The organism is Micromonospora sp. CNZ322 (assembly GCF_007827755.1).
The window spans coordinates 1-57,671 of sequence record NZ_VITD01000004.1; the positions used below are offsets into that span (position 1 = coordinate 1).

Annotated in this window: 47 protein-coding genes, 1 tRNA gene and 1 pseudogene; 25 read left to right on the forward strand and 24 right to left on the reverse strand. The window is 72.3% G+C overall.

Annotated elements, in window-relative coordinates:
* Positions 1-50: 50 nt before the first annotated feature.
* Together FB453_RS11335 and FB453_RS11340 are read right to left on the reverse strand one after the other, a co-directional pair.
* Positions 51-127: transfer RNA gene (locus FB453_RS11335), tRNA-Pro, on the reverse strand.
* Positions 128-206: 79 nt separating this feature from the next.
* Entirely contained in the window at positions 207-1,100 is an 894-nt protein-coding gene (locus FB453_RS11340; RefSeq protein ID WP_145789706.1) for a metallophosphoesterase, read from the reverse strand.
* Between the two features lie 25 nt (positions 1,101-1,125).
* Between FB453_RS11340 and FB453_RS11345 the strand changes: the two genes are divergently transcribed.
* The gene (locus tag FB453_RS11345) at positions 1,126-1,581 is read left to right on the forward strand and encodes a GatB/YqeY domain-containing protein (RefSeq protein ID WP_145789708.1); all 456 of its coding nucleotides are present in this window, start codon (positions 1,126-1,128) and stop codon (positions 1,579-1,581) included.
* A 111-nt stretch (positions 1,582-1,692) separates the two neighbouring features.
* Here FB453_RS11345 and FB453_RS11350 read toward each other — a convergent pair whose 3' ends face one another.
* Positions 1,693-4,137 carry a transglycosylase domain-containing protein gene (locus FB453_RS11350; protein WP_145789710.1) on the reverse strand — a complete coding sequence of 815 codons (2,445 nt, stop codon included), beginning with the start codon at positions 4,135-4,137 and terminating at the stop codon, positions 1,693-1,695.
* 407 nt (positions 4,138-4,544) lie between these two features.
* Between FB453_RS11350 and FB453_RS11355 the strand changes: the two genes are divergently transcribed.
* The gene (locus tag FB453_RS11355; protein ID WP_030328078.1) at positions 4,545-4,865 is read left to right on the forward strand and encodes a WhiB family transcriptional regulator; all 321 of its coding nucleotides are present in this window, start codon (positions 4,545-4,547) and stop codon (positions 4,863-4,865) included.
* Positions 4,866-4,871: 6 nt separating this feature from the next.
* Here FB453_RS11355 and bagB read toward each other — a convergent pair whose 3' ends face one another.
* The 3 genes and pseudogenes from bagB to FB453_RS11370 form a co-directional block, all read right to left on the reverse strand.
* Positions 4,872-6,023, reverse strand: a complete 1,152-nt coding sequence (gene bagB, locus FB453_RS11360; protein WP_091403361.1) for an ArsA family ATPase — start codon at positions 6,021-6,023, stop codon at positions 4,872-4,874.
* 53 nt (positions 6,024-6,076) lie between these two features.
* Positions 6,077-7,054: an ATPase BagA gene (gene bagA / locus FB453_RS11365; protein WP_145789712.1), complete on the reverse strand. Its 978-nt coding sequence runs from the start codon at positions 7,052-7,054 to the stop codon at positions 6,077-6,079.
* A 26-nt stretch (positions 7,055-7,080) separates the two neighbouring features.
* Positions 7,081-7,650, reverse strand: a pseudogene (locus FB453_RS11370) (Rv0361 family membrane protein); the annotation flags it as partial.
* 602 nt (positions 7,651-8,252) lie between these two features.
* Between FB453_RS11370 and FB453_RS11375 the strand changes: the two are divergent.
* The 7 genes from FB453_RS11375 (at position 8,253) to FB453_RS11400 (ending at position 16,244) form a co-directional block, all read left to right on the forward strand.
* Positions 8,253-8,735, forward strand: a complete 483-nt coding sequence (locus tag FB453_RS11375; RefSeq protein ID WP_145789714.1) for a hypothetical protein — start codon at positions 8,253-8,255, stop codon at positions 8,733-8,735.
* 44 nt (positions 8,736-8,779) lie between these two features.
* Complete coding sequence (gene sp36, locus FB453_RS34180) at positions 8,780-8,935, forward strand: Sp36 family protein (RefSeq protein ID WP_007466198.1); 156 nt, start codon at positions 8,780-8,782, stop codon at positions 8,933-8,935.
* Positions 8,932-9,393, forward strand: a complete 462-nt coding sequence (locus FB453_RS11380) for a RidA family protein (protein ID WP_145789716.1) — start codon at positions 8,932-8,934, stop codon at positions 9,391-9,393. Before sp36 ends, FB453_RS11380 begins: the two co-directional genes overlap by 4 nt.
* 122 nt (positions 9,394-9,515) lie before the next feature.
* The gene (locus FB453_RS11385) at positions 9,516-10,352 is read left to right on the forward strand and encodes an MBL fold metallo-hydrolase (RefSeq protein WP_145789718.1); all 837 of its coding nucleotides are present in this window, start codon (positions 9,516-9,518) and stop codon (positions 10,350-10,352) included.
* Entirely contained in the window at positions 10,349-13,996 is a 3,648-nt protein-coding gene (locus tag FB453_RS11390; RefSeq protein ID WP_145789720.1) for an adenylate/guanylate cyclase domain-containing protein, read from the forward strand. The genes FB453_RS11385 and FB453_RS11390 overlap by 4 nt, the downstream gene beginning before the upstream one ends.
* A 217-nt stretch (positions 13,997-14,213) precedes the next feature.
* Positions 14,214-14,717, forward strand: a complete 504-nt coding sequence (locus FB453_RS11395) for a hypothetical protein (protein ID WP_145789722.1) — start codon at positions 14,214-14,216, stop codon at positions 14,715-14,717.
* Positions 14,718-14,747: 30 nt separating this feature from the next.
* Entirely contained in the window at positions 14,748-16,244 is a 1,497-nt protein-coding gene (locus FB453_RS11400) for a serine/threonine-protein kinase (RefSeq protein ID WP_145789724.1), read from the forward strand.
* On the opposite strand, the gene FB453_RS11405 is transcribed toward FB453_RS11400, so the two are convergent.
* The gene (locus tag FB453_RS11405) at positions 16,231-16,572 is read right to left on the reverse strand and encodes a hypothetical protein (RefSeq protein ID WP_145789726.1); all 342 of its coding nucleotides are present in this window, start codon (positions 16,570-16,572) and stop codon (positions 16,231-16,233) included. The genes FB453_RS11400 and FB453_RS11405 overlap by 14 nt on opposite strands.
* Before the next feature lie 168 nt (positions 16,573-16,740).
* Here FB453_RS11405 and FB453_RS11410 point away from each other — a divergent pair, with 168 nt between their 5' ends.
* Together FB453_RS11410 and FB453_RS11415 are read left to right on the forward strand one after the other, a co-directional pair.
* Entirely contained in the window at positions 16,741-17,682 is a 942-nt protein-coding gene (locus FB453_RS11410) for a transporter substrate-binding domain-containing protein (RefSeq protein WP_145789728.1), read from the forward strand.
* Complete coding sequence (locus FB453_RS11415; protein ID WP_145789730.1) at positions 17,679-18,890, forward strand: flagellar biosynthesis protein FlhF; 1,212 nt, start codon at positions 17,679-17,681, stop codon at positions 18,888-18,890. Before FB453_RS11410 ends, FB453_RS11415 begins: the two co-directional genes overlap by 4 nt.
* Positions 18,891-19,053: 163 nt before the next feature.
* Here the strand turns inward: FB453_RS11415 and FB453_RS11420 are convergent, their stop codons facing one another.
* From FB453_RS11420 to FB453_RS11465, 9 genes are all read right to left on the reverse strand, one after another.
* A complete protein-coding gene (locus FB453_RS11420; RefSeq protein WP_112588533.1) occupies positions 19,054-20,244 on the reverse strand; it encodes an acyl-CoA dehydrogenase family protein in 1,191 nt (396 codons plus the stop codon).
* A complete protein-coding gene (locus FB453_RS11425) occupies positions 20,241-22,238 on the reverse strand; it encodes an ATP-binding protein (RefSeq protein ID WP_145789733.1) in 1,998 nt (665 codons plus the stop codon). The genes FB453_RS11420 and FB453_RS11425 overlap by 4 nt, the downstream gene beginning before the upstream one ends.
* A 69-nt stretch (positions 22,239-22,307) precedes the next feature.
* Positions 22,308-23,909 carry a carboxyl transferase domain-containing protein gene (locus FB453_RS11430; protein ID WP_145789735.1) on the reverse strand — a complete coding sequence of 534 codons (1,602 nt, stop codon included), beginning with the start codon at positions 23,907-23,909 and terminating at the stop codon, positions 22,308-22,310.
* Positions 23,906-25,102: an acyl-CoA dehydrogenase family protein gene (locus FB453_RS11435; protein WP_091403323.1), complete on the reverse strand. Its 1,197-nt coding sequence runs from the start codon at positions 25,100-25,102 to the stop codon at positions 23,906-23,908. Before FB453_RS11435 ends, FB453_RS11430 begins: the two co-directional genes overlap by 4 nt.
* Positions 25,099-26,775, reverse strand: a complete 1,677-nt coding sequence (locus FB453_RS11440) for an acyclic terpene utilization AtuA family protein (RefSeq protein WP_145789737.1) — start codon at positions 26,773-26,775, stop codon at positions 25,099-25,101. Before FB453_RS11440 ends, FB453_RS11435 begins: the two co-directional genes overlap by 4 nt.
* Positions 26,772-27,569, reverse strand: coding sequence for a TIGR03084 family metal-binding protein (locus FB453_RS11445; protein ID WP_145789739.1), 798 nt, complete (start codon positions 27,567-27,569; stop codon positions 26,772-26,774). The genes FB453_RS11440 and FB453_RS11445 overlap by 4 nt, the downstream gene beginning before the upstream one ends.
* Before the next feature lie 37 nt (positions 27,570-27,606).
* Positions 27,607-28,212 (reverse strand): TetR/AcrR family transcriptional regulator, encoded by a 606-nt coding sequence (locus FB453_RS11450; RefSeq protein WP_145789741.1) that lies wholly within the window; start codon positions 28,210-28,212, stop codon positions 27,607-27,609.
* 640 nt (positions 28,213-28,852) lie between these two features.
* A complete protein-coding gene (locus tag FB453_RS11460) occupies positions 28,853-29,596 on the reverse strand; it encodes a metallophosphoesterase family protein (RefSeq protein ID WP_145789745.1) in 744 nt (247 codons plus the stop codon).
* A 112-nt stretch (positions 29,597-29,708) separates the two neighbouring features.
* The gene (locus FB453_RS11465; protein WP_007466162.1) at positions 29,709-30,386 is read right to left on the reverse strand and encodes a Crp/Fnr family transcriptional regulator; all 678 of its coding nucleotides are present in this window, start codon (positions 30,384-30,386) and stop codon (positions 29,709-29,711) included.
* A 143-nt stretch (positions 30,387-30,529) separates the two neighbouring features.
* On the opposite strand from FB453_RS11465, the gene FB453_RS11470 reads away from it, so the two are divergent.
* The 6 genes from FB453_RS11470 to FB453_RS11495 all read left to right on the forward strand — a co-directional run bounded on the left by FB453_RS11470 (position 30,530) and on the right by FB453_RS11495 (position 35,868).
* The gene (locus tag FB453_RS11470; protein ID WP_145789747.1) at positions 30,530-31,237 is read left to right on the forward strand and encodes an adenosylcobinamide amidohydrolase; all 708 of its coding nucleotides are present in this window, start codon (positions 30,530-30,532) and stop codon (positions 31,235-31,237) included.
* A gap of 11 nt (positions 31,238-31,248) precedes the next feature.
* Entirely contained in the window at positions 31,249-32,427 is a 1,179-nt protein-coding gene (locus tag FB453_RS11475) for a CapA family protein (RefSeq protein WP_112699843.1), read from the forward strand.
* A 41-nt stretch (positions 32,428-32,468) separates the two neighbouring features.
* A complete protein-coding gene (gene nth, locus FB453_RS11480; protein WP_145789750.1) occupies positions 32,469-33,257 on the forward strand; it encodes an endonuclease III in 789 nt (262 codons plus the stop codon).
* Entirely contained in the window at positions 33,254-33,937 is a 684-nt protein-coding gene (locus FB453_RS11485; RefSeq protein WP_145789752.1) for a TlpA disulfide reductase family protein, read from the forward strand. Before nth ends, FB453_RS11485 begins: the two co-directional genes overlap by 4 nt.
* A complete protein-coding gene (locus tag FB453_RS11490) occupies positions 33,934-34,626 on the forward strand; it encodes an NUDIX hydrolase (RefSeq protein ID WP_091403299.1) in 693 nt (230 codons plus the stop codon). The genes FB453_RS11485 and FB453_RS11490 overlap by 4 nt, the downstream gene beginning before the upstream one ends.
* 63 nt (positions 34,627-34,689) lie before the next feature.
* Positions 34,690-35,868, forward strand: a complete 1,179-nt coding sequence (locus FB453_RS11495) for a MarP family serine protease (protein WP_091403296.1) — start codon at positions 34,690-34,692, stop codon at positions 35,866-35,868.
* A 19-nt stretch (positions 35,869-35,887) separates the two neighbouring features.
* Here the strand turns inward: FB453_RS11495 and FB453_RS11500 are convergent, their stop codons facing one another.
* The 4 genes from FB453_RS11500 to eccCa all read right to left on the reverse strand — a co-directional run bounded on the left by FB453_RS11500 (position 35,888) and on the right by eccCa (position 42,875).
* The gene (locus FB453_RS11500) at positions 35,888-36,595 is read right to left on the reverse strand and encodes a phosphatase PAP2 family protein (RefSeq protein ID WP_145789754.1); all 708 of its coding nucleotides are present in this window, start codon (positions 36,593-36,595) and stop codon (positions 35,888-35,890) included.
* A 37-nt stretch (positions 36,596-36,632) separates the two neighbouring features.
* Complete coding sequence (locus tag FB453_RS11505; RefSeq protein ID WP_145789757.1) at positions 36,633-37,424, reverse strand: phosphatase PAP2 family protein; 792 nt, start codon at positions 37,422-37,424, stop codon at positions 36,633-36,635.
* Between the two features lie 52 nt (positions 37,425-37,476).
* Entirely contained in the window at positions 37,477-38,817 is a 1,341-nt protein-coding gene (gene mycP / locus FB453_RS11510) for a type VII secretion-associated serine protease mycosin (RefSeq protein ID WP_145789759.1), read from the reverse strand.
* A 74-nt stretch (positions 38,818-38,891) separates the two neighbouring features.
* A complete protein-coding gene (eccCa, locus tag FB453_RS11515; RefSeq protein WP_145789761.1) occupies positions 38,892-42,875 on the reverse strand; it encodes a type VII secretion protein EccCa in 3,984 nt (1,327 codons plus the stop codon).
* A 101-nt stretch (positions 42,876-42,976) separates the two neighbouring features.
* Here eccCa and eccD point away from each other — a divergent pair, with 101 nt between their 5' ends.
* A complete protein-coding gene (gene eccD / locus FB453_RS11520) occupies positions 42,977-44,380 on the forward strand; it encodes a type VII secretion integral membrane protein EccD (RefSeq protein WP_145789763.1) in 1,404 nt (467 codons plus the stop codon).
* Between the two features lie 31 nt (positions 44,381-44,411).
* Here the strand turns inward: eccD and FB453_RS11525 are convergent, their stop codons facing one another.
* Complete coding sequence (locus FB453_RS11525; RefSeq protein ID WP_091403280.1) at positions 44,412-44,918, reverse strand: inorganic diphosphatase; 507 nt, start codon at positions 44,916-44,918, stop codon at positions 44,412-44,414.
* A gap of 524 nt (positions 44,919-45,442) precedes the next feature.
* On the opposite strand from FB453_RS11525, the gene dacB reads away from it, so the two are divergent.
* The 3 genes from dacB (at position 45,443) to tilS (ending at position 49,088) form a co-directional block, all read left to right on the forward strand.
* The gene (gene dacB / locus FB453_RS11530) at positions 45,443-46,921 is read left to right on the forward strand and encodes a D-alanyl-D-alanine carboxypeptidase/D-alanyl-D-alanine endopeptidase (RefSeq protein ID WP_486480261.1); all 1,479 of its coding nucleotides are present in this window, start codon (positions 45,443-45,445) and stop codon (positions 46,919-46,921) included.
* A 93-nt stretch (positions 46,922-47,014) separates the two neighbouring features.
* The gene (locus FB453_RS11535) at positions 47,015-48,085 is read left to right on the forward strand and encodes a zinc-dependent metalloprotease (protein WP_145789768.1); all 1,071 of its coding nucleotides are present in this window, start codon (positions 47,015-47,017) and stop codon (positions 48,083-48,085) included.
* A gap of 10 nt (positions 48,086-48,095) precedes the next feature.
* Positions 48,096-49,088: a tRNA lysidine(34) synthetase TilS gene (gene tilS, locus FB453_RS11540; RefSeq protein WP_145789772.1), complete on the forward strand. Its 993-nt coding sequence runs from the start codon at positions 48,096-48,098 to the stop codon at positions 49,086-49,088.
* Between the two features lie 13 nt (positions 49,089-49,101).
* Here the strand turns inward: tilS and FB453_RS11545 are convergent, their stop codons facing one another.
* Positions 49,102-50,064 carry a GlxA family transcriptional regulator gene (locus FB453_RS11545; protein WP_112582848.1) on the reverse strand — a complete coding sequence of 321 codons (963 nt, stop codon included), beginning with the start codon at positions 50,062-50,064 and terminating at the stop codon, positions 49,102-49,104.
* Between the two features lie 150 nt (positions 50,065-50,214).
* Between FB453_RS11545 and FB453_RS34185 the strand changes: the two genes are divergently transcribed.
* The 4 genes from FB453_RS34185 (at position 50,215) to folE (ending at position 54,278) form a co-directional block, all read left to right on the forward strand.
* Positions 50,215-50,352: a hypothetical protein gene (locus FB453_RS34185; protein WP_167362448.1), complete on the forward strand. Its 138-nt coding sequence runs from the start codon at positions 50,215-50,217 to the stop codon at positions 50,350-50,352.
* Between the two features lie 100 nt (positions 50,353-50,452).
* Positions 50,453-51,028 carry a hypoxanthine phosphoribosyltransferase gene (hpt, locus tag FB453_RS11550; RefSeq protein ID WP_112582849.1) on the forward strand — a complete coding sequence of 192 codons (576 nt, stop codon included), beginning with the start codon at positions 50,453-50,455 and terminating at the stop codon, positions 51,026-51,028.
* A gap of 530 nt (positions 51,029-51,558) precedes the next feature.
* On the forward strand, positions 51,559-53,577 hold the full coding sequence (ftsH, locus tag FB453_RS11555) for an ATP-dependent zinc metalloprotease FtsH (protein WP_091403269.1): 2,019 nt from the start codon (positions 51,559-51,561) through the stop codon (positions 53,575-53,577).
* 35 nt (positions 53,578-53,612) lie between these two features.
* Positions 53,613-54,278, forward strand: a complete 666-nt coding sequence (gene folE, locus FB453_RS11560; protein WP_030328001.1) for a GTP cyclohydrolase I FolE — start codon at positions 53,613-53,615, stop codon at positions 54,276-54,278.
* Positions 54,279-54,346: 68 nt separating this feature from the next.
* On the opposite strand, the gene FB453_RS11565 is transcribed toward folE, so the two are convergent.
* Positions 54,347-55,081 carry a hypothetical protein gene (locus FB453_RS11565; RefSeq protein ID WP_486480239.1) on the reverse strand — a complete coding sequence of 245 codons (735 nt, stop codon included), beginning with the start codon at positions 55,079-55,081 and terminating at the stop codon, positions 54,347-54,349.
* Positions 55,082-55,094: 13 nt separating this feature from the next.
* Positions 55,095-57,656, reverse strand: a complete 2,562-nt coding sequence (locus FB453_RS11570) for an FtsK/SpoIIIE domain-containing protein (RefSeq protein WP_145789774.1) — start codon at positions 57,654-57,656, stop codon at positions 55,095-55,097.
* Between the last annotated feature and the right edge of the window lie 15 nt (positions 57,657-57,671).

A 57,671-nucleotide genomic window follows, 5' to 3' on the forward strand; every position in this document is an offset into this window, starting at 1 on the left:
CCCAGGAAGCACTAGAGGGCACATCCATGGATCGGATGTGCCCTCTGACCTGGTCGGGGTGGCCGGATTCGAACCGACGACCTCTTCGTCCCGAACGAAGCGCGCTACCAAGCTGCGCCACACCCCGAGGCGTGCCGACAAATAGTAGCCCACCCGCCCCGATGGTCAAACTCGGTACCCCCGCCGCCCAGGCCAGCGGGCAGCGGTCAGCGGGGGATGAGGGTCAGGATGCTGGCCTCCGGGGGGCAGGCGAAGCGGATCGGGGCAGTCGGGTGGGTGCCGAGGCCGGCGGAGACGTGCAGCCAGGAGTCCGAGCCCGGCCACCGGTGCAGGCCGCGCGCCATCGAGCGGGGCAGGCCACAGTTGGTCACCAGCGCCCCGAAGCCGGGTACGCAGACCTGACCACCGTGGGTGTGCCCGGCCAGCAGCAGCCCGAAGCCGTCCGCCGCCATCTGGTCGAGCACCCGTGGCTCGGGTGAGTGCGTCAGCGCGATGGAGAGGTCCGCCGAGGACGACACCGCGCCGGCCACGGAGGGGTAGTCGTCCCGGTCGATGTGCGGGTCGTCGACGCCGACCAGGTCGAGCTGTCGGCCACCGGCCTTCAGCATGGTCCGGGCGTTGTTGAGGTCCGCCCAGCCGGCGCCGGTGAAGACCTGACGCAACTCCTCGTAGGGCAGATCGACGCCCTCGGTGTACTCCCGGTCGGGCAGGAAGTAGGTGAAGGGGTTCTTCAGCACCGGCCCGGTGTAGTCGTTGGAGCCGAACACGAACGCGCCCGGGTAGTCCAGCAGTGGGTGCAGGGCCCGCAGCACCCCGGGCACCGCGCCAGGGTGCGCCATGTTGTCGCCGGTGACCACCACCAGGTCGGGGTCGAGGGCGGCCAGCGATGCCACCCAGCGCTGCTTGCGCGCCTGGTCGGGCATCATGTGCAGGTCCGACAGGTGCAGCACGCGCAGCGGTTCCGCGTCGGCCGGGAGCACCGGCACGTCGTACCGCCGCAGGGTGAACATGTTGCGCTCGACGAGCGACGCGTACGCGAGGGTGGCCGCGCCGATCGTGGCGGTTCCGGCGGCGAGCCGGAATAGTGTGCGCTTTCGCATGGCGTTCAGGGTAGTTTGACCGTCCATGAGCACGCTGAAGGACCGCCTCACTGCCGACATGCGTTCCGCGCTCAAGGCGCGCGACGAGCTGACCACCTCCACGCTGCGGATGGCCCTGGCCGCCGTCGGCACCGCCGAGGTCGCCGGCAAGGCCAAGCGCGAGCTCACCGATGACGAGGTGCTCGCGGTGCTGACCAAGGAAGCCAAGAAGCGTCGGGAGGCGGCCACCGCCTTCGCCGACGCCGGGCGTGCCGAGCAGGCAGCGAAGGAGAGCGCCGAGGGTGAGGTGCTGGACCGCTACCTGCCCAAGCAGCTCTCGGACGCCGAGCTGACCGAGCTGGTGTCGGGGGCGCTCGCCGCGGGCGGCTTCAGCGGAAAGGCCCAGATGGGCCCGGCGATGAAGGCGGCACAGGCCGCGGTGGCGGGCCAGGCCGAGGGTGGCCGGGTGGCCGCCGAGGTACGCCGACAGCTCGGTCTCTGACCCAGCGGGGTCAGCGGCGCGCAGGACGTGCGCCGCCGCTCGCTGGTCCGGACAGACGGAACGGGCGGGCACCCGAGGAGGGTGCCCGCCCGTTGTGTCCTACCGGTCGGCTCAGCCGTTCGGACGGCCGTTGCCTGGTCGGCCGGGTTGGTTGCCGGGCTGGCCGCCCGGAGTGCCGTTGGTGTTGCCCGGCGTGCCGCCGCCGCTGCTGACCTGGATGGTGACCACGCCACCCTTGATCGTGCGTCCGTCCGGGCTGGTGCCGGCCGCGTCACCCGCCTTGCAGGAGGACGGCACCTTGGCGCTGGAGACGACCGGCTCGAAGCCGGCGCCCTTGAGCCGGGACTTCGCCTGATCCACCGAAACGCACTTCACGTCGGGGATGCTGCGCTGGTCACCCTCGGAGATCTTCTGGCCCGGCGGCTCGAACTGGATCCGCGGTTTGTTCTTCATGGCATCCCGCAGGGTCTCGTACACCGGCGGGTTGATGCCGTCCTTCTGGGAGTGCTTCATCTCGACGTTCGTCTGCGGCCAGTCCGGGTCGGCCATGATGCCGGCCACCGAGTACTGCTTGGTCATGGCGACCAGGGCGGCCGTCTTCTCCGAGTCGGTGGTGCCGGACTTGCCGGCCACCGGCGCGTCGACGATGCCCTTCACGACGGCGGCCGTACGGTTGCCACCGCACTTGCTGGTTCTGGAGTTGTCGCCGACTGGACAGCGGGCAGCGTCCACGGCGGCCCGGGCCACCTCGGTGCTGAACCGCTTCTCACACCGGGGGTTGGCGATGTCCAGCTTGTTGCCCTCCGGGTCCCGGATCTCCTGCACCGGGATCGGCTCGCAGTATTTGCCGTCGGCCGCCAGGGTCGCGTACGCGTTGGCCAGGTCGAGTGGGGTGGTGGAGGAGACACCAAGGGTGAAGGCGCCCCACTGGTGGGCATCGTTCTTGGTCGCGGCGAACTTGGCGTCGTTGCTCGCCCGGAACTGGATGCCGGCCCGCCGGGCGGCGTCGACCACGTTCTCCGCACCGACCTGCTGCTGGAGCGGAACGAAGTAGGTGTTGATCGACGCGCTGAAGGCGCTCCACATGTTCTGCACGCCGCCGGCCTTGAGGCCGGAGTTGGTCGGGCAGTAGAAGTGGGTGCCCTTGCAGGCTGCCGGGCTGCTGCTGTCGATGATGTATTCCGACTTGAACTGCTGCGGAGCGTTCATCGAGTAGCTGAGCGGGATGCCCTTCTCCAGGGCGGCGACGATGGTGAAGATCTTGAAGGTCGAGCCGGCCTGGTAGCCGGTGATGCCGTTGCCGCCGGTGAGCAGCGGGTTGACCGTCGCCGGGTAGTTGCCCCGGATCTTCTTCTTACTCTTCGCGGGGTCGCTGGAGAGCTTGTTCTTCGGGTTCTTCGGGTCGTCGAGCCTGAACTGCCGGTTGACCGCGAGCGCCCGCACCCGACCGGTGCCCGGCTCGACGACCGCGACCATTGCCGCTTCCTTGCTGTTCACGCTCTTGGCCTTACGGACCGCCCTGTCCGCGCCGCGTTGCGCCTGGACGTCGATCGAGGTCACGACGGTGTAGCCGCCGCTCTTCAGCCGGCGCTCACGGTCGTACGTGGTCGAGCCGAACGTCTCCTGCTCCATCCACCAGCGGTAGAAGTAGTCGCAGAAGAAGCCCCACTCGTTGACGTTGGCGGCGACGCAGCCGTTGGGGGTGCGCTTGTCCTTCACCACCAGCTTGGTCGCCTTGGCGACGTCCGCCTCCTGCTGGGTGATGGCCTTGATGTCGACCATGTTCTGGATGACGTAGTTGCGCCGATCCAGTGCGAGCGGGTAACCCGCCTCGGTGGTGGGATCGTTCGTCGTCGGCGCCTTGACCATGCCGGCCAGCAACGCCGCTTCCTCGATCTTCAGCTTGCTCGGCGGCTTACCGAAGTAGACCTGGCTGGCGGCGTAGATGCCGTACGCGCCGTTGCCGAACGAGGCCAGGTTGAGGTAGCGGGTGAGGATCTCGTCCTTGGAGAACTCCTTGTCGACCTGGAGGGCCAGCCGCATCTCGCGCAGCTTGCGGGCGCTGGTGTCCTCGGTCGCCGCGACGACGTCCGCCGGGTGGGTGGCCGAGTAGGCGATGGCCAGTCGGACGTACTGCATGGTCAGCGTCGACGCGCCCTGCCGGCCGGAGCCTTCGCTCTGGTTGTTGACGAACGCGCGGGCGACACCGTTGATGTCGACGCCGTTGTGCTTGTAGAAGTCATGGTCCTCGGCCGCGATGATGGCCTTCTGCATGAACGGCGAGATGTCGGCGAGCTTCACGTCACGCCGGTTCTCGTCGTACATCGTCGCGAGCGGTGTCTTGCCGTCCGATGCCAGCAGGTAGCTGATCTGTGGCGCGCGGGCCACCGTCAGCTCCGTGGGCAGGGCACCGAATGTCTCGGCGCCGGCCTTCGCGGCCAAGCCGGACATCGCTACCGCGGGGAAGGCCGCCGCAGCGACCACCACGCCGGCCAGCAGGCCACACACGGCTAGCGATGCGGCGTTGGTCAGCACATTGTGGTCACGTTTCCGCATCCAGGTCACCTCGACAGGGTACGCGAGTAGGGAACGAGGGGCGCTGGGGCGTTCTTTCCCCATTTCCTGCGTGCGCTGCCCTCGTTGTGCTAAACGCACGACCCCCGGTGCTTGGTTGCGTGTGACCTGGCGTGAGTCTCCTCCGATTCAGTGAGGCGGCGCAGCGTTATCGCTGACCTCGGCGGGGTAACCGGCGGTCGAACGCCCGGGAAGCCGGGAGTGTCCGGAATGATGGATTTCGTCGACAACGTTGCGTAATCAGTCGACTACAGAGCATGATGGGGGCGGCGACAGCGCCACATGTCGTCCGCGCCGCCTTGGGGAAGGCAGGCCGGGCGATCGGGGGGAATTGCCGGCTGGCGTGCATCGACGAGGTCGGTAGGTACTGCAAGGGGGGACGTGTACACATGGGCATGATCACTGACTGGCCGTCGCTGGCGGCATGTCAGAACGGGGACCCGGACGCGTTGTTCGTACAGGGCGCCGAACAGAACGTGGCGAAGCGGATCTGCCGGAGCTGCCCAGTTCGGTACGAGTGCCTGGCCGACGCGCTGGACAACCGGATCGAGTTCGGTGTGTGGGGCGGCATGACCGAACGCGAACGGCGGGCGCTACTGCGTCGTCACCCGCAGGTGACGAGCTGGCGCAAGATGTTCGAGGCCGCGATGAAGAAGAACAGCAAGGACAAGGCCGGCAAGGACAAGATTCTCGTCAGCGCGGCCAACTGACGCCGGTCACGGCCGGCTGATCGCCGCGCCGATCGTCCGTAGCCCGTCGACGTCGTGCACGTCGGCGGGCTGCGCCGTGACCGAAACCGCCGGCACGGCAGGGAACGCCTCGGTGAAGCGCGCGGCGACCTGCTGCTCGCGTACCGCCTGGCGAGCCAACGCCGCGTGCGCCCGCAGCACGTCGGCGGTGGCCTCATGCCCACCCAGCTGGGTCAGCCGCTCGGCGGCGACTCGGCTCTGCTCGGCGTCCAGCTCCGGGACCGCCGGGCGGTGTACCCGGTTGAGCACCAGGCCGGCCAGCGGCATCCGCTCGTCCCGCAGCCGGCCCGCGAAATAGGCGGCCTCCCGGACCGCGTCCGGCTCCGGCGTCGCGACCAGCAGAAAGGCCGTCTCCCGCGCCTGCAGGATGCGGTACGTCTGCTCGGCGCGCTGCCGGAAACCACCGAACATCGAATCCAGTGCCGCCACGAAGCCGGACAGGTCGGTGAGCAGCTGCGCGCCGAGCACCTTCTGCACCACCTTCGAGAACATCCCGAACGAGGCCGTGACCAGGCTGAACATGCTCCGGCCGCCGCTGCGCGCCGGGGCCAGCAGCAGCCGCAGCATCCGGCCGTCAAGGAAACGGGAGAGCCGAGCCGGCGCATCCAGGAAGTCCAGTGCCGAGCGGGACGGTGGAGTGTCCACCACGATCAGGTCCCATTCGCCCCGGGCGTGCAACTGGCCCAGCTTCTCCATCGCCATGTATTCCTGCGTGCCGGCGAAGGTCGAGCTCATCGCCTGGTAGAACGGGTTCGCGAAGATCTCCGCGGCCTTCGTCGGGTCGGTGTGCTGCAACACCACGTCGTCGAAGGTGCGCTTCATGTCGAGCATCATGGCGTGCAACTCGCCGCCGCTGCTCTCGACGTCGATCCCCTTGACCTGGCGGGGGGTGTTGTCCAGCTCGGTCAGGCCCAGTGACTGGGCCAGCCGGCGGGCCGGGTCGATGGTGAGCACCACAGTGCGCCGGCCGTGGTGCTCGGCGGCCCGCAGCGCCAGCGCCGCGGCCGTGGTCGTCTTTCCCACTCCGCCGGCACCGCAGCACACGACGATCCGCACGCCTGGGTCGGCGAGGATCTGGTCGACGTCCAGCTGCGGCGCCGCGTCTTCGGAAGGCACCAATCGAGCGTATCGGGCCGGTGGGTCCGCGCGCCCGTGCTGCGCTCAGGTGTGAGTCATTCGGCGCGGACGAGGGCCTGGGCCAGGGTCGCGAGCCCCGCCCGATCAACCCCGTCGGGCAGCAACGGCAACTCGATCATCGGCAGCCCCAACTCCACCAGGTCGGCGCGGAGCGAATCTTCCAGTTCACGCCGGATGAGCTGATCACGTGCCTCATCGTGCAATCCGGCCACGATGTCCCGATCGGCCGGCAGCCCGGCGGCGACCAGCCCGCGCCTCAACTCCGCGGCGGTGACCGCCGCTCCGGCGGGCAGCGGCGGCCGGACTCCGTTGACGAGCACCTTCCCGACGCCGAAGCCGAGGGCGGTCAGGTCGGCGATCGCGTCGACCGTCTCCTGGATCGGCATCTCCTCGAGCAGCGTGACCACGTGCACCGCGGTCATCGGGGACCGCAGCAACGCGGCGACCCCCTCGCTCTGGGTCTTGATCGGGCCCACCTTGGCCAGCCGGGCGGTCTCCGCCGTCACGTTGAGGAACCGGCCGATCCGCCCGGTCGGCGGGGCGTCCAGCACCACCGCGTCGTACGCGCGCCGCTGCCCGGTGGTGCGGGTGGTGGCCTCCTTCACCTTGCCGGTGAGGAGGACGTCCCGCAGGCCGGGCGCGATGGTGGTGGCGAAGTCGATGGCGCCGAGCTTGCGCAGTGCCCGGCCCGCCGCGCCCAGTTTGTAGAACATGTCCAGGTACTCGAGCAGCGCCTCCTCGGCGTCCACCGCGAGCGCGCGCACCTCACCGCCGTCCGCCGCATCGGCGAGGTGCCGCTCCTCGTAGGGCAGCGGCTCGATGCCGAACAGTTGGGCGATGCCCTGCCGCCCCTCGACCTCGACCAGCAGGGTGCGCCGGCCGCCGGCGGCGAGCGCGAGGGCCAGCGCCGCCGCCACGCTGGTCTTACCGGTGCCGCCCTTGCCGGTCACCACGTGGAGACGGGCGGGCCACCCGGTACCGGCCGGGTCGATCGGACGCTCAGCTGCACACACCCGTCGAGCCTATCCAGGCTGGCCGGTCAGGCGACCTCGCAGACCCACCAACCCGTCTTCTGCACCACAGTGAAGCGCAACTCCTGGTCGGCCACCTTCTCGTCGGCGGTGGTCATGGTGAGCCGGGTGGAGACGGTGGCCCGTTCCCCGGTCTGGTTGTCCACCTTCGGGGTGGTCCACCGGAAGCGCGGGTTCTGGTAGGTGGAGGCGTACTTCTCCACCTCGGCAACCTTCGCAGCGATCTTGTCGTCGTCGCGGGAAGCGGCGCAGACGCGCCCGGCCGCCTTTGTCGCGTCGCGATCCTTGTAGACAGCGGTGAGGAACTCGTCGACGGCGACCGCCGGCTCCTTGGCGCCCTCGCCGGTCTCGGCATCGCGCAGGGTCAGGAAGGCCACCACGCCGCCCCCCACGCAGAGCACCATGATCACGACCAGGGCGATCGCCGCGATCAGCAGACCACGCTTCTTCTTCGGCTCGGCCGTGCCCGGATAGGGCGGATAGGCCGGCGGTGCCGCGGGGATCGACGAGGGGTTCGGGGTACCCGGCTGCGTCGGTGCGGTGGCCGAGGTGGGGCCACCAGGCCCTTCCGGCTGCCCGGCGCCGCCGAGCTGCCCCGGGAAGGCCGGCTGGCTGGGGCCGCCGGGCTGCCCCGGGAAAGCCGGTGAGGTGGGGGCGGCGGAGAGTGCCGGCTGGGCGGGGGAGGCGGGGAGAGCGAGCTGCCCAGGCGGTGCAGCGGGGGTCGACTGGCTGGGGATGATCGGCGCGCCGGGCTGACCGGCGGGATCCGGGTGTGCCGGTGGGTGAGCGGGTGTGCCGGCCTGGTCGCCGCTGGGCGGGTGGGTCATGTCGTTCCCCCAGGGGTGCGGCGCCCGCCGCCACCCCTGGCGCCGAGCGTGATCGAGCGGGCGGCCGGGCGCTGCGCGACCGTCCGACCGGAAGGGTAGCGGTCGATGACCGGGTCGGTGTCGCCCCTGCCTGTCGAGTGGCCCAGCGATCCGGTGAGCGGTACCCGCGTCGGTTTCGGTGTCGGGCCCCCGACCTGCGGTGTGTCGCATATGTGACTGTTGGTGGCTTCTTGTGCGCGTCCTGTTGGCGGGACCGCGGCGACAGACCTACCTTCGTCCCGGTGCGGGGGCCGGAACGGACGAATGGGTCCGGGCCGGAAGCATGGTCCGAGAGGTACGACCGGAGGCAGTGCATGCGCGACGCGGACAACATCCCTCGCACCCAGTTCCCGGCGAACGACCGGCCCCGCCGGCTCGGGTCCGTGGTCGACGCCGGCGGGCAGGTCACCAACCAGCCGATCAACGAACGGTCGTACCGCCGGATGTCGGAGCAGGCGGAGACGGCCCGGATGCCGAGCCAGCCCGCCGAGCGGACCCGCGAGGACGACGAGCCGGGCTTCGTCATCCACCTGCCGATCCGGGTGCCGAATCTGGCGGCGGCGACCGTGCTGGCCGGTCGGGTTGCGGTGTCCCTGGGCTTCCTGCCCGAGTTGGACGCCGGCGAAACCACCGTCTCCAACGCCGACGATCAGAACAACCGGCACCGGGTTTTCTGTGACCTGCTGCTGCCCGACCGGTCCCGCTGCCCCCAGGGGTACGAGCACGAGGGGCGCTGCGGGGAGCTGCCGGCCGCGCCGGAGCAGCGTCCCGTACCTCGTCCGGCCAGCGGACCGTAGGCTGTCCCTCGAACAATTCCGCACCGAGAGGGAGCCCTTCAGCGATGCAGAAGTGGGAATACTCCACGGTCCCGCTGCTGGTCCACGCGACCAAGCAGATCCTCGACAACTGGGGCGAGGACGGGTGGGAGCTCGTCGCCGTGGTCCCCGGCCCGAATCCGGACCAGCTGGTCGCCTACCTGAAGCGGCCCAAGGCGTGAGCAACGGTCCGCACGCGAAGCTCGCCGAGCTGGGTCTCGAACTGCCCGAGGTCGTGCCGCCGGTGGCCAGTTACGTCCCGGCCGTGCAGTCCGGGCAGCACGTGTACGTTTCCGGCCAGTTGCCGATGGCCGAGGGCAAGTTGCTGGCTACCGGCAAGGTCGGCGCCGGGATCTCCGCCGAGCAGGCGAAGGACCTGGCCCAGCGGTGCGCGCTCAACGCGCTGGCCGCTGTCGACTCGCTGGTCGGCCTGGAGAACGTGGTGAAGGTGGTCAAGGTGACCGGGTTCGTGGCCTCCGCGCCCGGCTTCACCGGTCAGCCCGCCGTGATCAACGGCGCCTCGGATCTCTTCGGCACCGTCTTCGGGGAGGCTGGCCGGCACGCGCGCAGCGCGGTGGGCGTGGCCGAGTTGCCCCTGGACGCCCCGGTGGAGATCGAGCTGATCGTCGAGGTCGCCTGACGCGTCCCATCGCCCCGCGATCTTGCACTTTCTGCTCGGACGAAAGCCCTGAACCGGGATGAATCAGGGGCCGCAAGTGCAGGATCGTGGGGTGTGGCGGGCGGGGTCGTACGATCGCAGCCATGAGCGGGCACGTGACGGGGGCGGTGGCGGCGCTTGCCGACGAGTTGCCCCGCTGGGTTTCACTGCTGCGTGCGCCGAACCCGGGGCCGATGACCCTCGACGGCACCAACACCTGGGTGCTGCGCGCGCCGGCGGCCGAGTCGGGCATCGTGGTCGACCCGGGGCCGGCGGACGAGGGGCACCTGACCCGGATCGCCGAGCACGGCCCGGTCGGGCTGATTCTGATCACGCACGGCCACCCCGACCACACTGAGGGCGCGGCCCGGCTGAGTGAGCTGCTCGGCGGCGTGCACGTGCTCGCCGTCGACCCGGCGCACACCATCGGCGGCGAGCCGCTGACCGAGCCGGGCGAGTACTTCGGCGGCTTCGGTCTGCACATCAGCCTGTTGCAGACGCCAGGGCATACCGCCGACTCGGTCTGTTTCCTGGTCGAGCACGGCGACGAGCGGGTGGTGCTCACCGGTGACACCATCCTCGGCCGGGGCACCACCGTGGTCGCCCATCCCGACGGGCACCTCGGTGACTACCTGAGCAGCCTGGAGCTGCTGTCCGCGTACCGGGGGATTCCGGCGCTGCCTGGACACGGCCCGGCACTGGCCGACTGCGCCGCCGCCGCCGACTTCTACCTCGCCCACCGCCGGGCCCGGCTCGACCAGGTCCGGGCGGCGGTCGCCGCCGGCGCCCACACCCCCGCCGACGTGGTGGCGACGGTCTACGCGGACGTGGACCGCTCACTCTGGTGGGCGGCCGAATGGTCGGTCCGGGCCCAGCTGGAGTATCTGGGCGTCGACACCGGGGAATCCGCGCCCGGGGTCAGTGGGTTGGAGCACATGTGACCTGCCCCGTGTGTGGAACCGTTGCCGTTCCCGGCGCGCGGTTCTGCCACAACTGTGGCGCCGCGCTGCCGGCCGCCGCCACGTTGCCGGCGGCCGAGCGCCGGGTGGTCACCGTGCTCTTCGGTGACCTCTCCGAGTTCACCTCCTGGTCGGAGGATCTCGACCCGGAACGCGTCGGTGCGGTCACCGACCGGGTGCTCGCCGCCCTCGCCGGTGCGGTGAAGACCTTCGGCGGGCACGTCGACAAGCTGACCGGTGACGGCATCATGGCGGTCTTCGGCGCCCCGGTGGCGCACGAGGACGACGCCGAACGTGCCGTCCGGGCCGCCCTGTCCATGCAGCGGGCCGTCCGCCGGGTGCTCGACGACGAGCGGGGCGGCGGCGCGCCGCTCGGGCTGCGGGTCGGGCTGAACACCGGAGACGTCATCGCGGGCATCCAGGCCGCGATTGAATACACGGTCATCGGCGACACGGTGAACACCGCGGCCCGGCTCGCCGACGCCGCCGCCGTCGGGGCCGTCTACGCCGGTGGACGCACCGCCGCGGCCACCCGGCACGTCTCCTCCTGGCGGGCACTGCGCCCGCTGCGGCTCAAGGGCAAGCGTGAGCCGGTCGAGGCGTACGAGCTGCTGGGTCTGCTGGACGCGCCGGGCACCCGCTCGGGGCTCGGCGACGAGGCGCCGTACGTCGGCCGGGAGACGGAGATCGGTCGGGTCGCGGGCCGGCTCGCCGAGGTGATTGACCAGGGCGACCCACGGGTGCTGCTGATGACCGCCGAGGCGGGCATCGGCAAGTCCCGGTTCGCCGCCGAGGTGGAGCGCCTCGCCGCCGGGTACGACGTCGGTGCTGGTCGGTACGCGGCACACACCGGGGCCCGGGTGCTCTCGGTGCGCTGTGCCGCGTTCGGGGAGCGGCGACGCCTCGCACCCCTGGCCGATCTGGTGCGGGCCGCCGTCGGTCTGCCCAGCGACGCGTCCACAGCGCTGACCCGCCCGGCGGTCGAGGAGCGGCTGCGCCGGCTCGGGCAGCGGCTCGCCCGCTCCGGTGCGGAGACACCGCCGATCGCCACGGAACAGCTGCTGGCCCTGCTCGGCTACGCCGAACTCCCGGCCCACGGTGGCAGCGACAGCGGTGAGTGGGGCGGATCGGGCACTCCGGCAGCGGACGCCGAGGTGGTGCCGAACGCGGTCGCCGACCTGCTCAGTGGGCTCGCCTCGGAGGCGCCGCTGGTGATCGTGGTGGACGACCTGCACGACGCCACCGCCGAGACGATCAGTGCCCTCGGGTTGACCCTGTCCAGGCTCACCGGCCCGGTGCTGGTGCTGCTGCTCGGCCGCCCCGAGCTGGTGCGTACCGCTGGCGCGCTGACCCGGGTCGCGGACGCCGAGGTGCACTCGCTGCCGCCGCTGCGCGGTGCCGACGCGGCCCGGCTGCTCACTAGTTACCTCGGCGGCGGCAAGCTGCCGCAGGCCGACACCGACCGGTTGCTCGCCACGGCGCAGGGCAATCCGTTCTACCTGGCTGAGCTTGTCACCCTGCTTATCGAACGGGGCGCGCTCACCACCGAATCAGTGCGCGGTGCCGCCTCGACGCGGGCTGCCGCGGTGGATCGGTCCGGCTCCGGCGAGCGGGAGCAGGGCGGGTCGACCGGCTGGCGGCTGGTGCCAGGTTCGCTGGGCAGCCGGCTGCTCTCCCGGGACCTCGCCGCCGTGCTCGCGGCCCGGATCGACGCGTTGCCGCCGGACGCCCGGTCGGTGCTGCGCGACGCGGCGGTCACCGGCGACACGGTGCCGACCGGCGCGCTGGAGGCGATGCGGGAGCAACGCGGCGGTCGCGACGGTCGGCCGTCGGCAGTGGTCGCGGTCGAGCTCGACCGGGCAGTCGAGGAGTTGCTGCAACGCCGCATGCTGCACCGCTCGCGTGCCGGCTACTCGTTCGCCACACCGCTCATGCGGGAGGCCGCGTACGCAGGGGTGAGCAAGGCCGAGTTGGCCGAGCGGCACGCGGCGCTGGCCCGCTGGGCGGCGCCGGCGGACGAGACCACGGCCAGCACGGTGGGCGGGTTCACCGACGAGGCACGCGACGACTTCGTGGCGACGCACGTCGAGCGGGCCGCCACGCTCGCCGACGCGGTGAAGCTGCGCCCGGACGCGCCGGCCCGGGCGGTGGTTCCGCTCGGCGTCGCCGCGCTCGGCCGGGCCGCCCGCCGGTCGCTCTCCGCCGGTGAGCCGGCAATGGCGGTCGAGTACGCCGAGCGCGCCACCGAACTGGCCCGCGACGGGGTGCCGGCAGCCGATCGGGTGGTGCACGCGCGGGCGTTGCTCCAGATCGGCCGGGTCACCGACGCGTTGGCGTACGCCGAGAAGATCGCCGCGAACGCGGGGGACGAGGCCACCCGGGTCAGCGCCCTGCTGTTGGCGGGGCAGGCCCAGGAGACCCTCGGCGATCAGGGCCGGGCGGTGACCGCATGGCAGGAGGCCTTGCAGGTCGCCACCGAGGGTCGGCTGCCCACGCAGCGCGCCACGGCGATGCGCCGGCTCGGCATGGCCGACTTCGTGGCCGGGCGGCTGAGTCAGGCGAGCAGCCGGTTGGCAGCCGCGTACCAGGTCAGCCTCGGTGCGCAGGACCGACGCGGGCAGGCGTGGTCCCTGCAGAACCTGGCCTGGGTGACCACCACCCGGGGTGACTTCGCCGGGACCGACGCGGTGCTCGGCCGGGCCGCCCGACTCTTCGCCGAGCTGAAGGACCCGTACGGGCGGGCCTGGCTGCGCGGCACCACGGCGTTCGCCCGGCTGCTCGCCGGCCGACTGCGCGAGGCGTGTCGGATGGCGCAGGTGTTCCTGCCGTTCGGCGAGCGGGTCGGTGAGGCGTGGGCGGTGGGCACGTTGCGCGCGGTGGCGGCGTTCGCCACGGCCGAGCTGGGTGACCTGGCCGAGGCGGACCGGGAGGCCCGGCGGGCGTACCGGGAGTTCGCCGCCGCGTCCGACGACTGGGGGCGCGGGTTCGCCCTGGTGGTCCGGGCGGTGGTGGCGCGCGGCCTGGGCGAGCCGGAGCACGCCGCCGACCTGCTCACCGACGCCCTGGCGTACGCGGAGCGCACCTCGCATCCGCTGCTCACCGGGATGGCCGGCACACTGCGCGGCTTCGTCGCGTTGGACATGGGCGACTGCGAGACGGCCGAGCGGGTGGCCCGCGCGGTGCTGACCGCCGTGGAGCCGCACAACCCGCAGGCTCCGGCGCAGGTGGCGCCCCGGGTGCTGCTGGCGACGGCCCGTCTCGCCGCCGGCGACTCGGCGACAGCGGTCGGGCTGCTCGCCCCGGTGGCCACGGCCGCCGCGAACGCACCCTCGCTGCTCTTCTCCCGCCGCCAGACGATGGCTCAGTACGCTGCGGCGCTGCTCGCGCACGGGCAGCGGGAGCAGGCGTTGGACTGGGCACGTCGTGCGGTCACCGCACCGGCCGAGGACGTACGCAGCCAGGTGATCGCGGCGAGTGTGCTGGCCGAGGCGTTGGCCGCCTGCGGTCGCCCGGCGGAGGCGGTGTCCTGCGCGCAGGAGGCGGTCCGCCTGGCGTACGCCACCGAGCAGCGCAGCGAACGAGCCGCAGCCGACGCCCTGCACACCCGCCTGACCGCCCTGGTCTAACCCACCCCTCACCCATCCCCACCGCACCCCACCGTTGATCATGAAGTTATTGCCCCGACACGCCGACGTGCAGGGCAATAACTTCATGATCAACGCGACCCTGGGGGTGCAGGTTCTGCCGGTTCTGGGGATGTGGTGGTCTCGGGGAGCGGCTAGCGTGTCACCACCGCGTACGGGTCCACATTGGGGACCGTCGCCGTGCCTGGGGAGGCCGTTCATGAAGCTGCCGCGATCCATCGCGGGCTGGACCATCGCGGTCTTCGGCGTGTTGGCGCTGGTGATGGGCGCGGTTGGGCTGCTCTGGCCGGAGGCGCAGCTGCGCATGCTCGGGTTCGAGGTGCCGGCGACGCGGTCCGTCGGTGACCACACCGGGACGTTCCTGCTGGCGTCCTCGATGGCGGCCTTCAACATGGGCGTCTACTACCTGCTCGCCACGGTGACCGAGTGGCGGGTGTTCTACCGGTTCACAGTGGTCTTCCGGCTGGTCACGTTCACCGTGTTCACCATCGCGGTGCTGGCCGACATCGCTCCCGACCGGTTCTTCGGTGTGGCGGCGTGGGAAGGGCTGGGCGCCGTGGCCACCGCCATCGGTCTGCGTCTGGACGCCCGGCGGGGCATCCCGGCCGGCGGGGTCGGTTCGTCCGAGGGTGCCGGGACGATCGCGGTCGCCGAGGAGGGTACCGGTCCCGCCGGTGCGGCTCCGGCGGACGCGGTGCGCTGAGCCATCGGTCGGGTTGGGTATTTTCGAGCGGTGACCGACACCCCGACCGGCGGCCTGCCAGTGCCGATCGTGCCCGGCCTGACTGATTTGCGGGTCTTTGCCCGGGGCGGGTACGCGACCGTCTACCAGGCCACCCAGATCTCCGTGGGTCGCGAGGTCGCCGTCAAGGTGGAGAACCGGACGCTGGACAGCGAGCGCGATCAGGCCCGCTTCCTGCGCGAGGCGCGGGCGGCGGGCCGGATGTCGTCCCACCCGCACGTGGTGGACCTTTTCGACGTCGGGGTCACCGTCGATCAGCACCCCTACCTGATCATGGAGCTCTGCGACGGCTCGTACGCCGAACGGATGCGCACCTCGCCGCTCGGCCCGGTGGAGGCTCGCGACCTCGGCATCAAGATCGCGGACGCGCTGGCCCACTCGCACGCCGCCGGGGTGCTGCACCGGGACGTGAAACCGGCCAACATCCTCCACTCGCATTTCAACTCGGCGGTGCTCGCCGACTTCGGGCTCGCCGTCCTCGCCGAGCACCGGGACGCCTCGGTCACCCTGGAGGTGCTCACCCCGGCGTACGCGCCGCCGGAGATGTTCAGCCACAGCCCGCCGTCACCGGCCGTCGACGTGTACGCGCTCTGCGCCACCCTCTACGCGGTGATGCACGGCCGGCCGCCGCGCTGGCAGTCCGAGCGCAACCCGAGCCTTGTCACCGTGCTGGAGATGTTCAACCAGCCGCTCCCCGCCCTGCCCGGGGTGCCGGACGAGCTGATCGACGTGCTGCGCGTCGGCATGGCCAACGATCCGGGCGAGCGTCCCTCCGCCCTGGAGTTGCACGACCTGCTCACCAACCTGCCACTCGGCTCGCCGGCGACACCGGTCAGCGGCGCTCCGGTCAGCGGTGCCGCGACGCTCTCCGGCCCGTACGCGGCCAGCCAGCCGGTGCCCCGACCGCCCATCGAGGACACTCAGCGAACCGACCCCGCCGGTCGACGGTGGCGGCGCTGGCTCTTCGGCGGCGCCGGGGTGCTCGCGCTCGCCGCCTCCGCGACCGCCGGGGCCTGGGTCGCCGACCGGGCGCCACCACCCGCCCCGTACCCGTCGGCCACCCAGATCGCCGCACCGGCTACCGGGCCGCTGCCCGGCTGTGCGACCGGCACCGGTGCGCCCACCGCCCTGCCCGAGGGTGCCCGGTGCCTGCCCGAGCTGGAGTGCTTCGGCCCGATGCGGATCCGCGGCAGCCGCGCCGAGGCGGCTCGGTTGTCCTGCGCCGGCCGACACACCTGGGAGACGTACGCCGAGGGCATCCTGCCGGTGTCGCTGGTCGGCGCCGACTATGACGAGGTGGCCGCCGCTGAGCCGGTGCGGCAGGTGTGCAGCGCGAGGACGTTCGGGTTGACCACCGGGATCGCCGAGGCGACCGGTTGGCACCTGGAGGTGCTACCTCCGGTCGACGGCAGCATCGACCGGACCTACCGGTGTCTGGCGGGGCGCGGTGTGGACGCGCTCTCCGCGCCCACGCTCACCGGCCGCTGAGCCCGTTCGACCCGCGGCGGCGGTCACGCACCGCACGCAACGCGTCCCGGGGGTCCATGGCGTCGAGGGTGTCCGCGTCGATCCCGTACGGCATCAGCTCGGGCGGCCCGAGGGCTGCCGACCGGTCCGCCGGCTCCGGATCGTCGACCTGCCGAGCGGCGGAGACGGCAACCCCGGCGATCATGGTCATTAGCACGCAGAGCAGCGCGAGAACCACGCCGAGGAGGTCCTGTCGGCGCCACACCACCAGCATGACCAGCGGCGCAAGGGCTCCAAGCGCCGCGAGCACCGCCACCGTGCGCGCATCAGGTCTGGACAATCGGCTCACCCGTCCAGCATGTCGCGGCCAGGCCGGCTGTCAACCGCAGAGCCGACCGCCGCGCCGATCGACGTCGATCCGAGCCGTCCACTCGACAGGGTCCACCGCGCCCACACGGATTGGACAAGAACGGCTACTCTCGGTGTTCCGCAGGCCCTTCCGGTAGCGAGGTCGCCCATGAACTCAGGCAGTTCGCAGTCCCGGCTCCGCTCGATCGCGTCGACGCTGGCGGTCGCTCTCACTCTCGTGCTCGCCGCCGCGGCCGGTTGCGACAGCCGGAAGGAACCGGACCTGTCCTCCGTACAGGAGAAGATGCGCGAGACGCACATCTACGGTCAGTCGAAGCTCCGCATCGGTGTCGCCACCAACGAGCCGCTGATGGGTGAGTTGCGAAACGGCCAGCACGTCGGGTTCGACGTCGAGATCGCCCGGTACGTCGCGGCCTCCCTCGGCTATGAGGGGGATCAGCGGCTGGAGTTCGTGTCGGTCGCCACCGAGGACCGCATCCCGTCGCTGCAGGGCGGCACCGTCGACCTGGTGGTGTCCAGCTTCTCCATGACTGAAGACCGTAAGCAACTGGTCAGCTTCGCCGGGCCGTACTTCGTCACCACGCAGGAGGTGATGGTGCCGATTCGACTCAAGGACAAGATCCGCACCATCGAGGATCTGCGCGACCCGGCGTACAAGGTCTGCACCAGCGGCGGCTCCACCACCGAGGCCGAGTTGGAGAAGCACCAGGTCAAGACGTTCGTGGTCAAGGACGTCGGCGACTGCGTCGACGGCATCCGGAAGGGCCGGTACGACGCGGTCAGCTCCGACGAGTCGATCCTCGCCGGTTTCCTGGCCAGCTTCCCCAAGGAGTTCGAGATCGTGGACATGCCGTTCGGCACCAGCGAGTTGCTGGGCATCGGCGTGCCGATCGGTGATCCCGCGCTGCGCGACCTGGTCGCGTTCTTCCTGCAGAAGAGCTACGAGCAGGGCCGCGACGGAGATGCCAGCCCCTGGCAGACCGCGTACAACCGGACCCTGGGCCCCTGGCTGAAGGCCGAGAAGCGCCAGCCACAGCCGCTGGAGGTGCCGAAGCTTGTCGACTTCGACGACAAGGCGCCCGCGAAGTGAGCGCGGCACCGACCGCCACCAGCGGCGACGGGCCGGTCCCGCCGCCTCGGACGTCAGTGCCCGGCGGCGACGCCGGGCCGGCGATCGATGGTACGGCAGCAGCGCCGCCGGCCGTCGATCGTCCAGCGGCTGGCGCAGGAGCTGACGTTGCCTGGCCGGCCGGAGTGCCGGTCGCCGAACGGGCCGAGCCGGTCGTCGCCGCGGTTGAGTCGGGCCGGGTCCGGTGGGATCCGGCGGAGCGGCGCGCCCGCGCCAGCCAGTCGTTCTGGACGGCAGTGGTGGGCGTACCGGCGATCTTCTCGGTCCTCCGCCTCGGCGTGGAGGCCGGCGGGGAGCTCCAGACCACGCTGCTGCTGGTGGCCAACGTCGGGCCGGTCAACCTGCTCGCCGGTTTCCTGACCACGGCGGCCCGGCTGCTCTCCACCGGGCTGGTCGCCGTCTTCGCGCTCGGCGCGGTACTGGCCGTCAGCGCGGATCGACTTCCGCCGGGCACCCGCCGCCGCCCGCTCTTCGCCCGCTGGGCCGACATCACCCCGGCCTGGGTGGTGCTGGCCAGCTTCCTGCTCGCCCTGATCACCTGGCCGTTGCTCTATCTGCCGTTGCTGTTGCCGGCGTTCGTGGCCGCGTTCCAACTGCGCCCGGCGCGGCTGCACGAGCGGGTGGTGCCTCGGCTGCTGCTGATCGTCGCGCTGCTCGCCGGGTACGGCTGGCTGATGCTGCCGACGTTGCGTGACGCGATGCGGCAGGGCGACGAGTGGCTGGTGCTGGCGCTCATCGTGGTGCCCCCGCTGCTGGCGCTCTTCGTCGCGGGGCCGCTGCCGGGCATGGTGATCCGGCCGCTGGCGTCGGTGACCGAGGTGGCGGTGCTGGCCACCCTGATCTGGGCCGCGGTGCCGGTGATCACCACACCGGTGTTGCCGCTGACCGTCACCACAGTGGGCCCGGAGAGTGGGCCCACCGAGGACGTACGCGGGCACGTGGTCACCACCGACGACGTCAACATGGTGATCCTTCAGGAACGGGGCGGCGTCCGGTACGTCCCGGTCGGTCTGGTCCGCGCCCAGGTGCTCTGCCCGAGCGAGGAGGAACTGCCCCGTCACCAACTGCGCATCCACGACTTCCACGTCGAGGATTCGCTGCTGGAGGGCATGGGCCGTCGCGTCCGCCCGGTCCACCGCATCGACGCCGCCTGCCGTACCCCAGCCTGACGTCCCCACCGGCGTCGGCCCGTGCGTGATCGACTCGGCTTTCAGGAAGTCGGGGCATCACCGACGCTTGGACACCGCGAGTTCAGGAAAACCGAGTCGATCATGCAGCACCCGCCACGGCCATGGTCACGGCCACGCCACGCTCGCGCGAGGCGCGGCGACGTCAGTACGACTTGTCCTGGCCGAGGACGTGCTGGGCCACGAAGTTCAGGATCATCTCGCGGCTGACCGGGGCGATCCGGCCGGCCCGGACGGCGCCGAGCAGGGTCGCCACCCCGTACTCGGTGGTCATGCCGGCCCCACCGAGCACCTGCACGGCGGTGTCCACGGCGAGCGCGGCGGCCTCCCCGGCCGCGTACTTGGCCATGTTGCCGGACACCCCGGCCTCCAGGTCGCGGCCGGCGTCGTACAGAGTGGCCGCCTTCTGGATCATGAGGCGGGCCAGTTCCACCTGCACCGCCGCGTGGGCCAGCGGGTGCGACACCCCCTGGTGGGAGCCGATGCTCCGACCACCCCAGACCTTGCGGGTGGCGGTGTACTCACTGGCCCGCTCGATGGCGTACCGGCCGGTGCCGGCGCCCATCGCGGCCACCGTGATCCGCTCCGGGTTGAGCCCGGCGAAGAGCGCCGGCAGCCCGGCGTCCAGCGACTCACCGAGCAGCGCGTCGGCGGGCACCCGCACGTCGTCCAGGTAGAGCAGGAACTGGTTCTCCGGGGACACGATCTCCATGTCCAACTTGGACCGGGTCAGTCCGGCCGCGTCGGTCGGCACCAGGAACAGCGCCGGCTTGAGCTTCTGCGGAGACGCATCCGCTGAACCGGCTGGGCCGTCATCGACGGCAACACGGGCCACGACCAGCACGTGACCGGCCTCGTCGACACCGGAGATGTAGCACTTGCGGCCGTTCAGCAGCCAGCCGTCGCCGTCACGGCGGGCCACAGTGCCGAGTCGGTGGAAGTTGGAACCGGCCTCCGGCTCGGTGATCGCGAAAACGATCTTCTGGGAGCCGTCGGCGAGGCCCGGCAGGTGCCGCTTGCGCTGTTCCTCGGTGCCGTGCCGACTGAGCACCGTCGCCGCGATGGCAGGGGAGACCACAAGCAGCAGCAGCGGGCAACCCGCCGCCGCCAACTCCTCGCAGACGATGGCCAGCTCGGTGATGCCACCGCCCCCGCCGCCGTACTCGGTGGGGATGTTGACCCCCAGGTAGCCGAGCCGTCCGGCCTCCGCCCACAGTTCGGTGGTGTGTTCACCGGCCCTCGCCTTCTCGACGAAGTAGGAGTGGCCGTACCGGCGGCCGAGCGCCCGCACGGCGTCGCGCAGCTGGTCCTGCTCGGGGGTGAGGTCGAAGGTCATCGGGGGTCCTTTTCGTCGACAACGGCCAACACGGCGCCCGTCTGCACCTGACCGCCGGTCGGCACCGGCAGCTCGGCGACCACGCCGTCGATCGGGGCGAGCACGGGATGTTCCAGCTTCATCGCTTCCAGCGTGAGCAGCGGATCGCCGGCCGAGACCCGCTGGCCGACCTGGACGTGCACCCGGGTCACCACGCCGGGCAGCGGCGCGAGCAGCGACCCGGCCGCCACCGCCGCGGTGGGCAGCGGGAGACGCGGCAGCTCGGCCAGGCTCGCCGCCCCGTCCGGGCCGTCCACGAAGACAGCCGGCCCCACCCGGTGTACGCGGTACGCGCGCCGAACCCCGTCGACGTCGAGCACCACCCGGTCCGGGGTGGCCTCTACCAGCGCCACTGTGGGTGCCGTCGGCCGCTCGGCGGACTCCTCGGCCGCCGACGTGCTGGACCAGTCGGCGAGCCGGCCGGTCCGGTCCAACCGGTAGCGGATCTCGATCTCGTCGCCGTCCGGCCCGACGAAGCGGGTGGTCTGGGGAACGGCGGGCACGTTGCGCCAACCGGAGGGGAGCCCGGGGAGCACCGGTGCGGTCGCCCGCCGTTGGGCGGCCGCTGCCAGTGCAGCGGCGAGGGCGGTGATCGGCAGCCGGTCGGCGGGGAGCAGCGGGGCGAAGACCTCCGGATGCCGGTCCAGGAAACCCGTGTCGATCTCCACGGCGGCGAACGCGGGGCTGCGCAGCACCCGGACCAGCAGGTCCCGGTTGGTGGTAACCCCGTGCAACTCGGCCCGGGCCAGCGCGCTGGCCAGCAGTCGGGTCGCCTCCGCGCGGTTACGACCCCAGGCGATCAGCTTCGCGAGCATCGAGTCGTAGTGCACCCCGACCACCGAACCGGCCACCACACCGGAGTCGAGCCGCAGACCCGGCCCGGCCAGCCCACCGAACTCGGCCGCCACCGCGCCGACGCCGAACCGGTGCAGGGTCCCGGTGGCCGGTCGCCAACCCGCCGCCGCGTCCTCGGCGCAGAGGCGTACCTCGACCGCGTGCCCGGTGCTCGCCGGCAGGGCCGCCGGCAGCGGCTCACCCTCGGCGACGAGCATTTGCAACCCCACCAGGTCCAGCCCCGTGCACAACTCGGTGACCGGATGCTCCACCTGAAGGCGGGTGTTCATCTCCAGGAAGAAGAACTCACCGCCCGGGGCGAGCAGGAACTCCACGGTGCCCGCGCCCAGGTAGTCGACAGCGCGTCCGGCCGCCACCGCCGCCTCGTGCAACGCCGTCCGCACCCGCTCCGGAACGACCGCCGGCGCCTCCTCGACGATCTTCTGGTGCCTGCGCTGGATCGAGCACTCCCGGTCACCGAGGGCGACCACCCGACCGTGGGCGTCACCGAAGATCTGCACCTCGACGTGCCGGCCGCGTTCGACGTACCGCTCGATGAAGACAGTGCCGTCGCCGAACGCGGCGGCCGCCTCGCGGCGCGCGGAGGCGACGGCCTCGGCCAGTTCGTCGGCGGTCCGGACGATCCGCATGCCCCGGCCACCACCGCCGGCGGACGCCTTCACCAGCACCGGAAAGTCCGCGATCTCGTCGGTGTCGGTCCAACTCGGCAGCATCGGTACGCCCGCCTCGGCGAGCAGCGCCTTCGCCGCCAGTTTGTCGCCCATCGCGGCGATCACCTTGGCCGGCGGGCCGACCCAGGTCAGACCGGCGTCGGTCACCGCCGCCGCGAACTCGGCGTTCTCGGCGAGGAACCCGTAGCCGGGGTGGACGGCGTCCGCGCCGCTGCGCCGGGCCGCGTCCAGGATCAGGTCGACCCGTAGGTACGTCTCGGCCGGCGAACTCCCCGGCAGGCGTACGGCCTGGTCGGCCTCGGCCACGAACGGCGCGTCGGCGTCCGCGTCCGAGTGCACGGCGACCGTCTCCACGCCCATCGCGCGGCAGGTGGCGAAGACCCGGCGGGCGATCTCGCCCCGGTTGGCCACAAGCAGTCTGTTGATCATGGTGCCCTGAGCCTGCCTTTCGTTCGCGACTGCGGGACTCCGCTCCGCTGCGTTCCTCGCGCTCACGGTCTACATCCGGAAGACGCCGAAACCGTCGGCGCCCTTCACCGGTCCGTTGTGGATCGCCGAGAGGCAGAGCCCGAGGACGGTCCGAGTGTCCCGGGGGTCGATCACCCCGTCGTCGTAGAGCCGGCCGGAGAGGAAGAGAGCGCCGGACTGCGACTCGATCTGCTGCTCGACCATCAAACGCATCGCCGCGTCGGAGTCCTCGTCGTAGTCGCGCCCCCGTGCGGCAGCCGCCTGCCGGGCCACGATCGACAGCACCCCCGCGAGCTGAGCCGGGCCCATCACCGCCGACTTGGCGTTCGGCCAGGTGAACAGGAACCTCGGCTCGTACGCCCGGCCGCACATGCCGTAGTTGCCGGCGCCGTAGGAGGCGCCCAGGTTCACCGTCAGGTGCGGCACCGTCGAGTTCGACACCGCGTTGATCATCAGGGCGCCGTGCTTGATGATGCCGCGCTGCTCGTACTCGGTGCCCACCATGTAGCCGGTGGTGTTCTGCAAGAAGATCAACGGGGTGTCCGAGGCGTTCGCGAGCTGGATGAACTGGGCCGCCTTCTGCGCTTCCGCGCTGAACAGCACCCCTCGGGCGTTCGCCAGCACCCCCACCGGATACCCGTGCAACTCGCCCCAACCGGTGACCAGCGCGTCCCCGTACGCCGGCTTGAACTCGTCGAAGTCGCTGCCGTCCAGGATCCGGGCCAGCACCTCCCGAGGGTCGAACGGCACCTTCAGGTCGGCGCTGGTGATGCCGAGCAGCTCCTCCGGGTCGTACTTCGGCGGCTGCGGCACCGCCGTACGCGGCGACGGGCCCTGCTTGCGCCAGTTCAACCGGCGGACGCACTGCCGGGCCAGCCGGATGCCGTCCCGCTCGTCGGCGGCCAGGTAGTCGGCAAGCCCGGACGTGCCAGCGTGCATCGCCGCGCCACCCAGCGACTCGTCGTCGGTGACCTCGCCGGTCGCCATCTTCACCAGCGGCGGACCGGCCAGGTAGACCTGTGACCGGTCCCGAATCATGATCACGTGGTCGGACATCCCCGGCACGTACGCGCCACCGGCCGTGGCGTTGCCGAAGACCACGCTGACAGTGGGGATGCCGGCCGCCGAGAGCCGGGTGAGGTCACGGAACACCCGACCACCGGGAATGAAGATCTCCGCCTGGGTGGGCAGGTCCGCCCCGGCCGACTCCACCAGATTGACCATGGGCAGCCGGTTGGCCAGGGCGATCTCGCCGGCCCGCCGGGTCTTCGCCAGCGACCACGGGTTCACCGCGCCGCCGCGTACCGTCGGGTCGTTCGCGACGATCAGGCACTCCACGCCCTCGACCACCCCGATGCCGGTGACCACGCTGGCCCCGACCGGGAAGTCCGAGCCGTACGCGGCGACCGGCGACAACTCCAGGAACGGGCTGTCGGCGTCCACCAGCAGCTCGATTCGCTCCCGGGGGAGCAGCTTGCCGCGGGCGTGGTGCCGGGTCACGTACTTCTCGCCACCACCTGCCCGCGCCTGTTCCAGCGCGGCGTCCAACTCGGTCAACCGCTCCAGCAACGCCGCCCGGTTCGCCAGGTACGAGGGCGCGGACGGGTCGATCGCGCTGTCCAGAGTGGTCACAGGCCCATGCCTTTCGCGATGATTTCGTTCATGATCTCGGTGGTGCCGCCGCCGATGCCGAGGATCCGCGCGTCGCGGTAGTGCCGCTCCACCTCGGCGTCGCGCAGGTAGCCGAACCCGCCGTGCAGCTGCAACGCCTGGTCGACGACGTGGTCGCAGGCGGCCACCGCCACGTTCTTCGCCATCGCCACCTCGGTCACCACCGGCTCGCCAGCCGCGACCCGACCCGCCACTGCGTGCACGTACGACCGGGCCGCCTCGGCCCGGGTGTGCATCTCGGCCAGCCGGTGCCGGATCAGCTGCCGGCTGGCCAGCGGACGACCGAAGGTCTCCCGGTCCCGACACCAGCGCACCGCCAACTCGACGCAGCGCTGCGCTGTCGCGTACGCCTGGGTCGCCAGCGACAGCCGTTCCGCCGCGAAGTGCTGCATGATCGCCAGGAAGCCGGTGTTCTCCGCGCCGATCCGGTTGGCGACCGGCACACGCACGTCCGCGAAGGACAGTTCGGCGGTGTCCGAGCAGTGCCAGCCCAGCTTCTCCAACCGGCGTCCCACTGTGAACCCGGGCGACCCCTTGTCGATGACCAGCAGGGTGAGTTCACCGCTGCCGGGGAAGTCGGTACACACCGCCGTGGTCACGAAGTCGGCCCGGTGCCCGCTGGTGATGTACGTCTTCGACCCGTTCACCACGTAGTGGTCGCCGTCGCGGCGGGCGGTCGTGCGGATGCCGGCCACGTCCGAACCGCCGTCCGGCTCGGTGATGGCCAGCGCGCCGATCATCGTGCCGGACAGCGTGGGCCGCACGTACCGCTCGATCAGACTGTCGTCGCCCGGGGACGAGACGCCACCGAGTCGACCGCCCAGCGAGCCACCGGTGCGGGCACCGGCCGCCGCGACCATGTGCGGCAACGCGATCCCGTGCGTGAACAGGGCCGCCACCAGCCCGGACGAGCCGCCGGAGCGGATCAGCTCCTCGGTCACGATGATCGAGTCCAGCAGGTCACCGCCGCTGCCACCGACCGACTCCGGGAAGCCGATGCCGAGCAGGCCGAGCTTCGCGGCGGTCGCGTGCAGCGCCCGGGGCACCTCACCGGCCCGCTCCCAGTCGTCCAGGTGCGGCAACACCTCCCGGGTCACGAACGCCCGGGTCAGCTCGCGGAGTTGCCGGCGCTCCGGGGTGTCCACGATGCTCATCGGGATGCCCCCGTCGGTAGGTCGGCAGGCAGGTCGACGATCCGGGCGCGCAGCAGCTCGCCGAGCGCCTTGGCCTGCGGGTCGAACCGGGTGGACGCGGCCACCCCGGCGCCGAGCAGGCCCTCGATCACGAAGTTGACAGCGCGCAGGTTCGACAACTCGTAGCGCCGCACCGACAGCGGCGCGGTCTCCGGCACCAGCTCGGCCAGCCGTTCGACGGTCAACCATGTCCGCAGCCACGCGTACCCGGCGTCGGACCGCGCCCAGACACCGAGGTTGGCGTCCCCGCCCTTGTCCCCGGAGCGTGCGCCGACCACCTCGCCGAGCGCCCCGCGTCGGGTCGGGCCGTTGACCGCCGCGTCGCCACCCGGGGCCGACTCGTCCTGCGAGGTGGGGGCGGTGCGGATCGGCGGGGCGATCGGCACGCGCTCGCCACCGGGTAGCACCGCGACGTGCGCCACCGCGTCCTGCGGCACCGCGTCGGCGGTGAAGACGCCGTACGGTGTCGCGTCACCGGGCACTGTGGTCAGCGTGCAGCCCGGGTACGAGGCCAGGGCCAACTCCACCGCGGCGGCCGAGAACGCCCGCCCGGCCCGCGCCTTGTCGCCGTCGCGCAGGTGTACGTGCAGCAGGGCGCTGGCCGCCTCGGTGTCGGCGGCGTCCGGGTGGTCGGTCCGGGCCAGCGTGAACTCCAGCCCGTCCTTGCCCACCGCCTCCTCGACCTGCCCCCGGACCAGTGCTGCCTTCGCCTCGATGTCCAGCCCGCAGAGGACGAACGTCATCGAGTTGCGGAAGCCGCCGAGGTTGTTGACGCCCACCTTGAGCGTGGGCGGTGGTGGCGTGCCCCGTACGCCGGAGACCCGGACCCGGTCCGGCCCATCGGGGTGCAGCGTCACCGTGTCCAGTCGGGTCACCACGTCCGGCCCGAGGTACGACGGTCCACCGATCTCGTAGAGCAGTTGGGCGGTGACCGTCTCCATGGTGACCGCGCCGCCGGTACCCGGATGCTTGGTGACCACCGAGGAGCCGTCGGGGTGCACCTCGACGATCGGGAACCCGGGCCGGTGACCGCCGTCGGGCAGTTCGGTGAAGAAGCTGAAGTTGCCGCCGGTGACCTGCGCACCGCACTCGACGAGGTGCCCCGCCACGGTGGCCCCGGCCAGCTCGTCGAGGTCGTCGCGGCCCCACCCGTACCGGGCGATGGCCGGGCCGACCACCAGCGACGCGTCGGTGACCCGGCCGGTGACCACCACGTGCGCGCCGGCGTCGAGGCAGGCGGCGATCCCGAACGCGCCGAGGTAGGCGTTCGCGCTCAACGCGTTCGGTCGCTGGATCGTGTCGCCCTCGACGTACCCGACCTGCGTCGGCAGGCCGAGCCGGTCGGCGAGCTTCTCGATGGCGGCGGCCAGGCCGGCCGGGTTCAACCCGCCGGCGTTGGTCACGATCCGCACCCCTCGGTCGAGTGCGGTGCCGAGGCAGGTCTCCAGTTGCCGCAGGAACGTCTTCGCGTAGCCCAGGTCGGGGTCGCGCAGGCGATCCCGGGCAAGGATCAGCATGGTCAACTCAGCGAGGTAGTCGCCGGTCAGCACATCCAGCTCACCGCCGTCGAGCATCTCCCGCCAGGCGGTGAACCGGTCGCCGTAGAAGCCGGAGGCGTTTCCGATGCGGATCATGCCCGTACCCCGATCCCGCCGGCCGGCTGCCGGCCGTCACCCGGCGGCCCGGCGAAGGCCTGCGCCACGTCGAGCCACTCGTCGGCGACCGGCCCGGTGGCGACCAGAGCGAGGTCCGCGCGGTGTCGGCGCTGGGTGACCAGCAGGCAGAAGTCCCGAGCCGGGCCGGTGACGCGGTCGGCGGCGTCCGCCGGACCCCAGCTCCAGGCCTCCCCGCTGGGCCCGACCAGCTCGACCCGGACCGGCGCCGTCGGTGCCTCCCGGCCGTGCGCGGCGAAGCCGTGCCCGAGGGTACGAACGCCCAGGTGCGCAACGTGCCGGAGTCGGTCGCTGTCGGGTCGGACCACGTCGAGGGCGTCGGCCACGTCCGCGCCGTGCGCCCAGGTCTCCATCATCCGGGCGGTGGCCATCGAGGTGGCCGACATTCGGGTGCCGTACCAGGGCAGTTTGCCGCCGGCCGGAACGGCGGCCAGTGCGTCGACGAGCGCTGTGCGCCCGGCCCGCCAGCGGGCGAGCAGTTCGGCCGGCGGGGCGAGGAATTCCTCGGCGCCGACGTCGACGAGTCGGGTCACGTCCGGCGCGGCGGTGACCGTCGCGTAGAACGCCTCGGGATCGGTCGCGGCCAACAGCGCGACGTGGTCGGTCCAGGCGAGGTGGGCGATCTGATGCCCGATGCTCCAGCCCGGCGCGGGGGTCGGCCTCGCCCACTCGGCCACGGGCAGGGGCGCCACCAGGGCGTCCAGTTGGGCGGACTCGTCGGCCAGGTCCGTGAGCAGGTCGCTGAGGTCGACCATGGTGCCTCCGGTCGGTGGTGGCCGGTGCGGCCGGCGGTCAGGGCGTGAGCAGGGTGGCGAGCTGGCGCTTCCAGGTGGTCAACAGGGCGGCCCGGCGGGCGGAGTCATCGCTGAGGAGGTTGGCCACCCCGAGCCCACGGAGCAGGTCGAGCGTGGCCTGCACCGCTTCGCGGACACCGGGTCGACGCTCGTCGACACCGAGCAGGGCGACGGTGAGCCGGTGCATCTCCCGCCCGACCGTCGCCTCCAGCGGCACCAGGGCGTCGCGCAGCTCCCGATCGGTGCGAGCGGCGACCCAGAGCTCAAGCGCCGCCACGAACAGCGGCCCGGTAAACGCCACGGCGAGCAGGTCGACGACCCGGTCCAACCGCTGCGGGCCAGCCGGCAGCGCGTCGGCCTCGGTGCGCAGCTCGTCGGCCCGGCGCTCGGCCAGATGGGCCACGGCGGCCGTCACCAGCGCCGCCTTCGTCGGGTAGTGGTGCAGCTGCGCCCCACGCGACACACCGGCCCGCGCCGCGACCACTGTGGTCGTGGTGCCGGACCAGCCGTGCTCGATCAGGCAGTCGACGGTCGCCTCCAGCAGCCGGGCCTGGGTGGCGCGGCTGCGTTCCTGCTGAGGTACACGCGTCGATGCGGTGGGCACGGAGACAGCCTGGTGCCTACGAAACAAACAGTCAAGACTGACTTTTTCTGAGCTCGCGCGCGACACCCGGGTGGGCTCTGCGGTGGGCGGCGCGGGAGGTGAGCCTGGGTGGCTGGTCTCGCTATGGAGCTGATGTCACAAACGAATCGCCGTCGACCAAGCCGGGTCGACCGCGCCCGTCGAGCTCGTCCGAGGATCTGCCTGCCGATCATCTACGGCTGATGCCGCAAACGATTCAGCTCCAAAGGCTCCCTGCCAGGTATCCCGCCGCCCACCGCCCGCCCGCCCGTGCGCCCGCCCGCCCGTGCGCCCGCCCGCCCGTGCGCCCGCCCGCCCGTGCGCCCGCCCGCCCGTGCGCCCGTGCGCCCGTGCGCCATGCGCCCGCCGTGCGCCCGTGCGCCATGCGCCCGCCGTGCGCCCGCCCGCCATGCGCCCGCCGTGCGCCCGCCGTGCGCCCGTGCGCCCCGCCATGCGCCCGCCGTGCGCCCGTGCGCCCCGCCATGCGCCCGCCGCCCGCCCGTGCGCCCCGCCATGCGCCCGCCGCCCGCCCGTGCGCCTGCCCGCCGCCTGCCGCGGCCCGCCTGCCTGCCGCCTGCCCGCCGCCCGCCGCCTACCGTCCGGCTGCCGGCTCAGTGCTGGCTCAGCGGCCGTCGCGGGGGCCGAAGGCGGTCAGCGCGTCGGCATCGCTGTGCTGGGAGCGCAGGTACTCGTCCGCCCAGGCGGCGGCGTCGGGGAAGGTCGACTCCGCCGCCACGCGGGCGCAGGCCAGGTCCACGTCGAAGGCGGTGCGGCGCAGTTGGACGCCCGGCCCGAGCAGCGCCCACCACGCGCCCGCCCCCCCGTACGGCATGCCGATGCTGCCCGGGTTGACCACCAGACGCCGGTCGACCAGCCGGGTGAAGGGCATGTGCGTGTGGCCGCAGACCACCGTGGTGATCTCGGCGGACAGACCGTCGAACACCTCCGCCCAGCGCGCCATCCGGGAGTCGACGAGCACGACCTCCTCGTCATCGCGGGGCGTGGCGTGGCAGAACAGCGTCGGCCCGAGGCCGTCGATCTCCAACGTCGCCGTCGCCGGCAGCGCGGAGAGCCGGGCCACCTGGTCGTCGCGCAGCTGCCCGGCGGCCCAGTTCGACACCTCGATCGACGCCGGGCGGCCGGCTCGGGCCTCGACCAGCTCGCGGTCGGCGTTGCCGCCGACCCAGCACACCCGGTCGCCCAGGCCGGCGAGCACATCCAGCACCTCGACCGGTTGCGGGCCGGCGGCGATGTCGCCGGTGAGCACGATCAGATCGGCGGCGGCGACGTCCGGCTCGGCCAGTACGGCCTCCAGCGCCGGCAGGACGCCATGGATGTCGGAGAGCACCGCAACTCGGTTCACCATGGGCCCCACCCTCACCGCTGGCATCGCCTCCAGGCCAGCGATTCTGCGTCAGGCAGACGGCAAACGTCCCCGCCTACCGTCGGTGACGGCAGGCGGGGACGTCGGGTGCTGCTCAGACGCGGGCGCGACGGGCCAGGCGCTCCGGGTCCAGGATGATGATGCTCTTGCCGTCCAACCGCAGCCAGCCGCGCGAGGCGAAGTCGGCGAGCGCCTTGTTGACGGTCTCCCGCGAGGCGCCGACGAGCTGGGCGATCTCCTCCTGGGTGAGGTCGTGGGTCACCCGCAGAACGCCGCCGTCGCGGGTGCCGAAGCGGCCCGCCATCTGGAGCAGGTTCTTGGCGACCCGGCCCGGCACGTCCGTGAAGATCAGGTCGGCGAGCGAGTCGTTGGTCCGGCGCAGCCGCCGGGCGAGCACCCGGAGCAGCTGCTCGGCGATCTCCGGGCGGTTGTTGAGCCACGGCCGCAGCGCCTGCTTACGCAGCCGCACCAGCCGGGTGTCGGTCACCGCGGTGGCGGTCGCCGTACGCGGACCCGGGTCGAAGAGCGACAGCTCACCGACCATGTCCGACGGCCCCATCACCGCGATGAGGTTCTGCCGGCCGTCCGCTGCGCGGCGACCAACCTTGATCTTCCCGGACAGCAGGATGTAGAGGCTGTCACCGGGCTCGCCCTCATTGAAGACGATCTCGCCCTTGCGGACCTCGATCGTCTCCATCTCCTTGGCAAGCGCCTCGGCAGCTTCCGGGTCAACACCCTGGAAGATCCCGCTGCGGGCCAGTACCTCGTCCATTGCGCACCTCCGGTTGCGCGTGCCGTCCGTCGGCCGGGGCCGCCGTCCGCTGATCCCCTCGCGCGCCGCCAAGTCTAGGCGCACGTGAGCATGAATCAGAGGTCGCCCCTGGAATCTTGATCGGTGGGCGTAACCTGCCCGACGTGCTGAGCGAGCCGACTCTGACCAGCCGCGCCGAGGACGGGCGCCACGTCCCGCTGCTCGTCTGGCGCGCGGACGTGCCCCTACGGGCGGTCAGCAGTGCCCCGCTGGGCGGTGGCATCGGGGTCCGGCGGTGGGTGTTGAACGCGACCGTACCGATGTCGTACGACCGGGATGACCCCGCGGCGCACCTGGCCTCAATGGCCGCCGAGCTGGCCCTCGACGGGCCCGGGGTTGGTCTGCTGACCGGCGTCGATGTGACCGAGGTGGTCGCGCGAACCGACGCCGGGGTGCGGGCCTGGGCGACGGTCGGGCTCGGCACGCCGGTGCCCGCGGCCGCGCCGACGCCGGCCGCGCTGGCCCCACACGTCGGCACTGTCAACATCGTGGTGTACGTGCCGGCCCGCCTCGCCGACTCGGCACTGGTGAATGCGGTGGCCACCGCCACCGAGGCGAAGACCCAGGCGATCACCGAGCTGGGGATGCCGGGGACCGGTACGCCCACCGACGCGGTCACCGTGCTCTGCCCGGTGGACGGGCCGGAGGCCGCGTACGGCGGGCCGCGCTCCACCTGGGGTGCCCCGCTCGCCCGAGCGGTGCACGCGGCGGTGCTCGCCGGGGGTTCCCGGCCGGTCGTGCCGTGGTCCGAGCAGCTCAGGGGCGCAAAGTCCAACCGATCGGCTGTCGTCGGCGCGTTTAACGACCGGTAGGGTCGCGGGCGATGTACGCTCCCGCCCCTCTCGCGTCCCGCCCGCGTCGCCGCGTCGCCCTCGGCCTCGCCGCGCTGCTGGCCGCCCTCCTCGTGGCCGGCTGTGCTGACCCCGGTGGTGAGGCACCCGTCTGGCAGCCGGGCGCGGGAGGTGGTGGCACCGGCGCGCCGGTCTCCACGACCGGCCCGAAGGCCACCGGGCCCGCATCGTCCGGTCAGGGTGGCGCGATCTCGCTCTCCGCCACCGGCGACATCATCATGGGCAACGCGCCCAGTCGGCTGCCCGCCGCCGGCGGTAAGGGCTTCTTCAACTCGGTCACCGAGGCGCTCAAGGCTGACCTGGTGATGGGCAACCTTGAGGAGCCGCTGACTGTCGACACCGGCACCGGCAAGTGCGGGGCGAACTCCACCCGCTGCTTCCAGTTCCGCGCCCCGCCGGAGTACGCCGCGCACCTGCGCGACGCCGGCTTCGACGTGCTCAACCAGGCCAACAACCATGGCTACGACTACGGGCCCAAGGGCTACGAGAACACTCAGAAGGCGCTGAAGAAGTACGACCTGGAGCACACCGGCGCGCCGAACGAGATCACCGTGGTCGACGTCAAGGGCGTCAAGGTCGCCGTCGCGGGCTTCTCGTCGTACGTCTGGTCCAACAGCCTCGTCGACATCGACAAGGCGAAGGCGGTGGTCGCCAAGGCCGCCACCATGGCCGACCTGGTCGTGGTGCAGGTGCACATGGGTGGCGAGGGCGTCGACAAGACCCGGGTGAAGCCCGGCACGGAGATGTTCCTGGGCGAGAACCGGGGCGACCCGGTGAAGTTCTCGCACGCCATGATCGACGCTGGCGCCGACCTGATCGTCGGGCACGGCCCGCACGTGCTGCGCGGGATGGAGTTCTACCAGGGGCGCCTGATCGCGTACAGCCTGGGCAACTTTGCCGGCGGCGGCAACTCGCTGAGCAACGACGGCCGCCTCGGCTGGGGCGGAGTACTGAAGGTGTCGCTCAAGCCGGACGGCAGTTGGGCCGGCGGCTCGTTCACCTCCACGTACATGAACTCCGCCGGCAAGCCGACGATGGACCCGGACGACCGGGGCCTGGGCCTGGTCACCGAGTTGAGCCGCGCCGACTTCCCGAAAGGCGGCGCTCGCCTCGACGGGCAGGGGAAGATCTCGGCGCCGACCGGCGGCTGACCCGACGAGGAGCGTCCGGGGTGCGACGTAGGCTGACCGTCGTGACCAGTAGCCCTCCCGGTGCCAGCGAGACCGATCTCGGGCGCAAACGCCGTGCCCGCAAGATCGGCCGGGTGCTGGCCGAGACGCATCCCGACGCGCATTGTGAGCTGGACCACTCCAATGCTCTGGAGTTGGCCGTCGCCACGATCTTGTCCGCGCAGTGCACGGACAAGAAGGTCAACGAGGTCACCCCGAAGCTCTTCGCCCGCTACCCGAGCGCTGCCGCGTACGCCGGCGCCGACCGGGGCGAGATGGAGGAGCTGATCCGGCCCACCGGCTTCTACCGCAACAAGACCGACTCACTGCTCAAGCTCGGTCAGGCCCTCCTCGACCGGTACGACGGCGCGGTCCCGGGCCGGCTCGTCGACCTGGTGACGCTCCCCGGCATCGGCCGCAAGACCGCCAACGTGATCCTGGGCAACGCCTTCGACGTTCCGGGCATCACCGTCGACACGCACTTCCAGCGGCTGGTCCACCGGTGGCGGCTGACCACCGAGACCGACCCGGTCAAGATCGAGCACGCGATCGGCGCGCTGTACGACAAGCGCGACTGGACCATGCTCTCGCACCGGATCATCTTCCACGGGCGACGGGTCTGCCACGCGCGCAAGCCGGCCTGCGGCGCCTGCACGCTCGCGAAGCTCTGCCCTTCGTACGGCACCGGCCCGACCGAGCCGGCGGCCGCCGCCAAGCTGCTCAAGGGCCCTCGGGCGCGCGACCTCGCGGTAGCTGCCGGGGTCGACCCGGAGTTGGTGCCGGCGCAGGCGATCACGGCGGAGGTGCCGTGAACCGCCGACGCCTCGCCCTTGCCGTCCTGCCGCTGCTGCTGGCCGTCACCGGTTGCACCAGCGGCACGGCCGACGACGAGCCAGCCCCCCGGCAGGCCGCCGCTGAACGACCATCCCCGTTCCGGGACTGCGCCACGCTGAGCACGGCGCCCACGGCCACGTCGCCCGGCTCCGGCCCGGCGACCCCCGCAACGGCTACCCCCGCCTCGCCCGGCACGACGGCCCCCAATGGCCCGACGGCCCGCGCCGCTGGCGGGTCGGCGCTGCCCGAGTTGACGCTCTCCTGCTTCACCGGCGGTGCCCCCGTCGTGCTGCGGGAGGTGGCCGGGCCGGCGGTGATCAACGTGTGGGCTTCCTGGTGCCCGCCGTGCCGCAAGGAGCTGCCCGCCTTCCAACGCCTCAGCGAACGGGCCGCCGGTCAGCTCCAGGTGGTCGGGGTCAACAGTCGGGACAGCCGGGGCGGCGCCCAGTCCATCGGTGAGGACTTCGGCGTCCGGTTCCCGATCCTGGTGGACCAGGGCGAGGCGCTACAGCGCGAGCTGAAGCGCAACGCCATTCCGCTGACCCTCTTCGTCGACGCCGACGGTCAGGTCCGGCACATCGACGCCAGCGGCGCTCTCGACGACACCAAGCTCGCCAAGCTGGTCCACCAGCACCTCGGCCTGGCGGTGCCGGCGTGACCCGTCGGCCCCCCGAGTGGATCGAGCCGTTGCTGACCCGGCTGGGCACCGCCCGCGCCGAGGACTTCACCCGGCTGACCACGCCCGCCGAGGGCGGTCGGGAGAGCGCCGTGCTGGTGCTGCTCGGCGAGCAGCCCGGCGCGGGTCCCGACGTGCTGGTCCTGCAACGCGCCGCCACCCTGCGCAACCACGCCGGCCAGCCCGCCTTTCCCGGGGGTGCGGCCGACCCGGAGGACGCCGACGTCCGCGCCACAGCCCTGCGCGAGGCGAACGAGGAGGTGGGCCTCGACCCGGCCAGCGTGACAGTGCTGGCCGAGCTGCCGAAACTGTGGATCCCGGTCAGCGACTTCGTGGTCACGCCGGTGCTGGCCTGGTGGCACGACCCGCACCCGGTGCACCCACGGGAGCCGGCCGAGGTGGCACACGTCGCCCGCCTGCCGGTCAGCGAGCTGGTCGATCCGGCCAACCGACTGCGGGTCCGGCACCCGAGCGGCTGGATCGGGCCGGCGTTCTCGGCGCGCGGGATGCTCGTCTGGGGCTTCACCGCCGGGGTGCTCGCCACCCTGCTCGAGATGGGCGGCTGGGCCCGTCCGTGGTCGCGCGGGCGGGTGGTGGAGCTTCCGCCGACCGGGGCGACACCGGCCCCGTCCGCCGGCACCGACGACGCTGACGAGAACGCCCTGCGCTGACCGCACGGTCACCATCCGCAAGCGATGGTCATCCGGTGGGCACACTGCCCGTACGCTTGACCCGTGTCCGTCGTGGATCTCGTCCTGCTGCTGCTCATGCTCGTGTTCGCGATCAGCGGATACCGCCAGGGTTTCGTCATCGGCGTCACGTCGTTGTCCGGCTTCTTCCTGGGTCTGCTGTTGGGTCTCCAGCTCGGGCCGCTGTTCGCCAGACAGTTCGTGGACGCCGGCACTCGTGTGCTGATCTCGCTGGTGGCCATCTTCGGGCTGGCGGTGGTCGGGCAGGCCCTCGCCGGTTGGCTCGGCTCGCACCTGCGCAAGACGATCACCAGCGACGTGGGTAAACGGGCCGACGACGTCGGTGGGGCGCTCGTCTCGCTGTTCGCGGTGCTCCTGCTCGCCTGGCTGGTCGCGGTGCCGCTCGGCTCGTCCTCGGTGCCCTGGCTCGCCGCCTCGGTCCGCAACAGCGCGTTGATCACGGTGGTCAACCAGGTCCTGCCGGAGCAGGCCCAGCAGCTGTCCACGGCGCTGGAGGACACCGTCGACACCGACGGGTTCCCGGACGTCTTCGGTGACCTCGCGCCCACCCGGGCCCGGCAGGTCGACCCGCCGGACCCGGCACTGGCCGGTTCGCAGGTGGTGGTCAGCGGCCAGCAGTCGGTCGTCAAGGTGCTCGGCTCCGCGCCCAGCTGCTCACGCCGGATCGAGGGTTCCGGCTTCGTTTACGCGGACGACCGGGTGATGACCAACGCGCACGTCGTGGCCGGCACCCGCTCGGTCGCCGTGGAGTTGGGCGGCGAGCGGTACGACGGCAAGGTGGTGGTCTACGACCCGAACCGGGATCTGGCGGTGCTGCTCGTGCCCGGGCTGCCCGGGCCGTCCCTGCGGTTCGCCGCCGGCAACGCGGGCAGCGGCTCCGACGCCATCGTGCTCGGCTTCCCGCTCGACGGCCCGTACAACGCGCAGTCGGCGCGGGTCCGGGACGTCGACCGGATCAAGGGCCCGGACATCTACTCGTCCAGCGAGGTGACCCGGGAGATCTATACCATCCGGGCGCTGGTGCGCAGCGGCAACTCGGGCGGTCCGCTGCTCTCCGCCAACGGCCTGGTGCTCGGCGTGATCTTCGCGGCGGCGTCCGACGACCCGAACACCGGCTTCGCCGTCACGGCGGCCGAGGCCCGCCCGGTGGCGTTGGCCGGTGCGGAACGCAACCGGCAGGTCGCCACCGGCGAGTGCACCTGAGCGTGGCCGGGGGGCCAGCTCAGCTCCGAGCCGGCAGGGCGCGGCGCCCGACGGTCGGTAGCTTCGCCCGCCCCCACCGCAGCCCCCGGTCCAGCACGGCACGGGCCATGATCGCGACGCACGTGCCGCCGTTGAGGAAGGACGCCACCACGTCGCTCGGGTGGTGCATTCCCCGGTACATCCGGGTCATCGCCACGCCCAGCGGCACCATCAGCAGCAGCGTCCACCAGGCGACCTTCGCGCCGGTGCTCCGTGCCCGCAGCGCCAGCAGCACGGCGATGCCGACGTAGAGCGCCACCGCCGCCGAGGTGTGCCCGGACGGAAAGCTCGATGTGGGTGGCGAGACGTCCATGTGCTCCACCGCCGGCCGCTGACGGTCGATCGCCAGCGTGGTCAGCAGGAACACCAGTGCCTGGGCGGTCACCGCCGCGCACAGGAACAGCGGCTCGCGCCAGCGCTTCAGCCAGAGCCGCAGCGCCAACGCCACCAGCACGGTGACCACGACGATCATCTGGGTGCTGGCCAGCGTGCTGAACACCAGCGAGACGTTGTTCCAGTCGCCGGTGCGGTCGGCGGCCAGCTCCCGGTTCACCGCGTCCTCCACGGTGAACGGCCAGGTCCTGGCGAACACCCGGGTGACCAGTACCCCGAGCAGCACCATGAGCCCGAGCAGGAGGGACACCGGCAGCAGTACCCGCCGGACGATCTGGACCACGGTCTCGGACATGGGTCGGCCAGTACCCGGCCGACCTCGTCCTCACTCCTCAGGCCGCTCCCGGCTGCCGCTCGACCTCGGGAGCGACGCCGTCGCGGGTCGGCCGAACCGGCCGAAGACCGGTGTGTGCCCGCCAACTGGTGAACGCGGCGGTGGTAGCCGCGACCACAGCCACACCGAGCAACCATCCACCCACCACGTCGCTGGTGAAGTGCACGCCCAGCGCCACTCTGCTCAGCCCGGTCACCACTGTGAGCAGGACCGCCGCCACCCAGAGCGCGGCCCGCGCCACCCCCCGTCGGGCGTACGGCAGGAGCACCAGCAGCAGCACCCCGGCGGCCAGGGTGGCGTTCAGCGCGTGCCCGGAGGGGAACGAGTAGCCGGCGGCCCGGGCCACCGGGGCCAGCAACTCCGGCCGGTCCCGGCCGACCAGCAACTTGAGCAGCGGACCGATCAACCCGCCGACGACCATGGTGGTGGCCGCCCAGAGGGCCAGCCGGCGGGCTCCCCGGCGCAGCAGCCAGACCACCAGGAGCAGGGCTACGGCGCGCAGTGGCATCGGTGCGAACACCTCGGTCCAGACCCGCATCAGCACGACCCAGGCCGGGTGATCCTGGGCGTAGCCGTGCAGCGCGTCGGTGACCGCCGTGTCCAGCCGGTGCAGCGGTGCCCAGGCGCCGAGCACCAGCAGTGTGAGCAGCGCGAACGGCACCAGCACGAGGAACGCCGCCGTCGCGGCGAGAGTGAGCCGCAGACCCAGCGCATGGTCCCTGTCGAATCGGCGGTGCCGCCAGGACGGCTGGCCGGTGGGGGCGAGAGTGGGCGGCCGGTGCGTACTCATGGGTCCGTTCTACCCGGCCGGGCAGCCGGTCAGGCCTGCCGGTCGGTCGCGATCAACGGGTCCGCTGACGCAGTCGGCGCACCATCAGTGCCGCACCGCCGACCAGAGCGACGAGGAGCACGACAGTGGACCACAGCTGCTCCGGCGCGGAGGTGTCCTGACCGCCCGCAGCCCGAGCCGTCCAGCGGCTCTGCTGACCGGATGCGGCGAGACCGAGTGGATCGCTACCGGCACCGGCCACCGGATCGTCGTCGGCCGAGCCGGGCGCCGGACCGAAACCGGTCACGCCCGGCGACGTCTGGTCGTCCAGCGGGTTGGCGGTCACCGGTGGCACCTGAGCGGTCAACGCAGCCACCGGGTCGACCACCCCGTACCCGAAGCGGTCATCCCGACCGGTCGGGCCCACGTCCCGGGCGGTGGCCAACAACCGGTTGACCACCTCACCCGCGGGCATCTGCGGATAGCGGGAGCGGACCAGCGCGGCGGTCGCCGCCACCAGTGGCGCGGCGAAGCTGGTGCCCTGCACCCGCCAGTACCCGCCGGGCGGCTTGGCGCCGACCAGCCCGCTGGCGGGAGCGGTGAGCACCGTCGCCCGGCCGGTGATCGAGCCGGACCACAGGTTGTCGCTGCTGCGTTCCAGACCGGACACGGCGATCACACCCGGCTCACGAGCCGGGTACCAGACCTTTGTGCTGGTGGAGGTGGCCAGGTTGCCGGTGCAGGCGACCACGACCACGTCCCGCACGAACGCGTAGTCCAGGGCGGCGGCCAGGGCCGGGCTGTCGCCGCTGCCGCCCAGCGACAGGTTGATCACACGGGCGCCGTTGTCGACCGCCCAGCGGACCCCCTGGGCGACGATCAGCGCGTCGTCGTAACGGTTCTCCTCGTCCAGCACACGGACCGGCAGGATCCGGGCGTCCGGTGCCAGGCCGACCACACCCCGCTTGTCGTCGTTGCGCCCGGCGATCAGGCCGGCGACAGTGGTGCCGTGACCCACCGGATCCGGGCCCGGCGCACCACCCGGGCCAACCAGGTCCTTGCCGGGCAGCACCTGGCCGACCAGGTCGGGGTGGTTGCCGTCCACTCCGGAGTCGACCACCGCCACTGTCACGCCCCGGCCGGTCGAGCTGCGCCACGCCGTCTCGGCCTGCAACTCGTCGAGCTGCCACTGCTCGTCGCGGACCTGATCGGTGCGGGCGACGGCGTCACCGGGGGCGAACGCCATCGGCGCGCCGGCGAGCTGTCCACCGTTCGTGGGCGCGGCGACCGGCACGGCTGCCGCGGTCGGGGCCACGACGGCAAGCGCCGCGGCCACGCCGAGCAGTGCCCGGCCGGTCGCTCGTCGGGCCGCTGACGGACCGCTGTACCGCACCCCAGTCACATCCTCAGCCATCCATCCCGACGGAACCACGACGATCGGAGATTACCGGTTTCCCCACCCGTCACGGGAAGAACCGGCGAGTCAGGTCATTGCGGAGGCAGTTGTGCCAACTGAACGAGGCGTACGCCCTCCCGCCGGGTGACCAGCCGACCACGCCCCGGCGGCAGCGGTCCGGGTCGCACCGGCCCGACGAGTGCGCCCTCCTCGGGGCTGCCCGCCATCACCAGGCCGGCCGTGGACAGCTCCCGCAGGCGCTGCACGATCGGCTCGTACTGGGCCCGGCTCGCCCCACCGGACCGGCGGGCCAGCACCAGGTGCAGCCCGATGTCCCGGGCGTGCGGCAGGTGCTCCTCCAGTGCGCGCAACGGGTTCGCCGGCCCCGCCGCCACCAGGTCGTAGTCGTCCACCAGCACGAACAGCTCCGGCCCGGACCACCAGGACCGGTCCCGCAACTGCTGCGGGGTGACCTCCGGTCCGGGAGCCCGCCGCTCCAGGTAACCGGCGGCCGACTCGACCAGGTCGGCAGTGTGCGCCGCCGCGGTGCCGTACCCGATCAGGTGTGGCGTCTCGATGGCACCGAGCAGGCTGCGTCGGTAGTCGACGAGGATCACCCGGGCCTGCTCAGGAGTGAACCGGGTGATGATCGACGTGGCCAGCGCGCGCAGGAACGACGACTTGCCGCACTCCGAGTCCCCGAAGACCACGAAGTGCGGCTCGGTGGCGAAGTCGAGCAACACCGGGCGCAGGTCCGCCTCCGCGATCCCGATCGGCAGCCGCAGCCCGGTCGTCGAGGTGAGGTCCAGATTGGCGTACGGCAGCACCGGCGGGAGCAGCCGCACCCGGGGCGCCGGAGCACCCACCCACCCGTCGACGGCCCTCTTGACCAGGTCGGCGGTGTCTCCGCCGGCGGTACCGAGCTGGGGAAGCGCGGTGAGGAAGTGCAGGCCCTCCGCTGTCACCCCTCGGCCGGAGCGCTCCGGCACGTTGGCGGCCGCACGCCGGGCCACCAACGAGTCGGCCGGGTCACCGAGGCGCAGCTCCAGCCGGGAGCCGAACAGGTCCCGGATCGCCGGGCGGAAATCCAGCCAGCGCAGCCCGGTGGCGACCACGTGCAGCCCGTACGACAGACCCCGGGTGGCCAGGTCGGTGACGAGTGGCTCCAGGTCGTCGTACTCGCCGCGGATGGTGGTCCACCCGTCGATCACCAGGAACACGTCGCCGTACGGGTCGGTGCCCGGCTGGCCCACCGTCCCCGCTGCCGCTCGGCGCTGCCGGTACGCGGCCATCGACTCCACGCCCAGCTCGGCGAAGCGGCGTTCCCGGTCGACCAGCAGGGTGGTCATCTCGCCGACGGTACGTCGTACGGCGGTCGGGTCGGCGCGGCCGGTCACCCCGCCGACGTGCGGAAGGTCGCGCAGCGCGGCCAACCCGCCGCCGCCGAAGTCGAGGCAGTAGACCTGCACCTCGGCCGGTGTGTGGGTGAGCGCCAGCGCGCAGATCAGCGTGCGCAGGGCGGTGGACTTGCCGCTCTGCGGCGCACCGACCACCGCGACGTGCCCGGCAGCGCCGTCCAGCGCCAGCCAGAGCAGGTCCCGGCGCTGCTCCAGTGGTTTGTCCACCACCGCCATCGGCACGCCGAGTGCCCCGTGCAGCTCCGGGTTGCCCACTGTCAGCCCGCGTTTCGGGTGCACCTCGACCGGACCGAGCAGCTCGTCCAGGGCCGGCGGCTGGCCGAGCGGCGGGAGCCAGACCTGGTGCGCCGGCGGGCCCTGCCCGACGAGCCGGTCCACCAGCAGGTCGAGCAGCGTCCTGCTGCCCTCCTCCTCCGCCACGACGGGCACGACCGGGGCCGCCGGCTCGGGCACCGGTACGACATGGGTGGTGAAGGTGAGCAGCCGCGCGCCCCCCTCGGCGGCGACACCGCCCGGCGCGGCCCGACGGTGGACGGCACCGGAGACGTACGCGGCCTTGAACCGGGCCAGCGGGTCGGTGCCGGCACGCAGGTAGCCGTGGCCCGGTGAGCGGGGCAGCTCGTGCGCGTCCGCCACGCCGAGCACCGTCCGGGACTCCAGGGCCGAGAAGGTGCGCAACCCGATCCGGTACGAGAGGTGGGTGTCCAACCCGCGGAGCCGACCCTCCTCCAGGCGCTGGCTGGCGAGCAGCAGGTGCACGCCGAGCGACCGGCCCAGCCGGCCGATCTGCACGAACAGGTCGATGAAGTCGGGCTTGGCGGAGAGCAGTTCCGAGAATTCGTCGCAGATCAGCAGCAACGACGGCAGCGGGGCGAGGGGACTGCCGGCCGCCCTGGCCCGCTCGTAGTCGCGCACGCTGGCGAAGTTGCCGGCCCGCCGCAGCAACTCCTGGCGGCGTACCAACTCCCCGTTGATCGCGTCCACCATGCGATCGACCAGGGGCAACGCGTCGGCCAGGTTGGTGATCACGGCCGCGGTGTGCGGCAGCCGGTCGAACGAGGTGAAGGTGGCGCCACCCTTGAAGTCGACGAGCACGAAGTTGAGCTGCTCGGAGCTGTGCGTGGCGGCGAGCCCCAGCACCAGCGTGCGGAGCAGCTCGGACTTGCCGGAGCCGGTCGCCCCGATGAGCAGGCCGTGCGGACCCATGCCGTCCTGGGCGGACTCCTTGAGGTCCAGCTCGATGGCGCCGCCGTCCGCGCCCACCCCGATCGGCACCCGCAACCGGTCCCGTGCCGAGCGCGGCAGCCAGCCCTGTTCCGCCGTGAAGCTCTCCGGGTCACCGAGGCCGAGCAGCTCGGGGAGGCCCAGGTCGGCCTGGAGCGGGGCGTCCGGCCCGCGGGCCGCGCCGGCGAGCCGCAGCGGCGCCAACCGTCTGGCGACCGCCTCGGCGTCGGCCAGGTCCAACTGGTCGGCGGTGCCCACCTCGGCGTGCCCGTCGGTCGACAGCGAGTGCAGCCGCCGGCCGTGCAACTCCAGCAGCAGCGCGTACCGGTCCAGCAGTCGGGGCGGCGGGGTGTCCAGGTCCAGCACTGTGACCGCGTCGATGCCGCCGTCGCCGGTCAGGTCACTGGCACCGGTCAGGTCGCCGCCGTCGAGGACCACCACCACGTGTGGGCCGTCGGTGGCGGGGCCGGCCGGGCTGAACCGGGACCGGGTGGCCAGCACGTCGGCCAGCAGCGACTCCAACTCGGCGGCCGAGCTGGTGACCAGGCGTACCGGGCCGAGCGCGTCGGTGCGGCCGGGATGGTGGGCGTGCGGGAGCCACTTCACCCACTCCCAGCAGGCGCGGCGCTCCGGCCCGGCGCACACCGCGACGAGCAGCTCGTCGGGGGCGTGGAAGACCGCCAGCTGGGTCAGCACGGCCCGGACCAGCGCCTGTGCCGCCGGGTCGCCGGTGGGTGGCGCGCCGGTGGTCGGGGTGGCCGTCCGGCTGCGGCCGGCGGGTCGTACGTGCACCCGGGCGAAGCTGCGCAGCGACAGGGCCACCGGCAGGTCCGGCACCACTGAGTACGCGTCCAGGAAGCGGCGTAGCGCGCCGGCGGTCATCGGCTCGAGCTCCTCCAGCGGCCGGGTGACCGGTGGGACCAGTGGGGTGGCCAGTGTCTGCGGCCCGACGGCGACCCGCACCACAGCGAAATCGGGGTCGGCGGGGCGCCGCTCCCAGACCCGGTGGCTGTCCACCGTCGACCAGAGCCGGCCCGGATCCGGGTGCCGGTAGTAGAGCCCGGCCCGTTGCTGGCCCGCGGTCCGCCGGACCCGCCGCCGCAGCGTGGCCAGGTGGCGCAGGTACTCCCTGCGGGCGGCCATCATCTCGGACTTCTTCGGAGTGCCGGAGGCGCTGCCCCAGGACGTCACAAGCATCGCCAACGAGGAGAGCCCGAACATGCCGCCCACCACGTACGAGTAGGCCCCGCCTCCACGGCCGAACATCATCGCCATCGCGACGGTGCCGCCGAGCATGGGCAGCAACATGAGCAGTTGCTGCCACCGCCCGCCGGTCACCACGGGGATTTCCGGCGGTGCGTCGACCGACAGCTCACCGGCGGGAATCTCCGGCGCTGGTCGGCGCGGTGGGCGCTTGATGACGACGGTGGACACTCGGCCTCCTGACAGCGCTGGGTAACCCGAGCCTGGCTCATGGTAGGTAAAGTCCTGTCGTCCGCGCAGCCTCCGATCCCCCTCGATATGGAGACCAGTCGATGACTACCGGGCTGGCACGCGTCACCATCAGCGCGCCGCAACGACGGGTGGACGTCGCCCTGCCGGAGCAGGTGCCCCTGGCTGAGCTGCTGCCCGACGTGCTCCGGCACGCCGGTGTCGGGCTGGCCGACGACGGCGAGCAGCACGGCGGTTGGGTGCTCCGCCGCACCGACGGGGCGCTGCTGGTGACCGCACAGGCGCTGCTGCCGCAGGGGGTGCGCGACGGTGAGGTGCTGCACCTCGTGCCGGCCCGCGCGCACTGGCCCGAGTTGGAGTACGACGACGTCATCGAGGCGATCGCCGACGGTGCTCGCCGCCGGGGCGGCGCCTGGTCGCCCACCGCCACCCGGGCAGCCGGTCTGGCCGGTGCCGCCGTGCCACTCGCGGTCGGGCTGCTGGCGCTGCTCGCCGGTGGCCCGACGCACCGGGCCGGCTGGCTGGTGGCCGTCGCGGTGGCGCTGGTGCTCACCGTGGCCGGCACTGTCGCCTCCCGCGCCAACGGCGACGGCGTCGCCGGGGCGACGCTCGGCGGCTACGCGCTGCCCTACGCGTTCACTGCCGGTGCCCTGGCCGTCGGCTCCGGCGACCCGGTCGGGCCGTTCGGACCGGCCCGCTGGGTGGGCGCTGCCGAACTGCTGGCCGGCTCGGTCGCGCTGCTGCTGGCGGCGTTGATCGGTCTCCTCGGGGTGGCCAGTCGGCTGCGGGTCTTCGTGGCCGGTGTCACTGTCGGCCTGATGGGCGCGGGGGCCGCGCTCGGTGGGCTGCTGATGACAACGGCCGGTACGGCGGCGGTGCTGCTCAGCGCACTGGTCTTCGCCGTCGGCGTGATACCACTGCTGGCCATCCGGCTGGGAAAGCTGCCCCTGCCGCCGATCACCCTGCCGGCCGCCACCCCCGCGGAGGAGCCGGAGCGGGTGCGGGACCTGCCGGACCGGGGCCGGGTGCACGCTGCGGTGATCCGCACCGAGGAGATGCTCACCGGGATGCTGATCGGCCACGCGCTGCTGGTGGTGGCCACCTCGGTCGTACTCGTGGTCGCCGGTGGCACGCCCGGTCGGGTGCTGGTGGCGGTCACCTCGGCCGTGCTGCTGCTGCGGTCGCGACTGTTCGTGGCGCTGCGACACCGGGTGCCGACGGTGCTCGCCGGGCTGGCCGGCTACGCGGCGCTGGGTGCCGTGCTGGTCGGTCGGACCGACGAGACCGGGCGGTTGGTGCTGGTCCTGGGCGGGGCGGCGCTGGCCTTGGTGGCGGTCGCCAGCGGCACCGGGTACGCCCGCCGGCCGGTCTCGCCGTACCTCGGGAGGATCGCGGACCTCACCGACACGGCCCTGGTGGTCGCCGTGGTGCCGATCGCCTGCGCGGTGCTCGACCTGTACGACCGGGCCCGGGGGCTGCTCGGTTGAGCGGCCCCCGGGCCCGGTGCGTCAGAGTCGATCAGTGCATGGATTCGCCGCGCGCCTCGGCGTCGCGGGCCCGCTGGTAGGAGGCGTGGATCTCGGCCTCGGCCTCGGTGCGGCCGACCCAGGTCGCGCCCTCCACCGACTTGCCGGGCTCCAGGTCCTTGTAGACCTCGAAGAAGTGCTGGATCTCCAGGCGGTCGAACTCGCCCAGGTGGTGGATGTCGCGCAGGTGCTCCTGGCGGGGGTCCTCGTAGGGCACGCAGAGGACCTTGTCGTCCCCGCCCTTCTCGTCGGTCATCCGGAACATGCCGATGGTGCGGCAGCGGATCAGACAACCCGGGAAGGTCGGCTCGGGGACCAGCACGAGGGCGTCCAGCGGGTCGCCGTCCTCACCCAGCGTGCCCTCGATGAACCCGTAGTCGGCCGGGTACTGGGTGGAGGTGAAGAGGGTGCGGTCCAACCGGATCCGGCCGGTCTTGTGGTCCACCTCGTACTTGTTCCGGTGACCTTTGGGGATCTCAACCGTCACGTCGAAATCCATCTGCACGCTCCCTCGTCTGCCCACGCTGGCTAACGGAACCAATGGCGGCCCTCCGGACAGGTGAATGCCCACCCGCCGACTCCGGCCGCCGCATAGTCTTCGGACCGAAGTAGTGTCACCCAAGCCGATTTTCGCTGGGGGAGGAGGGGGTCGTGGGGAGGGAAGATTCACACTACCGCCCGGACGGGGGCTCCGCGCACGGTACCGGACGATCCGGCTCCGGCAGTGCCAAGGGGCGGGTCCCGGTGCCGGAGGCGCACCTCCCACGGGCTCCCGAAGCACCGACCCCGGCAGCGGAGACGGTGCCCGAGCGGCCCCCGCCGCTGCCCTGGCGCCCGCCGGCCGGGCCGGTGCCGCCCGCTCCGAACGCGGGTCACTTCCCGGTAGCCAACGGTGAGCAACCGGTGAGCGGCCCGCCACGCGGCAGTGCCACGGTCCCGGTCAGTCCTGCGCCGCTCAGCCCGTCGTTCGCTCCCGGGCCGACTGCCCCCGGCCCCGGCGGCGTCCCCCCGGTGGGCCCGCCGATCTCCGCGTTGCCGGCACCCGCCGACGCCGCGCCCGCACCCGCACCCGCCGCGCCGCGCCGCCGGAGGCGGCTGCCGGTGGTGCTGGCCGCCGTGCTCCTGTTGGTGCTCGTCAGCGTCGGAGTCGTGATCACCCGTCCCGGCCCGGTCGCCGGGTGGCTGGGCGACGACGCCAGGTCCGGGCCGAACGCGGTCGGCGTGACTCCGGAACCCGCTCCGTCGGACGTGCTGGGCGGCCCGGACTCGAACGCCCCGGTGCCCACCCCGGACGGGGTTCGGGCCGTGCTTGATCCACTGGTCGGCGTCGCCACCCTGGGCGACCGGGTGAACGTCTCGGTCGCCGACGTGATCACCGGTCAGACGCTGTTCGCCAAGGGGGCGGACGACGGCACCGTGCCCGCCTCGGTGACGAAGCTGGCGACCGCTGTGACAGTGCTGGCGGCCCGGGGCCCCGGCTACCGGATTCCCACCCGTGCCGTGGCCGGCGCGAAGGCCGGCGAGGTGGTGATCGTCGGGGGCGGCGACCCGACCCTCGCGATCAACAAGAAGGGTTACTACCCGGGGGCGGCGCGCCTCGACGACCTGGCCGCCCAGGTGCGTACCGCGCTCGGCGGCACGCCCCCGACCAGTGTCACAGTCGATGGTTCGGTCTACTCCGGCCCGGTCTACGGCCCTGGCTGGGACGACGACATCCCCACCGGCGGTTCGGGTGGCGCGGTGACCGCGTTGATGACCGACGGCGCGCGTACCGACCCGGGCGTCGAGCACGGCTCCGCCCCGCGGTTCGCCGAACCGGACCTGGCCGCCGGCAAGGCGTTCGCCCGGTTGCTCGGGGTGCCGACCGACTCCGTGAAGCGGGGCGCGGCCCCGCCTCAGGCGGCGGCCGGTCCCAGCCCGGCACCGGGTACCGAACTGGGCGTGGTGCAGTCTCCGCCGCTGATCCGGCTGGTCGACGTCATGATCAGCGAGAGCGACAACCTGGTGGCCGAGGCGCTCGCCCGGCAGGTCGCGTTGGCCCGCGGTCAGCCCGCCTCGTTCGACGGCGGCGCCGCCGCCATGGACGCCGAGGTGGCGGAGCTGGGCCTGCCGGCCGACGAGATCAGCGTCTCCGACGGCAGCGGCCTGTCCCGGCTCAACCGGATCAGCCCGTCGCTGCTGACCGATCTGATCCGCTTGGCCGCCAGCCCGGACCATCCGGAGCTGGCCGGCGTCTTCGGCGGTCTGCCGGTGGGCGGCTGGTCCGGGACCCTCAACGAGCGCTACCGCACCGCCGCGGGCACCGCCGCGGGCGCGGGCAGCGTCCGGGCCAAGACCGGCACCCTGACCGGCGTGCACTCCGTCGCGGGCCTGGTCACCACCGCCGATGGTCGGCTGTTGACCTTCGCGGTGCTCACCGACAAGGTGCCGGGTGACCGGGACACCGCCCAGCCGGCACTGGACCGGATCGCCGCCGCGTTGGCCGGTTGCGGCTGCGGCTGACAGTCGCCGGTTCGGGGGCGACGCGGTCGCCATCGGCGTCGATCGAGGGCGCGAGCCCGGGCCGGGGTGTCGCGGCGCGGGTACGGTGGGTTCATGGCGCAGTTCGTGGACTGGGATCTGGCCGCCGCCACGGCGGGGGCGTTGAGCAAGTCTGGCCCCCGCGTGTCGTACGCGGAAGCCACCGACGTGGTCGGCGACCTGCGTCGGCTGACCGAGGAGGCGGCCGGGCACGTGGCCGACTACACGGGGTTGCGGGCGCAGGTGTCGCACCCGCCGGTCCGGGTGGTCGATCGCCGCGACTGGGCCGCGACGAACATCGCCGGTCTCCGCGAGGTGATCACACCGCTGGTGAGTCGGCTCTCCGGCGACAAGCAACCGGGCGCGCTGACCGAGGCGATCGGGTCCCGGCTCACCGGGGTGCAGGCCGGGACGGTGCTGGCCTACCTCTCCGGCCGGGTGCTCGGCCAGTACGAGGTCTTCTCGGCCGACCCGGGCCAGCTGCTGCTGGTCGCACCGAACATCGTCGAGGTGGAGCGCAAGCTCGGCGCCGACCCTCGGGATTTCCGGCTCTGGGTGTGTCTGCACGAGGTCACCCACCGCACCCAGTTCACGGCCGTGCCGTGGATGCGGGCCTACTTCCTCAGCGAGGTGCAGGCGTTCGTCGACGCCTCGTCCAGCGGAAGCGAGCACCTTGTCGAGCGGTTGCGGCGCGGGGTGGCCACGTTGTCCGACGCGGTCCGTGACTCGGAGAGCCGCACCAGCGTGCTGGACATCGTGCAGACCCCGGCACAGCGGGCCGTACTGGACCGGCTCACCGCGTTGATGACCCTGCTGGAGGGGCACGCCGAGTTCGTGATGGACGGCGTCGGCCCGCAGGTGATCCCGAGCGTGGAGCGGATCCGGGCGTCGTTCAACCGACGACGGGAGGCGGGCAACCCGCTGGAGAAGGCGATCCGCCGGCTGCTCGGGGTGGACGTCAAGATGCGCCAGTACGCCGAGGGGCGCAAGTTCGTGCACGGGGTGGTGGAACGCGTCGGCATGGACGGGTTCAACTCGATCTTCAACTCGCCGCTGACCCTGCCTCGACTGTCGGAGTTGGGTGACCCGGACGCCTGGGTCGCCCGGGTGCACGGCCCGGCCGGCACCATCCCGGCCGCTGGCTGACCACCCGCCGGTGGCCGCGCTCGCTCCGCCGGTGGCCGCGATCCGGGTGGCGGTCCGCCGCGCCCTGACCGGTCTGCCGTCCGGCGGTCCGGTGCTGGTCGCCTGCTCCGGTGGTGCCGACTCGCTCGCGCTCGCGGAGGCCACCGTCTTCGTGGCGCCGCGGCTGGGCCGCGACGCGACGCTCGTCACCGTCGACCACCGCTTGCAGGACGGCTCCGCGGAGCGCGCCGAGGCGGTGGCCACCTGGGGGCGAGGGGTCGGTTTCGCGTCGGCGACGGTGGTCCGGGTGGAAGTGGCCGGGCGTCCCGGCGGGCCGGAGGCGGCCGCCCGCGAGGCCCGCTACCAGGCGCTGACCGAGGCGGCCCGGCAGCAGAACGCCGTCGCCGTGCTCACCGGGCACACCCGTGACGACCAGGCGGAGACGGTGCTGCTCGCGCTCGCCCGGGGCGCCGGCCCACGAGGGCTGGCCGGGATGCCCGCCCGACGCGATCTGGGCGGGGTGCCACTGCTGCGTCCGCTGCTCGAGATCGGTCGGGAGCAGACGCGCGCCGCCTGCGCCGTCCTCGGGCTGAGCCCATGGCAGGATCCGCACAACAGCGACCCGTCGTACGCCCGGTCGAGGGTGCGGGGCGACCTGCTGCCGGCGCTGGTGCGGGCGCTCGGGCCGGGCGTGGTGGACAACCTTGCGCGGACCGCCCGGCTGGTGGCCGCCGACAACGCCGCGCTCGACGAGTTGGCGGGGACGGCGCTGGCGGCGGCCCGGTGCCCCGACGGAGGGCTGTCCGTGTCGGCGCTGCTCGGCCTGGTTCCCGCCGTCCGCAGCCGGGTGCTGCACTCCTGGGCCCGCGAGTTGGGCGCGCTGCCCGGTGCCCTGTCGCACCGGCACGTCGCCGCCCTGGAGGCCCTGGTGACCGATTGGCACGGTCAGGGTCCGGCCGATCTGCCCGGCGGTGTCCGGGTGCTCCGCCGCGACGGCCGGCTGGCATCGGTGCGCCCCGCCTGACCTGCGGCCGGTCTCAGCCGCTGTGCGCCCGGTCCCGGAATGTGGTCCGGTAGCTGTGTGGGGTGGCACCGACCCGGCGACTGAAGTGGTGACGCAACGCGGCCGCGTCGCCGAAGCCGGACTGGTCGGCCACTGCCTCCACGCTCAACGGGGTCTCCTCCAGCAGCCGCCGGGCGAGCAGCACCCGCTGGTTGGTGAGCCAGTCGTGCGGGGTGGTGCCGGTCTCGGCGCGGAACCGGCGGGCGAACGTGCGGGGCGCCATGCCGGCGCGGGCGGCCAACTCCTCCACGGTGATCGTCCGGTCCAGGTGGCCCATCAGCCACTCCAGCACCGGCTCGAGGGTGGGTGCCTCGGGCGCCTTCGGGATGGGCGCCTCGACGTACTGGGACTGACCGCCGTCGCGGTGCGGCGGGACCACCATCCGCCGGGCCAGCCGGGTCGCGGTGGCCGAGCCGTGCTCCTGGCGGATCAGGTGCAGGCACGCGTCGATGCCGGCCGCCGTGCCGGCGCTGGTGAGCAGCCGGCCGTCCTGGACGTAGAGCGAGTTGCACCGCACCCGGGCGCGCGGGTGCCGGCGTTGCAGCTCGTCCACGTACCGCCAGTGGGTAGTGCACTCGCGGTCGTCCAGCAGCCCAGCCTCGCCGAGCAGGAAGGCTCCGGAGCAGACGCTGAACAGGTGCGCTCCGCGGGCGTCGGCCCGGCGGAGCGCGTCGAGCACCGGGCCGGGGACGGCGGTGCCCTGGCTGTGCGCGGGGATGGCCACCAGGTCGGCCTCGTCGACCGGGCCGAGGTCGGCGTGCGGGGTGAGGTGGAAGCCGGACGAGGTACGCACGGGAGCGCCGTCCGGGCTGCACACCTGGAAGCGGTAGGCGGGGAAACCGTCGGCTGTCCGGTCGGTGCCGAACACCTCGGCGAGCACGCCGAGCTCGAAGGGAGCGACCTGGTCGAGGGCGAGGACGGCAACGGACCGCAGCATGTGACGAGGGTAACCCGACAGGTGGCAGTAAATCGATGACCAACGGCATTCCTGCCACTGTCCGGTCGCTTCGTGAGGTCGCAGACTGGTCTCAGTCCGGTGCGCACCGGCGGCGAAACCCACAGCAATCATGCGAAAGCGAGCGCCGCCATGGAGTTCCTGTTCATCCTCCTGTTCCTCGTCCTCCTCGCCGCCGCCTCGGCGGCCGGCCTCACCGCCGACAGCCACGATTCGGCCGACTGGAAGCCGAGCGACGATGGCCGCCGCTGGCGGTCACGTACCAATTGATGTGATTAGCGTTATTTGCGCAGAAAATCCTCGGCGGGACCGCGCCAAAAGGTGCGGCCCCGCCGACGGAGGCCATCCGACGTACGGCAGGCTAGGAGTCATGGCTGACGGCTCCTGGTACGACGCCGACATCGACCACGTGATCATCTCCGAGGCGCAGATCCGCGAGAAGACGGCGGAGCTGGCCAAGCAGGTCTCCGCCGACTACGCCCACGTGGGCGACGGGCTGCTGCTGGTGTGCGTACTCAAGGGCGCGGTGATGTTCATGGCGGACTTCGCCCGGGCGCTGGGCCGCAACGGCCCGCCGGCGGAGCTCGACTTCATGGCCATCTCGTCCTACGGCCAGGGCACCACCTCCTCCGGGGTGGTCCGCATCCTCAAGGATCTGGACCGGGACATCGCCGGTCGGCACGTGGTCGTCGTCGAGGACATCGTCGACTCCGGGCTCACGCTCTCCTGGCTGCTGCGCTACCTCGAGTCGCGCTCGGCGGCGAGCGTCGAGGTGGTCGCCCTGTTCCGCAAGCCGGACGCGGTGAAGGTGCCGGTTCCGGTGAAGTACGTCGGCTTCGACATCCCCACCGAGTTCGTGGTCGGGTACGGTCTCGACTTCGCTGAGCGCTACCGGGAGCTGCCGTACGTCGGGGTGCTCAAGCCCGAGGTCTACGCCCGCTCCTGACGCCGGGCCCGACCCATCGCGACGGCCCGCCGGTCGACATGAGCCCGAATTGCATCGGCATCCATCAAGCCGACGTTCAGCGCGCTCTCAGCTGATGCGGTTACCGTGTAGCACGGTGGCCCGGAGGTTTCTCCGCGCTCGACCCTCTCGATCGCGTGACCGGGCGCTCGGGTGGCCGAGCCGGACTCCCCGCCACGCCGGCTTCCACCCGGACTCGCCGTACGTTGGCTGCGGGGCTGGTGGGCCTGCCCACGGTGCGTGTCGTCGATGTCGAAGGCGCGCAGAGTGCGGAGGCTCGCAGGTTCGCTGCTGGCGTACACGGTCTTTTGATGGTGCACGACTGCGGGGCTCGCAAGCTCACTCCTCGCGTACACGGTGTACCGTCGAATGACCGCGGCGCGGTAGTTTTCGCGCCTCGGGGTCGAGGCCGGCCCGCACGGCGGCTCCGGCTGCCGCTCAACGCGGCGACACCATCAGACGGTCAGGACGTCGATCAGGAGGATGCGGGCGCTCCGGCGCTCGACAACAGTATGGAACGTACGCGTTTCTTCCGCCGACCGGTGGTCTGGATCATCCTGGTCATCCTCGGCGCCGTTGTGCTCAGTCAGCTGTTCACCAGTGGTCCCAGCTACCACCGCGTGGACACTTCCGTTGCGCTCGATCAACTGCACACCGCCAAGATCAACAAGGTGGTCTTCCAGGACAAGGAGCAGACGCTCCAGCTGGACCTGGCCCAGAAGACCAAGTTCGGTAAGACCGAGACCAACAAGATCGAGGCCCAGTTCCCGTACCAGGCTGGCGACCAGATCTGGAACGAGGTGCTGGACGCCAAGGCGAACAACCGGGTCACCGGCCCGGCCGACGCCAAGGTCTCCTCGGACAGCATCTGGGTGAGCCTGCTGGTAAACCTGCTGCCGATCGCGCTGCTCGTGCTCCTGCTGCTGTTCTTCATGTCGCAGATGCAGGGCGGCGGCTCCCGGGTGCTCAACTTCGGCAAGTCCAAGGCCAAGATGATCACCAAGGACACTCCGAAGACGACCTTCGCGGACGTCGCGGGTGCCGAGGAGGCCGTCGAAGAGCTGTACGAGATCAAGGACTTCCTGCAGAACCCGGCCAAGTACCAGGCCCTGGGCGCCAAGATCCCGAAGGGCGTGCTGCTGTTCGGCCCGCCCGGCACCGGCAAGACGCTGCTGGCCCGCGCGGTCGCCGGCGAGGCCGGGGTGCCCTTCTACTCCATCTCCGGCTCCGACTTCGTCGAGATGTTCGTCGGCGTCGGCGCCAGCCGGGTCCGTGACCTGTTCGAGCAGGCCAAGACGAACGCCCCGGCGATCGTCTTCGTCGACGAGATCGACGCCGTCGGCCGGCACCGTGGCGCCGGCATGGGCGGCGGCCACGACGAGCGGGAGCAGACGCTCAACCAGCTGCTCGTCGAGATGGACGGCTTCGACACCAAGGGCGGGGTCATCCTGATCGCGGCCACCAACCGGCCGGACATCCTCGATCCGGCGCTGCTGCGCCCGGGCCGGTTCGACAGGCAGATCCCGGTGGACGCCCCCGACATGGAGGGCCGCAAGGCCATCCTGCGGGTGCACGCCAAGGGCAAGCCGTTCACGCCGGACGTCGACCTCGACGCGGTGGCCCGTCGTACGCCGGGTTTCAGCGGCGCCGACCTGGCCAACGTGATCAACGAGTCGGCCCTGCTCACCGCTCGTAAGGAGCAGCGGGCGATCTCCAACGACTCGCTGGAAGAGTCGATCGACCGGGTGGTCGCCGGTCCGCAGCGACGGACCCGCGTGATGAGCGACAACGAAAAGAAGATCACCGCGTACCACGAGGGTGGGCACGCGCTGGTCGCCTGGGCGCTGCCGCACGCCGCGCCGGTGCACAAGGTGACGATCCTGTCCCGTGGCCGCTCGCTGGGCCACACCCTGGTGCTCCCGACCGAAGACAAGTACACCCAGACGCGCGCCGAAATGATCGACACCCTGGCGTACGCGCTGGGCGGTCGGGCCGCCGAGGAACTGGTCTTCCACGAGCCGACCACCGGTGCCGGCAACGACATCGAGAAGGCCACCCAACTGGCCCGCGCGATGATCACCCAGTACGGAATGAGCTCCAAGCTCGGCGCGATCAAGTACGGCACCAGCGGGGACGAGCCGTTCCTCGGCCGCAACATGGGCCACGAGCGGGACTACTCGGACTCGGTGGCCGCCGAGATCGACGGCGAGATGCGGGCACTGGTCGAGCTGGCGCACGACGAGGCCTGGGAGATCCTGGTGGAGTACCGGGACGTCCTGGACAACATCGTGCTCGAGCTGATGGAGAAGGAAACCCTCTCCACGGCCGACATGGCGCGGATCTGCTCCCGGGTGGTCAAGCGCCCGCCGCTGGCGCCGTACAACGGCTTCGGCAAGCGCCAGCCCTCCACCGAGCCGCCCGTGCTCACCCCTGCGGAGAAGGACAAGCTCAAGGCGCAGGCCGAGGCCGACGGCGCGCAGGCGTCGGTCGGCGGCGGTGCGCCGTCCAACAACTCGGACGGCACGCACTGAGCAACGACCCGACGGCCAGCTCCCCCCACCGGGAGCTGGCCGTCTCCGCGACCGAACCCGACGGCGACGACGAGCTGGACTACGTGGCCGCGCGGCTGATCAGCGGCAAGCTGACCGGCCGCCCCGTCGAGGACGCCGTCGACCTGGGCCGGATCGAGAAGGCAGTCCGCGAGATCCTGATCGCGGTCGGCGAGGACCCGGACCGCGACGGACTCCAGCAGACCCCGGCCCGGGTCGCCCGTGCGTACGCCGAACTCTTCGCCGGCCTGCGGGTCGACCCGGCCCAGGTGCTCAGCACCACCTTCGAGGCCAACCACGAAGAGCTGGTCATCGTCCGGGACATCGACGTGATGAGCCTCTGTGAGCACCACCTGCTGCCCTTCCGGGGCAGCGCGCACATCGGCTACATCCCGGGCCCCGATGGGCGGATCACCGGCCTGTCCAAGCTGGCCCGACTCGTCGAGGTCTTCGCCCGTCGTCCGCAGGTGCAGGAGCGGCTCACGTCGCAGGTCGCCGACCTGCTGATGAGCAAACTCGCACCACGCGGCGTCGTCGTCGTGCTCGAATGCGAACACATGTGCATGGCGATGCGCGGCATCCAGAAATCCGGTGCCAAGACCATCACGTCGGCCGTACGCGGCATCCTGCAGACGGACTCCAAGTCGCGGGCCGAGGCGATGGCGCTGATCATCCCCCGCTGACACCCGATGCACGACGGCCGGCCGCCCCCTCCGGGGCTGCCGGCCGCTGCGTTCCCGCAGAGTGTCCGTCAGCCGGCGAGCAGGGCCAGCAGCAGGCCGGCCGTGGCCAGCACCGCCGGCACCAGACACACCAACGCGCCGAAACGCACCGTACGGTCCAGCCGCTCGGTGGGGCTGGCCCGGAACAACCGCCCAATGCCGATCCAACCGGCGACAAACGCGACCGCCGGCATCGGCAGCCCGCAGATCAACGCCGCCACGGTGGCCGGTCCCACCCCCGTCGCCGCCAGAACCACCACCTGGATCAGCGGCACCAGCAGCGCGAACGGCCCGTACACCAGGAGATTGCGCGCTCGCGCGGGCCAGGACCCGGGCCGGATCCGGCGGCGCGCCGCCAGCGCCGCGTCCGCCGCCTCGGCCCAACCACGCGCGGTCCGCAGCGCCGCCAGCACCGCCGCCGGGCCACCCGCCATCGACCGGGCCGCCTCGGTCAGCTCCGGCGGTGACGGCACCAGGGAGATCGCCGGTACGCCCAACTCGCGCAGCCGTTCCTGCTGACTCGCCAGCCCGGTACGGACCACAGTCAACTCCTCCCGGGCGGCCTCCGCCGACCGGGCCTGCTCACCGGCGGCGGCAGCCGCGCCCCGGCGTACCCCGTCCAGCTGGCGGGCGGCCGCAAGATACTCCGTCCAGGCCATGCTGGGATCGACCGCCCGCGGCGTGGCGTCCCCGGTCGCCGCAGCTGCCCGCTGCCGCCCCGGCCCGGTCACCGTCGCGATCGGATCCACCTCGACACCCTCCACGCGCGCCACCTGATCAGCCGGCCTCGTCGGCGAACGGCACCAGGACGGTGCCCCGCTCGTCCGGGCCGTCCCAGAGCACCGCCCGGTCGGGGCGCACCTGCCACTCGACCGGCCGACCGAAGACCGCTGTGAGCTGCGCGACCGGCACGTCCAGCACGGCCACCGCTGCCAGCTTGTCGACCTCGCCAGACGGCTCGAACAACGCGGCGAACGGCGGAACCGCACGCCACCAGCCCAGCAGATGCCTCCCCGCCGGAGGCCCGTCCCGCAGGAGCGACCGCAACCGGTCCACCGGCAACTCCCGAGGACCCGGCCGATCCAGCCCGAAGACCACCAGGTACGTGGGCAGTTCGTCGGCCGCGTCCGCGAGCAGCGTTGGCAGATCCACCAACTGGGCCGAATGCCGGGTCGCCAGATCGGCGGTCAACGCCTCCGCCAGGGCCCGGGCGCCCGGATCCGGTGCCGCCACCAGGAAGCGGGCACTGCCCGGTGCGTGGTGAGCCGACGTGCTCCGCGCCGCCGTCGCCAACAGGCCGCCCGCCGCGGTGCCCGAGCCCAACACCGCGAGGTTGCGCCCGGCCGCCGGACCCAGCGGCACCGCGACCGTCGAGCGGGCCACGTCCACCGCCCGGCCCAGCAGAGCCGCCGGTCCGTGTGCCTGTCCCGCCAGGGCCGCCCGGTGACGCGGATCGTTGCCCAGCAGCGGCCGGGCGTAACCCGCGAAGACCACCGGCGGCACCGACCCGGCCGGACGGGCCGCCCACAACTCGTGCCGCAGCTTCTCCACGGCCTCCGGATGATCCTGCGGGTCCGGGTGACGGATCAACCGTTCGTGACCCCGGATCGCACCCCGTGGGCCGCCGAGCCCGCCGGCCGTGTTCACCACCGCGCTGCCCACCGGCAGACCGGCCGCCGAGTCGTTCGTCGGCTCCAACACCGGACTGCCACCCGGCAGCGCCACCCGTACCGGAAACTGCCCGAGCACCGAATCCCGATGACCAGCATCCGCGCGCGCACTCAGCCCCAACTCGCCCGCGCCCGCCAGGACCAGGTGCACGCCGTACGCCCGACCCGCCCGGGCCAGCCCGTCCAACTGGGCGGCCACCTCGGCGGCCAGCCGGTCCCGCTCGGCGAAGAGCAGCGGCACATTGTCCACCACACAGACGATCCGCGGCAGCGGCTGGTGCTGACGCAGCTCCGCGAAGCGTTGCCCCCCGGCCCGAGCGCCCGCCTCCGTGCGGCGCTGGACCTCGGCCGTCAACTCGTCCAGCAGATCCCGGACGTACTCCCGGTCGGCGGCCATCGCGGCCGCGCGCACCTGTGGAACCCACGACCGGTCCCGCTCGGTCTGCAAAAACTCCACAAAGGACTCGCCGTCGCCCAGATCCGCCAGGTAGAACGCCAGGTCGTCCGGGCCGTACCGGGCAGCCAGGCCCAGCAGCGCGGTGGTCAGGAACGCCGCCCGGCCGGCTGCGGACCGGCCACTCACCAGCCAGTGCGGGGTCAACTCGGTGAAGCCCAGCGGCACCGACCGGCCCCCGGCATCGCCGACGGTCGTGGTCAGCCCCTCGGCCGAGGCCGATTCCCACAGTCGCTCACCCGTCGGCGGCAGCAGAGCACCCAACGCCAACCGGGAACCCGCCTCCACCTGCTCGGCGAGCCGCCGACAGACCGCGTCGACCAGCTCGGCCGGCGGGTCCGACTCGACGAAGACCGGCGAGTTCAGACCACCCGGCGGATCGGCGCCCGGCCCGGCGAACGACGCCCCCGGCGGATCGCCGAGCAGCGCGTACGCATTCCGCAGCACCAGCGAAGTGGTGTGCGGCAGCGGCGCCCGGGCCGAGTACGGGCCGGCGGGCGGCCAACCCGCCACCACCAGGTGCAGCCCAGCGGCCGGGCCCTGCTCGGCCAACGTCTCGATGCGCGCCAGATCGGTCGGGCCGGTCGACTCCGGCAGCGCGGCCACCACCAGCAACAGCGTCCGATCGTGACGGCGTCGCCCACTCGCCCCCGGCGTCACCCACTGCTCCGCCTCGGTCAGTACCGCGCGCAGACCCGCCACGTCCACCGCCGGCGGCGGTAGCAGGCCAGCATCCGCGAGTGCCCCGAACGGCGTCAGCACCGCTCCGGTGGCATCCACCGCGCGAATCAGCAGGGCACCCGCCGGTGCCGCACCCAACAACCGCAAAAGTACGGCCCGGAGCAACCCCGCAACCCGCGGCTCCCGCGCGTCAGCGTCCACGCTGAGGTGACCTGTGCCGACAAGCGGAACCAACGCGGGGAAACGAGCGTCGTCCAACGGCGCCGCGGTACCGACCCGAACGAACGGCGGCGGACCATCACCGGCCGGCGAGTTTACGGTGAGCGAGTCCAGTGCCGCGCCCGACCAGCCCGGCGCCAGCAGGGCCGCAGCCGTCCGTAGCCGATCAGCCACCTCGTACTGGCGACGCTGATCGGCCGGAGCCGGCCGCGTCTCGTCCAGGATTCCGGCGGCCGCGGTCGCGACGGCCGCCGCCCGACGGTGCAGGGCTGCGGCGCGGTTCGTGCGAGCCTTCGGACCGGCCACCGCGTCCACCCCCTCTACCCGAGG

Coding starts and splice junctions, on each gene's coding strand:
- FB453_RS11475 (WP_112699843.1), top strand. CDS start 31,249: ATGTACGCTCCCGCCCCTCTCGCGTCCCGCCCGCGTCGCCGCGTCGCC.
- FB453_RS34185 (WP_167362448.1), top strand. CDS start 50,215: ATGGAGTTCCTGTTCATCCTCCTGTTCCTCGTCCTCCTCGCCGCCGCC.
- FB453_RS11410 (WP_145789728.1), top strand. CDS start 16,741: ATGAACTCAGGCAGTTCGCAGTCCCGGCTCCGCTCGATCGCGTCGACG.
- FB453_RS11385 (WP_145789718.1), top strand. CDS start 9,516: ATGAGCGGGCACGTGACGGGGGCGGTGGCGGCGCTTGCCGACGAGTTG.
- FB453_RS11465 (WP_007466162.1), bottom strand. CDS start 30,386: ATGGACGAGGTACTGGCCCGCAGCGGGATCTTCCAGGGTGTTGACCCG.
- hpt (WP_112582849.1), top strand. CDS start 50,453: ATGGCTGACGGCTCCTGGTACGACGCCGACATCGACCACGTGATCATC.
- FB453_RS11355 (WP_030328078.1), top strand. CDS start 4,545: ATGGGCATGATCACTGACTGGCCGTCGCTGGCGGCATGTCAGAACGGG.
- FB453_RS11425 (WP_145789733.1), bottom strand. CDS start 22,238: ATGATCAACAGACTGCTTGTGGCCAACCGGGGCGAGATCGCCCGCCGG.
- FB453_RS11525 (WP_091403280.1), bottom strand. CDS start 44,918: ATGGATTTCGACGTGACGGTTGAGATCCCCAAAGGTCACCGGAACAAG.
- FB453_RS11545 (WP_112582848.1), bottom strand. CDS start 50,064: ATGCTGCGGTCCGTTGCCGTCCTCGCCCTCGACCAGGTCGCTCCCTTC.
- FB453_RS11375 (WP_145789714.1), top strand. CDS start 8,253: ATGCGCGACGCGGACAACATCCCTCGCACCCAGTTCCCGGCGAACGAC.
- FB453_RS11440 (WP_145789737.1), bottom strand. CDS start 26,775: ATGATCCGCATCGGAAACGCCTCCGGCTTCTACGGCGACCGGTTCACC.
- FB453_RS11395 (WP_145789722.1), top strand. CDS start 14,214: ATGAAGCTGCCGCGATCCATCGCGGGCTGGACCATCGCGGTCTTCGGC.
- FB453_RS11500 (WP_145789754.1), bottom strand. CDS start 36,595: ATGTCCGAGACCGTGGTCCAGATCGTCCGGCGGGTACTGCTGCCGGTG.
- FB453_RS11460 (WP_145789745.1), bottom strand. CDS start 29,596: ATGGTGAACCGAGTTGCGGTGCTCTCCGACATCCATGGCGTCCTGCCG.
- FB453_RS11535 (WP_145789768.1), top strand. CDS start 47,015: ATGGCGCAGTTCGTGGACTGGGATCTGGCCGCCGCCACGGCGGGGGCG.
- FB453_RS11340 (WP_145789706.1), bottom strand. CDS start 1,100: ATGCGAAAGCGCACACTATTCCGGCTCGCCGCCGGAACCGCCACGATC.
- FB453_RS11345 (WP_145789708.1), top strand. CDS start 1,126: ATGAGCACGCTGAAGGACCGCCTCACTGCCGACATGCGTTCCGCGCTC.
- FB453_RS11420 (WP_112588533.1), bottom strand. CDS start 20,244: ATGACCTTCGACCTCACCCCCGAGCAGGACCAGCTGCGCGACGCCGTG.
- FB453_RS11435 (WP_091403323.1), bottom strand. CDS start 25,102: ATGAGCATCGTGGACACCCCGGAGCGCCGGCAACTCCGCGAGCTGACC.
- FB453_RS11350 (WP_145789710.1), bottom strand. CDS start 4,137: ATGCGGAAACGTGACCACAATGTGCTGACCAACGCCGCATCGCTAGCC.
- eccD (WP_145789763.1), top strand. CDS start 42,977: ATGACTACCGGGCTGGCACGCGTCACCATCAGCGCGCCGCAACGACGG.
- ftsH (WP_091403269.1), top strand. CDS start 51,559: ATGGAACGTACGCGTTTCTTCCGCCGACCGGTGGTCTGGATCATCCTG.
- FB453_RS11445 (WP_145789739.1), bottom strand. CDS start 27,569: ATGGTCGACCTCAGCGACCTGCTCACGGACCTGGCCGACGAGTCCGCC.
- mycP (WP_145789759.1), bottom strand. CDS start 38,817: ATGGCTGAGGATGTGACTGGGGTGCGGTACAGCGGTCCGTCAGCGGCC.
- sp36 (WP_007466198.1), top strand. CDS start 8,780: ATGCAGAAGTGGGAATACTCCACGGTCCCGCTGCTGGTCCACGCGACC.
- FB453_RS11505 (WP_145789757.1), bottom strand. CDS start 37,424: ATGAGTACGCACCGGCCGCCCACTCTCGCCCCCACCGGCCAGCCGTCC.